Here is a 57,671-nt window from a genome sequence, read left to right as displayed (position 1 = left end):
AAAAACGGATGCATAGGAGGGCGCGCACGGCGGTTACGCGGCGAAACGCCGCGTAACCCATCACGTCGCGATGCTCGAAAAACCTGCCGTCAGCGCAGGGTGCTGACGCTGATACGCAGCGCAGCCGTCTCGGTTTGTCCCGGTTCGAGCCAGCGCAGTCCCATGCCGTTGTGGATCGCATCCGGCAGACCCAGCCATGGCTCGACGCAGTAGAAGTCCGAGTCGGCGGCTTCGGTCCATGTCGTGACCGCGTACCAGGGCACCGAATCCGGGCGTTGCAGATCGATCGTGATGAGCCGGTTCAGGCCGGGCGCGACGAGACGCACGGCTTGGTCCGGCGCACCGGCGAGACAATGGAAGCGGTCGTGAATGCGCGCCTCGTCGAGCGTGTAGCGCGCCGCGCCCGGCTCGGCCGCGCTGATCGAGCCGTCGTCCTGCTGATAGCGCCGTTCGGTGCGCGGCAGTTCCAGCGAAGTTTCGGCGCGCTGCGTGTGCGGCAGCGTGAAGTAGAAGTGATGGCCTGCGTAGTAGGGCAACCTCGTGTCGCCGGTATTGGCGGTGCTCAGCATGACTTCCAGCGTATGCGTATCGACGAGCCGGTACGTCGCTTCGAAACGGAAGCCGAACGGATAGCCGCCGCGTGTCACGTCGCTGTCGGCGAGAATCATGCGCAAGCCGGCGCCGTGCACATCGGCGTGGGCTTCGAAGGGCAGGTCGCGTGCAAAGCCATGCATCGGCAATTCGCGCACTTTGCCTTGTGCGTCACGCCAGTAGCCGATCTTGCCGTCGACGCGATGCCGGCCGAGAAACGGAAACAGCAGCGGGTTGCCGCCGCGAATCCTCGCGGGCTGGCTCCAGTCGGCGTTTTCGGGCCAATGAATCACCTCTTCGTCGTTAATGGTCCACGACAAAAGACGGCCACCGGCTTGCGGCGCAAAGCGGAGCACGCAGGCGTCCTGGGCGATCTCGAGAATGTCCTGTTGCGGGGAGAGGGGCATGGTCGATGTGCGGGTTGATAAAGTCGCGAGAGAACGATTTTGCGCTGCTTTGCGCTACGGGGAAACCCTTCTCGGGAAATTGCGGGTGTCGGAGAAGCTCCATCCTTGCCGATAATCCGCTGACTGCCCGGTGACTTCGACGACCGGGCCAGATCGGCTCAGGAGGTGTTATGGATCTCGCAATGGCAATGGGTGTGGCGCTGTTCGGCATGTTCGCGGCAAGCACCGCCTACTTCTTCTACAAGCTCGAGCGCTGATTCAGTCACTTTCTGCATTTCCTGTCGGTCCTTCAACGCGAGCCTGGCACAAGGCTCGCGCGTCCAGCGCATCGAATTCCTCGCAATGACAGGGTGGCCGCCGGCGGCGCCCGGTTTCTTTTCCGTGGCGTAACAACGGTTTCCAGTTGTGACGCAGCGCATCAATATTTCCCGAATGTGGTTCAAACGCTTGGCGCTGACTTTGCAGCCAGGCATAATCGGTGCGCTTTTGACGCGCCGCCTATTTTCTATGGCCGTGCGCTGCTCCCCGACATTTTCCTTACAAGGACCGCCGCGTGAACCTGTCGTTTCTGATTTTCCTGAGCGTGCTACAAGGCGTCACCGAATTGTTCCCGGTCAGCAGCCTCGGCCATACGCTGCTCGTGCCCGCATTGTTCGGCATCCATATCGACAAGCATGCACCGCAACTGCTGCCGTTCCTCGTCGCATTGCACCTCGGTACGGCGTTTGCGCTGCTGTGGTACTTCCGCAAGCGTTGGTGCGAGTTGGTGCGCGGCTTCTTCGCTTCGTTCGGCGGCCAGCGCAATGACAACGCTCACATGATGTGGGCGCTCATCATCGGCACGATTCCGGCGGGCCTCGTCGGGCTGATTCTCGAGAAACGTCTCGAGCGGATTTTTCACGATCTGCGCATCGTCGCCATCGCGCTGATCGTAAACGGCGTGCTGCTGTGGTTTGGCGATCGGCTGCAACGTTCGCGCGCGCATCCGACGCCGGAGAAGCTGACCTTCCGCCAGGCGTTTTTCGTCGGTCTCGCGCAGATCGGCGCGCTGATTCCGGGCTTCTCGCGCAGCGGTCTGACGATGATCGCCGGCAATGCGGCCGGCCTGACGACTGAGAAAGCCGCCGAGTTCTCGTTCCTGCTCGGCACGCCGATCATCTTCGCGGCCGGCGTACTCGAATTGCCGAAACTGTTCCACGCGCCGGGCCAACTTGCCGATGCATTGCTCGGCGGCGTGCTGACCGCAATCGCCGCGTATCTCAGCGTGCGTTTCCTGATGCGCTATTTCGAAGGCCGCGGACGTCTGGCTTCGTTCGGCGTGTACTGCGTGATCGCGGGGATCGTGTTCCTCGGCTGGTTCATGCTGCATCCGCAGCCGGTCTGATTGGGTCCGATATGCCAGTTGCCGTGCGCTGAGTGCTGGTCTGCGACTGGCGGGCTACTGGCGGGTAAGAAGCGATCGGTTATAATCCGGGCCCGGTTCAACTCGCCGGGCCCGTTTGTTGTGGGATGCTTGTGATACAACGGGGTGCCGGGCGATCAGGGTTGCCGCAAGCTGGATCAGATTTCCACAGGCTCCGGCCTGGTCAGTTAGAATTTCGATATCCCACGAAACCTGTGGCAGTGATGTTGCGCAGGTTCCAATGCCCGATATGGGTTCTCATTGCGGGCGATGCACGTTGTACACGTTTGTGTAGCATCGCCTCACGTCATTACGGCAGTAGCTCAGCTGGATAGAGCATCGGCCTTCTAAGCCGAGGGTGGGGGGTTCGAGTCCCTCCTGCCGTACTTCAAATGCCTGGCGCCGCGCATCGAAGCCTTACCGCTGCGATGCGCGCTTGGGCCTTTACCCCGCCGGCTGCACGTCGATGGAATCGACCCGGCTCGGATAGAACGCCAGGTGTTGAGCGATCTCTTTCACAGCCGCGTAGGGCGACTCGTAGGTCCAGACCGCATTCACTGCCCGCTCGCCGCCAATCGGAATGCTGTAGTACGCGCAATCGCCTTTATATGGGCAATAGGTCGTGTGATCGGTGCGTTCCAGCAGCGTCATATCGACGTCGTTGCGCGGAATGTAATACACCGCTGGATAGGATGCCTCACGCAGCACCAGCGCATGGCGTGTGTCCGCGATCACGCGGCCGGCTACCGTGACCACCACATGGGCTTTGTCCGGCTCGATTGTGATCGGATGATCGGGACCGGGGACCTTGATGGTTTTTTCAGTCATGCTGTCGAACTCCAGGATGAGTGGGCGAACCTGCAACACGTTGCTAAGGGTTTCGAGCCGCAGTCGGCGGGAATGATCGCGCCCTGCGTCGAAGCATACGCCGGTCATGAAAACGAGTTGTGTCACCGTTTGGGTCTATGACGGGTTGCGTGCGGCGTGTCGTTCTCCGCGCGCCGCCGTACCACGCCCACGGCCATCGCCGGGCGATGGCTGTGCCGCCCGTTGACGCAGCACGCGCCGCCGCGGGCGTAGTCAGTTGCCTGCGCCTGCAAGGATGTAATAGCAGCCGGCCAGCAGCAATGCGAACGACATCAGGAGGCATGCAATGCCGACGCGTGTCAGCAGATTTGGCCAGCGTGCGCAGGGGAGGTTGTCCATTTGCACGATGCGGCGCGCAAGACCAGGATTGCGGCTGAAGGCGAACGGCATGAGCGCGACGCAAAAGATCGCGAGCGCGACGGCGAAAGTTTGGAGGGCAAACGAGAGGTCCATAAGGCGGCGTTGGAAGCTTGGTCAGCGCGGCAGCGCAACAGACCTATCTTAAGAAGACGTTTCATAAGAAGATATGAGACTCATCCTAAAAATCCGAGTAGCCGTCGTGTGCTTTCGCTCCCGCTAGGCGGGAGCCGGACGCTGCAGCTTGCCGCAGGTCGCTGCGAGACCGCATCCGGGGGCCACGTCGAGGGCGACATGCTATGCTTTTGGGGTCCAGATCACGAGCCGCCGAAAGCGCGCTCGAGTCCGCCGCATTACTCTTCGAGGAGAACTCTACATGTCGATGCGAACCCGTGCCCTGTTTCACCTGAGCGTCGGTGGCCTGCTGCTTGGCGGCGCCATCGCAGCGCAAGCGGCGAACCTCGGTTTCCTGAACGACACGCCGATCACCTACATGAAGCAACGCGACGTCGACTCGATCAAAGGCGCTGTCTTTACCGCCTTGAACGACAAGCAGGACGGCGAAAGCGCGAGCTGGGTCAACGAGGGCACTGGCAACAGCGTCAAGATCGACGCGACGATCACCGTCGCCAGCACCGCGAAGGAGGGCGAGCGCACTTGCCGCGACGTCGGTGTCGTGCTGAATGCGAAAGGGCAATCGATGAGCCTGCGTCCGCAGTTCTGCAAACAGGGCAGCGGCAACTGGCAATTGCAGAAAAAGCTCTGAGCGTGTGGGCCGGTATGACAATGCGCGCCGGCTTGCCGCCCGCGCAGCCTGAAGCCGTGCGTCCGTGCGGCGCGTTGCGCCGATGAGCGCGCGGGTCGTCTCGTGCGGCGTCGTCTTGCTTGACCCGGACGGTCGGGTGCTGCTCGCGCACGCCACCGAAACGTCTCACTGGGACGTGCCGAAAGGGCACGGCGAAGAGGGCGAGGCGCCTCACGTCACGGCGTTGCGCGAGATGGTCGAGGAGACCGGCATCGTGATCGCGCCCGAGCGTCTGAAGAATCTCGGACTATTCGTCTACCGGCGCGACAAGGATTTGCATCTGTTCGCGGCACGTGCGAGGGCCGATGAACTCGATCTGACCGCGTGCACCTGCACGTCGCTGTTTCCGCGCCGCTCCGACGGCACGCTAATTCCCGAAATGGACGCATACCGCTGGGTCGCGTCGGAGGAAGTCGAGCAGTACGCGAGCCGCAGCCTCGCACGGCTCTTTCAGACCACGCTTTCGCTCGCGGAACTGCATCGAAGGCTATAGCGGCGGATGGGTTGCTTGGCTGCTGCGCGGGTGGCACCGGCAATCGCAACCGGCAGCACCGCAATGCCCGCGCTGCCGACGTGCTCAGTCGAGTGCGTGGTCGTTCGGATGTGCGAATAGCGCGCGGTTCTGTTCCGACAGCGGAAAATTCAGATTGATGCCGTGCGGCGGAATCGGCTGCGTGAACCACTGGTTATACAGACGTTCCGCATCGCCGCTAGTCTGGCCGCGTGCGATGACCCCGTTCACGAGCACGCGGAACGGCTCGTCGCCCTTGCGGAACATGCAGGCGTAGACTTCGTAGCCGAGTGGCGTGCCGGTCACCACGAAATCTTCGGGGTGCGGGTCGGTTGATTTGAAACCGTACACGATCGGCTCGTCCATCACGAAGGCCACCGCCCGGTCATCCTTGAGCGCGGTGAATGCTTCCAGATGATCGCGTGCGCTCGTGATGCGCATGTTCAGGTGCTTCTCGGTGTTCAGACGGCGCAACAGGCGCTCGTCCGAGGTGCCCGCGGTTGTCACCACCGTCTTGCCGGCCAGGTCCGGAAAATCCGTGATACCGCTGCTCTTGCGAGCGATCATGCGTACCGCGTACTGAAAGAAGCTGTTCGAAAAGGCGGCCACGTTTTCGCGTTCCACCGTGTGCGTGGTCGAGCCGCATTCCAGATCGATCTGATTGTTCAGCAACATCGGCGTGCGGTTCGACGAGGTTACCGTGATTTCGTGCACCTTCAGTTGCGGCAGGCCGAGCGTTTTCTTGATTTCGTCGACAATCTGCAGCGCGATGGTTTGCGAGTAGCCGACCGTGCGCGTGCCGTCGAAGTACGAGAAGGGAATGGATGCTTCACGCACGCCGAGCATCACCACGCCATCGTCGTGGATTTTCTTCAGCGTGCCGGTGAGTTCTTGCGAATAAGCGGGGCAGGCGAGCGACGCTGCGCCTAACGCGACCAGTGTCACGAGTGCGCAACGCATGCCTTGTGCGACGCGTGCGGCGCGAATCATGCGCGCCGCAGCAACGGTACGCGCGTGGCGCGTACCTTGCGCTGTGCTCCCCCATGCATTCGCCCCGTGGCGGGCTGCAACTTTCATCGGGCCTCCCGGACTGGCGCGGGCATCAAGGCCGCGCTGTCACATGTCGATGGAACATCGATGCAACGAAACGGCGTGCATCCCGCTGACGAAATGCACGCCGTATTCAATGTCAAATGCGCAATGTCAAATGCGCAACTTCAAATGCGCAACTTCAAATGCGCAACTTCAAATGCGCAACTTCAAATGCGCTTCGCGCTGTAATTGCCCCAGCTTACGCCGGCTTGCCCCAACTGTCGCGTAAGCTGACGATGCGATTGAACACGGGTTTGCCCGGCTTCGAATCGACGCGGTCGGCGACGAAATAGCCATGGCGCTCGAACTGATAGCGCTGTTCCGGCAGCGCTTCGCGCGCACCTGGTTCCAGGTAGGCGTTGACTACGCGCTTTGAATCCGGATTCAGCGCTTCGAGGAAATCGCGGCCACCGGCGTCTGGCTGCGGTTCCTTGAACAGCCGGTCGTAAATGCGCACCTCGGCCGGGCACGCGCCTGCGGCGCTGACCCAGTGAATGTTGCCCTTGACCTTATAGGTGTTCGCGCCTTCGGTGCCCGATTTGCTGTCCGGGAAGTAGTTGCAGTGGACTGCGACGATGTTGCCGTTCTCGTCCTTGTCCGCGCCGATGCACTCGATCACGTAGCCGTAGCGCAGGCGCACCTTGTTGCCCGGGAACAGGCGGAAGTAGCCCTTCGGCGGCGTTTCGTTGTAGTCCTCGCGTTCGATCCACAGTTCGCGCGAGATCGGGAACTCGCGGAGGCCCAGTTCCGGATGATGCGGGTGGACCGGGGCGCTGCACGGCTCGGTCACGCCTTCAGGGAAATTGTCGATGATCAGCTTGAGCGGGTCGAGCACGGCCGCGATGCGCGGCGCCTTGTCGTCCAGATCGTCGCGCAGCGCGCCTTCGAACACGCTCATGTCGATCCATGAATCGACCTTGGTGACACCAATGCGCTCGCAGAACAACTGGATCGCCTCCGGCGTGAAGCCGCGGCGGCGCACGCCGACGATGGTCGGCATGCGCGGATCGTCCCAGCCCTCGACATGGCCTTCGGTCACCAGCTGCAGCAGTTTGCGCTTGCTGGTGATCGCATAGGTGAGATTCAGACGCGAAAACTCGATTTGTTGCGGCAGCGGGCGCGTGAAAATCCCGGCTTCGGCCAGCTCGTTCAGAATCCAGTCGTACAGCGGACGGTGGTCTTCGAATTCGAGCGTGCACAGCGAATGCGTGATGTTTTCCAACGCGTCCGAGATGCAGTGCGTGTAGTCGTACATCGGGTACACGCACCAGGTGTCGCCGGTGCGGTAGTGGTGCGCAAAGCGGATGCGGTAGATGACCGGGTCGCGCATGTTGAAGTTCGGCGACGACATGTCGATCTTCGCGCGCAGCACGTGCTCGCCTTCCTTGAACTCGCCGGCTTTCATGCGGCGGAACAGGTCGAGGTTCTCCTGCACCGAACGCTCGCGGAAGCGAGACGGGGTGCCGACTTCGGAGGCCGAGCCGCGGTTCGCGCGCATTTCTTCGGCCGACTGGCTATCCACATACGCCTTGCCGCGTTCGATCAGCAGTTCGGCGAATTCGTACAGTTTGTCGTAATAGTCGCTCGCGAAATAAAGCTGTTCCTTGCCGTCTTTTTCCCATTCGAAACCGAGCCAGCGCACGGAGTCGATGATCGAGTCGACGTACTCGACGCTTTCCTTTTCCGGATTCGTATCGTCGAAGCGCAGATGGCACACGCCGCCGTAGCTGCGCGCCACGCCGAAGTTCAGGCAGATGCTTTTGGCGTGACCAATGTGCAGGTAGCCGTTCGGCTCAGGCGGAAAGCGCGTTTCGACGCGCTGCCCCCACTTGCCGGTGCGGTTGTCGTCGTCAATGATGTTACGGATGAAATTGGATGCCGCTGGCGCGTCGTTGCGTTCGGTATTCATGCGAGAAGGTGAAAGTCGGTCGGGGACGCGCAATGCGCCCACTTATCTGTTAATTCTACCTGACGCGTTCGCTCGCGGCAGGCGACTGCGGCGAGCGGCCAACGTTTGAGCCGGTTTCGGGCGGTTTTTAGGGGTGGGCGGGATCCTGCAAGCCGCATTTAAGCTGCTGTAACAGGAGGTAAAACGTTTAGTTGGCGCATGCGCCGGCGACTTAGGATGCGGGCGGCGCACTCGCCACTCGCCGCGCACGGGCAGCATGTTCGCCCATTGATTTTTCCCCCGGCGCCGCATTGCGCTCGTGCGGCGCACGTCAGGCGGCCACGCTGTCCACCCGCGCCTCGCCCAATCTGTTGGATTGCGCGGCCTGCGCCCTGTCGTGCAGCGCGCCCGGCTGGGCGCAGGCAGCCTCACCCCTTGGGCCGCCTTGCATGGACGCTTTCCGTTCGGGCAACATGGCAACCTTAGTTCCCGGAGTTTCTCGGATGTCCGTCTCGCCGCACGACGCGCCTCGCGCGCCATTCGCCATTTGGTCTTTTGCCCGCATCGTGACGGTCACGGCCGTGTTCACCGCGCTCGCCGGCAGTTTCGTCGCGACGGCCCCCGCGCTCGCGAAAACGCCCCCGGCAAAGGCCGTGCTGGACGCGTCGGCGGTGGCCGTGGCCGATCGCTACAGCGCCGACACCGCGCAGCAGATCTTTGCCGCCGGCGGCAACGCGGTGGACGCCGCTGCCGCTATCGCCTTCACGCTGTCCGTGACGTGTCCGGACGCGGGGAACATCGGTGGCGGCGGGTTCATGACGGTGTTCATGGACGGCAAACCGTATTTTCTCGACTACCGTGAGCGCGCGCCGCAGCAGGCGACCCGCGACATGTACCTCGACGATAAAGGCAACCTCGTACCGGGTATGAGCCGCGTCGGCCATCGCGCGGTGGCTGTGCCGGGCACCGTCGAGGGCATGTGGGAAGCGCAGCAGCGCTTCGGCAAGCTGAAATGGAAGCAGGTGCTCGCGCCCGCGATCCGTTACGCCACCGACGGCTTCCAGGTCGAGCCGTGGTTGCAGCAGCGCCACGACGTGGCGGCGAAGAATTTCGCAGGCAAGACCAACTTCGACGCTTACTTCTCGAATCTGAAGGCAGGCGTGATGATCCGCCAGCCTGAACTCGCGCAAACCCTCTCGCGCATTGCCAGCGATGGCGGCCGCGAGTTCTACGAAGGCCGCACAGCGGATCTGATCGCCCAGCAGATGTACGGCCACGGTCTGGTCGCGAAGCAGGATCTGATGCAATACAAGGCCGTCTGGAGGCAGCCGCTCATCGCCGATTGGAACGGCTACAAGGTCGTGACCGCGCCGCCGCCGAGTTCGGGTGGCATCGGCCTGATCCAGATGCTGAAGATGAAGGCCGATCTGAAGCAGGCGTTCGATGGGCTCGAGTTGAATTCCGTGCCGTATATCCATCTGATCGCGCAGATCGAAGACCGCGTGTTCGCCGATCGCCAGCAATACATCGGCGACCCCGATTCGTACAAGGTGCCGGTCGGCAAACTGACCGATGACGCCTACCTCGCGCAACGCGCCGATGAAGTGAAGCCCGACGAGGTGCCGGGCGCTACGCCCGTCAAAGGCGGCTTCGGCGATGCGTTGCCGGAAAAAGCGCAAACCACGCATTTTTCGGTGGTCGACAAATGGGGTAACGCCGTGTCGAACACGTACACGCTGAATGGGTCTTTTGGTTCCGGCGTGGTGGTGGACGGCGGCGGTTTCCTGCTCAACGATGCGATGGATGACTTCGTCACCAAACCGGCTGCCGCCAGCCCGTCCGGCGCAACGGCCGACGACCTGAACACGGTGGCCCCGGGACGCCGGCCGCTTTCGTCGATGACGCCGACCATTCTGTTGAAGGACAACAAGGTGTCGCTCGTGATCGGCACGCCCGGGGGCTCGCGAATCCTCACGTCGATCTTTCAGGTGATGACGAATCTGTACGACTTCAATATGATGCCCGCCGACGCTTTGGCCGCGATGCGATTCCATCATCAGTTGCTGCCGCCGAATACGATCTATTTCGAGCCATTCCATCCGATCTCGGGCGAGTTGGCCGACCAGTTGAAGGCCAAGGGCTACACGCTGGAAGGGCAGTCGTTCAACGGGGACGTACAGATGATTCGCGTCGAAGGGCCGACGCCTGAACCGGCGGCCGATCCGCGCGGCGTGGGCGTGGCCCGCGTGATGCCATGAAGCGCGGTTTCTTCGGCCCGGCGAAGCAAAAAATTGTAGACGCGGACTGCGGAGACAGATTGCCGATGCGAGCCGTGGAGACATACTGAGAAAGCGAACTTGAAAACGCGCTTGAGAAATCCACTTGAAAAGCGCGCTTAAAAAACGAATTGCAACGGGGAATGCGATGAGCGGACAAAAACTAAACGTACTCGTGCTGCCGGGCTACCAGAATTCCGGCGCGGGGCACTGGCAGACGTGCTGGGAAGCGCTCGATCCCGCCGTTGTGCGCGTGCAGATGCCGGACTGGGACCATCCGGCGCGCGACGCATGGTGCCGCACGCTCGACGCCGCAGTGGCCGCTGCGGACTCCCCAGTGGTGTTCGCCGGGCATAGCCTTGGTTGCCTGACGACCGCCTTCTGGGCGTCGCAGTACGCAAGCGCAGCCCAGCTTGCGAAGGTGGCGGGCGCGTTGCTGGTGGCCGTGCCCGATCCGTCCGGGGCACATTTTCCGCAGGATGCCAGCGGTTTCGCGCCGGTTCCGCTTACGCCCCTGCCGTTTGCGAGCATCGTTGTGTCGAGCAGCGACGATCCGTACGGCGGCGTGCCGTTCTCGCAAAGCTGCGCGGGCGCGTGGGGCAGCCGCTGGATCGATATCGGCCCGCGTGGCCACATCAATGCCGACAGCGGGCTCGGCGATTGGGACGAGGGGCGGCGCTGGCTGGCTTCGTTGGGCGAGCGGCGGTGAGTTCGCATTTGCGCTGATCCGGCGGCCTTTCAGCGCAGGTTGGAGCTTGCCGCCGTCGTCAGAGTGTCACTGAAAGCCGGCGCCGCCTCAGCCGGTCTCAAATCCCAGCCGGACTCAAATCACTGACTGTTCCCGCAGCGTGGCAATCCGAGCCTCGTCATAGCCGAGCACGTCGCGCAGGATGCTGTCGGTGTGTTCGCCGAGCATTGGCGGATGGGACAGCGCTTCGGGCGGCGTGCCGGTCATATTGATCGGATTGCGCACCAGTTTTACCGTGCCGCCCGACGGATGCGGCAGATCGACCTGCATGCCGCGCGCCACCACCTGCTCGTTGTCGAACACTTCGCCCAGATCGTTGATCGGCCCGCACGGCACACCGGCCGCTTCCAGCGCCGCGATCCATTGCTGCTTGCCCTGCAGACGCACCATGTCGGCAAGGATCGGCACGAGTATGTCGCGGTGGCGCACGCGAGCCGGGTTGGTTGCGAATCGCTCGTCGTTGGCGAGTTCGGGGCGGCCGCCTGCCTCGGCGAACTTGCGGAACTGGCCGTCGTTGCCGACCGCGACGATGATCCAGCCGTCGCTGGTCTGGAAGGTCTGATAGGGCACGATGTTCGGATGCGCATTGCCCCAGCGCGCGGGCGGCTGGCCGCTCGCCAGGTAATTCGAATTCATGTTGGCCAGCATGGCCACCTGCACGTCGAGCAGCGCCATGTCGATGTACTGGCCTTCGCCCGTCCGGTCGCGGTGCGTGAGCGCGGTGAGCACGGCGATGGTCGAATACATGCCGGTCATCAGGTCGGCAATCGCGACGCCGGCCTTTTGCGGGCCGCCGCCCGGCTGGCCATCGCGCTCGCCGGTGACGCTCATAAAGCCGCCGATGCCTTGCACGATGAAGTCATAACCGGCGCGCTGCGCATACGGCCCGGTTTGGCCGAAGCCGGTCACCGAGCAGTAGATCAGATCCGGCTTCACTTCTTTGAGCGACGCGTAATCGAGGCCGTACTTCTTCAACTGCCCGACCTTGTAGTTTTCCAGTACCACGTCGCTTTGCGCGGCCAGTTCGCGGATGATCCGCTGGCCTTCCGGCGAAGCGATATCGACGGTGACCGAGCGCTTGTTGCGGTTCGCCGCGAGGTAATAGGCGGCTTCGCGCGTGTCGGCGCCTTCGGGTGTTTTCAGGTACGGCGGCCCCCAGTGGCGGGTGTCGTCGCCAACTTCGGGGCGTTCGATCTTGATGACGTCGGCGCCGAAATCGGCGAGCGTTTGTGCGCACCAGGGGCCGGCGAGCACGCGTGTGAGGTCCAGCACACGGATATGACTGAGAGCGCCCATATTTTTCAATTTCTCCTAGGTAGCCAAAGCGGCGCGTAAGACGCCGTCGATTTGGGCAATCTTAAGCGATTCCCGCGCAGGGGCGCAGTCGGCCGAACGGCATAGGACGCATGGCGCGGCTTGCCGGGTCGCTCGCTACCCGGCCAAACCTGGCCGAATGGCCAACGGTACGGGGCAGGCGCCGCGCGCGGGCGCCGATCCCGTATAATCAGTCGTTTAAGAAACAAACAGTTGGCGCATCCCATGATGCCGCCGGTAACAGCCAGGGAACTGGCAAACCCGTCCCCCGCACGCTATGAAAGCCGCCGAAATCCGCGAGAAATTCCTCAAGTTCTTCGAATCGAAGGGCCATACGATCGTTCGCTCGTCGAGCCTTGTGCCCGGCAACGACCCGACACTGCTCTTCACCAATTCGGGAATGGTGCAGTTCAAAGATGTGTTCCTCGGCGCGGAATCGCGTCCGTATTCGCGCGCCACAACCGCGCAGCGCAGCGTGCGCGCCGGCGGCAAGCACAACGATCTGGAAAACGTCGGTTACACCGCGCGTCACCACACGTTCTTCGAAATGCTGGGCAACTTCTCGTTCGGCAACTACTTCAAGCGCGACGCGATCCACTACGCGTGGGAATTGCTCACCGGCGTGTACCAACTGCCGAAAGACAAGCTGTGGGTCACCGTCTATCACGAAGACGACGAAGCGCACGACATCTGGGCGAAGGAAGTGGGCGTGCCGGTCGAGCGGATCATCCGCATTGGCGACAACAAGGGTGCGCGCTACGCGTCGGACAATTTCTGGCAGATGGCCGACGTCGGGCCGTGCGGCCCTTGCTCGGAAATTTTCTACGACCACGGCCCGGAGGTCTGGGGCGGGCCGCCGGGGTCTCCTGAGGAAGACGGCGACCGCTACATCGAGATCTGGAATCTCGTGTTCATGCAATTCAGCCGCGACGCCCAAGGCAACATGACGCCGCTGCCCAAGCAGTGCGTCGACACGGGCATGGGTCTCGAGCGTATCGCCGCGGTTCTGCAGCACGTGCACAGCAACTACGAGATCGATCTGTTCCAGGCGCTCATCAAGGCCGCGGGCCGCGAAACCGGCGTGACCGACCTGACGAACAACTCGCTGAAGGTGATCGCCGATCACATCCGCGCGTGCTCGTTCCTGATCGTCGACGGTGTGATTCCGGGCAACGAAGGCCGCGGCTACGTGCTGCGCCGTATCGTGCGCCGCGCGATCCGCCACGGTTACAAGCTGGGCAAGAAGGGTTCGTTTTTCCACCGCATGGTGCCGGACCTCGTCGCGCAAATGGGCGGCGCCTATCCGGAACTGAAGGACGCGGAACAACGCGTGACCGACGTGCTGCGTCAGGAAGAAGAGCGCTTCTTCGAGACCATCGAGCACGGCATGTCGATTCTCGAAAGCGCATTGGCCGATCTGGAAGCGAAGGGCGGCAAGATGCTCGACGGCGAACTGGCGTTCAAGCTGCACGACACCTACGGTTTCCCGCTCGATCTGACGGCAGACGTCTGCCGCGAACGCGAAGTGACGGTCGACGAAGCCGCCTTCGACGAAGCGATGGCGCGTCAGCGCGAACAGGCGCGCGCGGCGGGCAAATTCAAGATGGCGCAGGGCCTCGAATACTCGGGTGCGAAGACTACGTTCCACGGCTACGAAGAAATCATCTTCGACGACGCGAAAGTGATCGCGCTGTATGTCGACGGCGCGTCGGTTAAGGAAGTCAGCAACGGCCAGCAGGCGGTCGTCGTGCTCGACCACACGCCGTTCTACGCGGAGTCAGGCGGCCAGGTCGGCGACCAGGGCGTGCTGGCTAATGCGAGCGTGCGCTTTGCGGTAGCCGATACGCTGAAGGTGCAGGCGGACGTGGTCGGCCATCACGGCACCCTCGAGCAGGGCACGCTGAAAGTCGGCGACGTCGTGAAGGCGGAAATCGATGCAGTGCGTCGTGCCCGCACCGAGCGCAATCACTCGGCCACCCACCTGATGCACAAGGCGCTGCGCGAAGTGCTCGGCTCGCACGTGCAGCAAAAGGGTTCGCTGGTCGACGCGGACAAGACCCGTTTCGACTTCGCGCACAACGCGCCGATGACCGACGAGCAGATCCGTCAGGTCGAAGCGATCGTCAACGCGGAAGTGCTGGCGAACGCGCCGGGCATTGTGAAGGTCATGCCGTTCGACGAAGCGGTAAAGGGCGGCGCGATGGCGCTGTTCGGCGAAAAGTACGGCGACGAAGTGCGCGTGCTCGACCTCGGTTTCTCGCGCGAGTTGTGCGGCGGTACGCACGTGCATCGCACGGGCGACATTGGCCTGTTCAAGATTGTGATGGAAGGCGGCGTGGCTGCGGGCATTCGTCGCGTGGAAGCGATCACGGGCGATAACGCCGTGCGCTTCGTGCAGGATCTCGACGCGCGGATCAATGCGGCTGCGGCCGTGTTGAAGGCGCAGCCGTCGGAACTGACGCAGCGGATCGTGCAGGTGCAGGATCAGGTGAAGTCGCTGGAGAAAGAACTGAGCGCATTGAAGTCGAAGATGGCTTCGAGCCAGGGCGACGAGCTTGCCGGTCAGGCAATCGAAGTGGCAGGCGTCCATGTGCTGGCTGCCACGCTCGAGGGAGCGGACGTGAAAACGCTGCGCGAGACTGTCGACAAGCTGAAGGACAAGCTGAAGAGCGCGGCGATCGTGCTGGCCTCGGTCGAGGGCGGCAAAGTGAGCTTGATCGCCGGTGTGACGGCGGACGCCAGCAAGAAGGTCAAGGCCGGTGAGCTGGTCAACTTCGTTGCGCAGCAAGTCGGCGGCAAGGGCGGCGGTCGGCCGGACATGGCGCAAGCGGGTGGCACGGAGCCGGCGAATCTGCCGGCGGCACTGGCGGGCGTGAAGGGGTGGGTCGAAGCCCAGCTCTGATTCGGGTTTGATTGAGCCATGCGGGGCGTGGGTTGTTGTTGCGTCCCGCGTGGCTCGAGTTGTTTTTAGCCTTGGCGTGTCTTGCCGTGCATCAACCTGGCCGACTGCTGTGGCGGTTAGCGTTCTCCGACACGCAGGCAAAGCATCAAGCAACGCCTGCCGGTGCGGCGGTAGGTAACGCTACTGCATCCTCTCCCGACACAAGCGTCTGCCGCAGCGCATTGAGCGCGGACGAAAAATGCCCCCGTCGCCAGACAAGAAGCGTTTCGATCGCGCCAATATCGCGAAGCTCATGAACTGCGATATTGCTGGCGTCGGCCTGCAAATCCAGCACTGTCCTGGGCGCCACGGCCACCCCGGCCCCAGCCGCCACGCAAGCCACAATCGCATGGTAGGAACCCAGTTCCAGCACCCGAGCCGGCCTCACCCCGTGCTCCAGATACCACTTCTCGATGTACGCCCGGTAAGCACACCCACGCTCGAAAGCGATCAGCGTCGATAAGGCAATATCCCGCACGTCGCGAATCGGCCGATGGCCTCGCGGCGACAGCATCACCAGCTCTTCGCGGAAAACCGGCACCGTCTCGAACAATTCACCGAGCGCGGCAGGATCCGGCGGGGTCGCCACCAGCGCCGCATCCACTTCGAATTCGCGGACCCGCTCGATCAACTTACCGGTCGTGCCAGTTTCGAGTTCCAGTGCGACATCCGGCCACTGCTGGTGATAACGCGCGAGCAAGCCAGGCAGACGCGTCGCCGCGACGCTTTCCATCGTGCCCAAACGCAAGCGCCCACTTGGACGATCCTCGCGTACCGCATGGCGCGCCTCGTCGGCGAGCGCGAGCAGGCGCTCCGCGTAGGGCAGCAGCGTCTCGCCAGCCGGCGTCAAAACGAGGCGCCGGCCATCGCGGATGAACAGGTCGGTACCCAGTTGCTCCTCGAGTTGCTTAATGCGCGTCGTGACGTTCGATTGCACGCGATTGAGCTTGGCAGCGGCGCGCGTGACGCCGTTTTCGCGCACGACCGCACGAAAAATGGTCAAGGCGGCCAGATCCATGGTTCTCTCCTGGCGATGGTTGGTATCCGAATTATTCATTTTTCGTGATGGAGAGGTCAAGCTAATATGGATTGAAGAAACCGGTGCTTGCCGGCCCGAATCCACTTACCGTCCGCTCATGAACAATCTCGCTTCCAGCGCGCACGACATCCCTGCCGAACGTCACAGCGCCCGCCGCGCGGCCTTTGCCTGCATGGTCACCTTGGCCGTGGTGCTTGGTATCGGCCGTTTTGCGTTCACGCCGCTCTTGCCGCTGATGCTTCACGGCAGCGCCTTCGGCCAGCCGCAGATCGATATCCAGCATGGCGGCTGGCTCGCGTCGTTCAACTACGCGGGCTATTTCGTCGGTGCGCTCACCTGCGCGGCATTGCGCGTCGAGCCGGCGCGCATGGTGCGGGCGGGCCTTGTGGCGACGGTTTTGCTGACACTGGCGATGGGCGTAACAAGCCAATTCTGGGTGTGGGCCGTCGTGCGCTTCGTTGCCGGCGCGATCAGCGCCTGGACCTTCGTGTTTGCCTCGCAGTGGGGCCTGCGGCGGCTCGCCGAACTTGGCGCGCACGGGTGGAGCGGGGTGATCTATACAGGCCCGGGCGTGGGCATCGTCGGGACGGGCTTGCTGGTCAGCGCCGCGGGCGGCTACGGCGCGACGGCGGGCTGGGTCGGTTTCGGGCTTATCGCGGCGGTGCTTTCGATCGCGGTTTGGCGCGTGTTTGGGAGCGTGACCGATATCACCTCAGCAGGCGCGGCGCGTGCCACGAGCGCGGCAACCACCGCCGCGCATGCGAGCCAACGCCCGGCCGCCAGCCAACGCCCCCCCACAAGCCATTTCCCTCACCGCGCCGATGCCTTCTGGCTGATCCTGCTCTACAGCGTGCCCGGTTTCGGCTACATCATCACCGCGACGTTCCTGCCGGTGATCGCGCGCCACGCCCTGCCGGGCTCGTCCTGGCCCGATCTGTTCTGGCCGATGTTCGGCGCGGCTTTGATCGTCGGTGCGTTGCTCGCGGCACGCTTGCCGGTGCATTGGGACAACCGCACGCTGCTCGCCGGTTGTTACTTGCTGCAAGCCGCCGGCATTGCGCTCGGCATCGTCTGGCCCACGGCAGGCGGCTTCTCGCTCGGCAGCATCCTGATTGGCCTGCCATTTACGGCCATCACCCTGTTCGCGATGCGCGAAGCGCGGCGTCTGCGCGGCGACAATGCGGCTGGCCTGATGGGCTATGCGACGGCGGCGTATGGCGTGGGTCAGATCGTCGGTCCGCTCGTGGCTGCACCGATAGCCGACCACACGGGGTCTTTTTCGCCGGCGCTGTGGCTGGCGGCGGGGGCGTTGCTGCTGGGCGCGGTCGGTCTGATGATCGTGGCGCGCGTGCCGCGTGGTAACGGTCGCACGCCCGATTGCGGCTGCAACTAACGGCCTGTGCGAACTGTGCACGCTGATGCGTAGTCGAGGCTACCGGCACCGGCTTTGAGCAAAGCGGCGCGTTCCTCGGCGTCAACCGATCTCGCAAGCGCAAGTGCCAGCACGGCAAGGTTGTCCGCCGCCTTGCGACGAAAACATGGGTCTGTTGAACCACCCGCGAAGCAAATACCAAAGCGAAAAACAAATAACCCGCTGGCGCACTAAAATGACCGCTTTCCTGTCATCTCAGCGCGCCCGTCGCCGGGTGCGCCGCCAGCCATGCAACATTTCGCGTCCGACAACTATGCCGGCATCTGTCCCGAAGCGCTCGCGGCGCTGACCGCCGCCAACAATAGCGGCCACGAGCCGGCTTATGGCGACGACTCCTGGACCAACCAGGTCTGCGACCGCCTGCGGGATCTGTTCCAGACCGATTGCGAAGTGTTTTTCGTGTTCAACGGCACGGCCGCCAATTCACTGGCGCTGGCGTCGCTGTGCCAGTCGTATCACTCGGTGATCTGCCATGAACTTGCTCATATCGAAACCGATGAATGCGGCGGCCCCGAATTCTTCTCCGGCGGCTCGAAGCTGCTGACCGCGCCGGGCGTCGGCGGCAAGCTCACGCCGGATGCGATCGAAGCGGTTGTCACGCGCCGCGCCGATATTCACTACCCGAAACCGAAGGTCGTCACGCTGACCCAATCGACTGAAGTGGGCACCGTCTACACCGTCGAGGAAGTGCGCGCAATCGCGGCGATCGCCAAGCGGCGCCATCTGAAAGTGCATATGGACGGCGCGCGGTTTGCGAACGCGGTCGCGGCGCTCGACGTGCATCCGTCCGAGATCACGTGGCGCGCGGGCGTCGACGTGTTGTGCTTCGGCGGGACCAAGAACGGTTTGCCGGTTGGTGAGGCCGTGGTGTTCTTCGACCGCTCGCTCGCCGATGATTTCGCCTACCGTCTGAAGCAGGCCGGCCAGCTTGCTTCGAAAATGCGCTTTATCTCCGCGCCGTGGCTCGGTCTGCTGGATAACGACGTCTGGCTGCGCAACGGGCGTCATGCGAATGCGATGGCGGAATTGCTGCAAGCGCGGTTGCAGGAAATTCCCGGCGTGAGCATCATGTTTCCGCGAGAATCGAACGCGGTCTTTGCGCAATTGCCCGCGCAGGCCGCCAAGGCAATGCGTGCGCGCGGCTGGAAGTTCTACGAGTTCATCGGCGCAGGCGGTTGCCGGCTGATGTGCGCCTGGGACACGCAGCCGGAAACTGTCGAGGGTTTTGCTGCGGAAGTGCGCGAGCTGTGCGTGGCCTGAGCCCGCATAGACTGCGCACCCAGGCCCGGCTGGAGCGGTGAACTTGATCCGGAAGCTGGAACGAGGCTTACAAACAAGACCGCGCACTGGGTGCTGAACCAACTGCAACACGACATTCAACGCTGAACAACGCTGCACACAAAACATAAGAGACAACCCACTCGCCATGACCGAATACCGATTTTGTCCGCGCTGCGCTACGCCTTTGATCGAGCGCGTCGATGCTGAATATGAAGGTGGACGGATCCGCCAGATCTGCGCCGATACGGAATGCGGCTACGTCCACTGGAACAATCCGCTACCAGTGGTGGCCGCGATCGTCGAATACGAGGGCAAGATCCTGCTCGCACGCAACGCCGCATGGCCGGAAGGTATGTTCGCGCTGATCACCGGCTTTCTGGAAAACGGCGAGACCCCGGAAGAGGGCATTGCCCGCGAAGTGCTGGAAGAAACCTCGCTGCACGCGGAGACGGTCGAGTTGATCGGCGTGTACGAATTCATCCGCAAAAACGAACTGATCATCGCGTATCACGTGAAGGCGTACGGGACGGTCGCGTTGTCGCCGGAATTGCTCGAATACCGGTTGATCGAACCGGCCAAACTGCGTCCATGGCGTGCGGGCACCGGTCAGGCGCTCGGCGAATGGATGCGACGGCGCGGCTTGCCGGTCGAGTTTGTCGAAAAGCCAGGGAAGTAAGTATTGCCAACGAATTGGCTATCGTCCCTCGCCAACGATCAAGACAACCTCTACGCCACGTCACGATGAGCAGACCCGCACCCGCCATGCGCAGCGCCTACCCGCACTTTCTGCCTATCACCACACGCTGGATGGACAACGACGTCTACGGCCACGTCAACAACGTCGTCTATTACAGCTACTTCGACACCGTGGTGAACGAGTACCTGATCCGCGCCGGCGTGCTCGACTTCGAGCATGGCGCGACGATCGGCCTCGTGGTCGAGACGCATTGCAATTACTTCGCGCCGCTGGTGTTTCCGGAGCGGGTCGAGGCGGGTTTGCGGGTGGTGCGGCTCGGCACCTCGAGCGTGCGCTACGAGGTGGGCCTCTTCAAGGAGGGCGAAGATCAACCTGCCGCCCAGGGTCATTTCGTGCACGTGTATGTGGATCGCGTCACGCGCCGTCCGGTGACCTTGCCCGCCGACTTGCGCGCGGCGCTCGAACCGCTCACCGTCGCCGTGCAGGCGGAATAGGCGCGTGCAGTCGTTCGTCGTCAATCTGCTCAACGGTGTCAGTTACGGCCTGCTGCTGTTCATGCTGTCGGCAGGCTTGACGCTGATTTTCAGCATGCTCGGTGTGCTGAATTTTGCGCACGCGAGCTTCTATATGCTCGGCGCGTACGTCGGTTTTTCGGTGACGGCGCATGCGGGCTTCTGGAGTGCGCTGGTGATCGCGCCGCTGATTGTCGGCTTGATCGGCGCGGCGCTGGAGCGCTGGCTGCTGCGCCGTGTGCGTGTGCATGGTCATCTCCCCGAGTTGCTGCTGACGTTCGGCGCCGCGTATCTGCTCGGCGAACTGGTCAAGCTCGGCTGGGGCTTGAGTCCGCTTGGCGCGACTGTTCCGGCCGGGCTCGACGGCCCGTTGTTCACTGTCTACGGCGCGGCCTTCGCACGCTATCGGGCCTTCATGATGACGGTATCGCTGGCGATGCTGGCGGTGCTCTACGCGGTGCTGCGCGTGTCCAGGGCGGGGCTGATCGTGCGCGCCGCGCTCACGCATGCGAGCGCTGTCGAGGCGCTCGGCCACAACGTGCCGCGCGTGTTCACCGGCGTGTTCGCGGCGGGCACGGCGCTCGCCGCGCTCGCCGGCGTGATCGGCGCGCCGCTCTTCGTGATCGAACCGGCAATGGCGGAGTCGCTCGGCTCGATCGTGTTCGTAGTGGTGGTGATCGGTGGGTTGGGCTCGCTGAGCGGGGCGCTGGCGGCCTCGCTGATCGTCGGTTGCGTGCAGACCTTTGCGGTGGCGAGCGACGTCTCGTTGGGCGATCTCACGGCGGTATTCGGCGGCGCGCTGCCGGCCGCATGGGACGCGCTCACGCTTGCGCAACTTGCGCCGCTGATTCCCTATCTGCTGCTTGTCGCGATGCTGGCGCTGCGCCCGCGTGGACTGTTCGGACGGCGTGACGATCATGCGTGAGCCATCCAAAAAGTTCGCTGTGCCGACAACCACGTCTCGCTCGATGTTGCGCAGGTTCGCGCCATGGCTTGCACTCGTCCTGTTCCTCGTCGTGCCGCCCTTTGTCTGGCCGCAGAGCTGGCTGCTCGCCTATCTTGCGCAGACCGCGACGATGATCGTGTTCGCGCTCTCGTACAACCTGCTGCTCGGCGAAACCGGCTTGCTGTCCTTCGGTCATGCGGCTTATTCGGGCCTCGGCGCGCTCGTCGCGGCGCAGGTGTTCAACCGCATTGGCGTGCCGTTGGTGCTGTTGCCGTTGATCGGCGGCAGCGGCGGTGCGCTGTGCGGGGTGCTGTTCGGTTTCGTGTCGACGCGGCGTGCCGGGACGGCTTTCGCGATGATCACGCTCGGTATCGGCGAACTCGTCGCGGCGGCGGCGTGGACTCTGCCCGACTGGTTCGGCGGCGAGGCCGGCGTGCCGATCGATCGCGCGAGCGGGCCGATGCTAGCAAGCTGGAGCTTCGGCCCGGCACGCGAGGCGTATGCGCTGATCGCGCTGTGGTGCGTGCTGGCGAGCGTGGCGATGTTCATACTGTCGCGCACACCGTTCATGCGGCTTGCCAACGCCGTGCGCGACAACCCGGCGCGCGCTGCGGCGATCGGCTGCTATCCGCGCCGCATCCGCTATGGCGTGGTGGTGATGTCGGCGTTTTTTGCGGGCATCGCAGGCACCCTGGGGCTGATCAATGTCGAACTGGTGTCGACGGAAAGCGTCGGCATGATGCGTTCGGGCGCCGTGCTGATTGCGACGGTGATCGGCGGCACGGCGGCGTTTTTCGGGCCGGTCGCGGGCGCGATCGTCCTGACGTTTTTCAGTGTCGCGGTGGCGAGCATCACGCGGGCCTGGCTGTTCTATCTGGGGCTGTTCTTCATCGTGGTCGTGGTGGCGTCGCCGGATGGACTGGCGGGTTTCGTGCAGCGGCACTCGGCCCGCGTCGCGGCCTACGGCTGGCGCGTGTGCAGCAAGACGTATCTTTGGGGTACGGCCTCAGCGGTGCTGTGGACGCTGGCCGTCGTGTTCGCGGTGCAATGTGCCTACGCCGTGCAATTCGGCGCGGACGACGGCGCGGCTTTCAACGTCGTCGGCGTGCCGTTGCAGAGAACCTCGCCGTATCTTTGGCTCGGCGTTGCGGTGTTCATGCTGGCCGCGCTTGGGGTGCTTGCCGCGCACTGCGCGCTTCGCGCACAAGCACGTCTCGCCGTTCGCGCGAGCGTCACGCCGATCACCGGAGACGCGCGATGATCCCGGCGCTCGCGGTCTACGGCATCGAAAAGCGCTTCGGCGCCACGCAGATTCTGCGCGGCGTCGATCTGGCGATCGAGCCCGGCGAGCGCCATGCATTGATCGGGCCGAACGGCGCCGGCAAGTCGACGCTTTTCAATTTGATCGCCGGGGGCGCGCGGCCGAACGCCGGGCGCATCGATCTGTTCGGCGCGGAGATCACGCGTCTCGCGCCGGCCGCGATCACGCGCCGCGGCCTTGCGCGCAGTTTCCAGACCACCAGCGTGTTCGCCCGCCTCAGCGTGTTCGACAACCTACGCTGCGCGGCCATGCTGGCCGAGCGTGACCGCACGCGCTGGTGGCAGCGGTTCAGCGGCTCGCGCACGGTCGATGCCCGCGCCGGGCAGGTGCTCGAAGCTGTGGGCTTAAGCGCGCGCCGGCATATCCAGGCCGGCACACTGAGCTATGCCGAGCAGCGTGCGCTCGACCTCGGCCTCGCGCTCGCGGGCGGCGCGCATACCCTGCTGCTCGATGAGCCCACCGCCGGCATGAACCGCGCCGAAGCGGCGCGCGCGATCGAATTGATTCGCACGACCACCGCGGGCCGTACGCTGCTGATGGTCGAGCACGACATGGACGCCGTGTTCGCGATCGCCGACCGCATTTCGGTGCTGGTGCAAGGCCGCATCATCGCGACCGGTACGCCGGCCGCGATTCGCGCGGATGCGGCAGTGCGCGCCGCTTATCTTGGCGACGGCTTGCGCACATGACCGCTTTGCTCGACATTCGACAACTGAACGCCTGGTACGGCGCGAGCCAGGCGCTGCACGGCGTCACGTTGCAGATCGAGGCAGGCGAAGTCGTCGCGCTGGTCGGGCGCAACGGCTCCGGACGCTCGACGCTGGCGCGCGCGATCATGGGGCTCGTGCGCAGCGAGGGCGAATTGCGTTTTGCCGGTCATGCGCTCGGCGGTCTTCGCACCTTCGAGATTGCCCGTCTGGGGCTCGGTTACGTGCCTGAACATCGCGACGCTTTTCCGACGCTGAGCGTCCACGAGAATCTGCAACTCGGTGTGGCGCCGCGCGCTCGCGGCCGCATGCCGCGCTTTGCCTTTGACGACGCCTACGAACTGTTCCCCATCCTGCGCGAAAGAAAGCGTACGCGCGCTGGCGCATTATCGGGCGGCGAACAGCAGATGCTGACGCTCGCGCGGGCATTGCTCGGCGACCCCGACTTGCTGGTCGTCGATCAACCTGGCGAGGGGCTAGCCAGCCAGGTGATGGGGCAGGTTGCGCAGTGTCTGCGGATGCTGCGTGATCGCGGCATGGCGATGCTGCTGATCGAGCAGCGGCTTGTGATTGCGCAAGACATCGCCAGTCGGGTAGCGGTGATGGGGCATGGAGAAATTGTTTTCGATGACGCGCTCGCGTCGTTTGTGAGGCGGCCGGACGTGATGCGGGAATGGCTCGGGGTGGGTTAGCCGAGGTGTACCCTGGCTGGCCTCAATTGCGGCGTCCTTAACGCCTCGGCATGCGCGACGTGCACGATCAAGTGCCGCGCATCTCGTCACTTTCTATTACAGCACTGCGTTCGAATTTGCGGCTGTCTCGTGGGCCAGGCCCGGTTGACGTCTGCGAGACTGAAGGCACTGAGGCGGCGTAGAACCACCTTCCGCAGCAGCAATCAATCGGCAGTCAATCCCGCCGTGGGTCCTGTTTAACCGGGGCTAGTCGTCGTCGCCCGGAACCGGGTTGAAAATGTCCCGCTTACACTCATCGGGCGGTGGACAGCACGCCTTCCCAACGCGATTGCATGAAACGTTACAGATGGTGGCGGGATTGTTGTAACCCCGGTTGAAAGCGGGCTTACTACAGCTTTCGACGCTGGGAAGAGGCGATGCGGGAAGACGTACTAAGTATTGAAGAAGCATTTGGCGATTTGTTTGATCCGTGCAGCCGTGCGCCAGCTCATGATCTGATGGAAATGCTGGTGGTGGTCATCGATGGCAAGACCGTACGCGGCTCGTATTGTGGCGAACCGCATGCGCTTCACCTGGTGTCGACCTACGGCAGCGGCCTGGGTATGGCGCTAGGGCAGGTGCGCATGGCAAACAAAAGCAACGACATCACGGCGATCCCGTTCGCCCACTAAGCCATGGTAATCAGCCCTCCATTCCTGCCTGCCGCCGGTCTCACGTCCACCGACCCCACGGAACCCGATCCGATGATGGCGGCCGTTGGGCAGTTTGAACTGCTCCATCACGGCACCTACCCGATTGCGTTTGACCGCCGTTCGCATTGCGGCATTCACCTGGCCCCGTCCGAGCAGACGGAGCCCGTACGGGCGATCGCCGATGGCGAGGTGATTGCGTACCGCGTCAGCAAGAATGCGATTGCCGATGGCCAGATCAATCCGCAAACCGGTAACCCCGTACTGAACTCGAATACGGGCTTCGTGCTGCTCAAGCATGTGACCGATACCGGCGACGGGCGCACGATCACGTTCTATTCGCTGTACATGCATCTGCTGGACATGACTGCACAGCAAAACATCGCTCCGCAGCCCACCAATCCAGCTCAGAACAGTTCGCCCGACGGGTTGCCCGCATGGCTACTCGACACGGCTGGGGGCAAGGATGGCGTAGCGCGGTCCGGCAACGGCAGAAAGGTCTATCGCAAGGACATGCTGGGATACTGGGGGAGTTGTCATGGCACCCGGCATCTGCACTTTGAAATTTTCATGACCGAAACGGATTTCACGGCATGGTTCGCCCAGGACGGACATAAGGTTCAGCTCGGCGCGAAAAATCCGGTCACACCCGCATCGAAGGATTACTGGGGACACAGCTACTTCGTGATTCCCGGCGGACAGACATTCGTCAGCGTGCCGCCGGGGCAGCATGGCTCCGCGTACTTTCCGGCGCTGACGTCCGGAACACTCGACCCGAACAGCAAGCTCTATGTCGAGGCGTATTTCCACAAGGGCGAACGCTACACACGATCATGGGTCGGCATAGGTGACAGCATCAAGCCGCTAACAGCGGCGCCGGTGAAGGATCGATACAAGGAATACGAATACAACCTGTACCAGCGTGCGACGGACCTCTATCCGCACTGCCCGAGCGACGGCTACGACATGCTGCGCTTTGGCCGCATCCTTGGAGCGGACCAGCAGACGCTACCTGCGTCGGCACCGAACACGTGGGTGGCAGTGCCCTTCGACGAGAACAGCACACAGGGCTACATCGACATCAGCCAGGACGCCATCCAGAAGCTGTCAGATGCGGATTTCCCGTTTTTTACTGGCTGGAAAAGGATCGACGACGACAATACTCCGTTTGGTCCGGATGGCCTGTGTGGTTACGACGAACTATGCAAGATCACCGGTGTTGCTGAAGCACAGGAATTGCCCGGTGCGACGATGCCTTCCGAGTACAGCGAGGATGATCAGCTGGCTGCTTACGTACGGGGTAAGGAAGACGTACTGAACAGCCTGAAGGGTTTTATTTGCCACGCGAGCAGCGAATGGGATGCAGGCAACAACGATGGGCGCTATGGGGGGCTGAACGAGCCAGACGGATTCTTTGGGAAGCGCAAGGATATCGATCCAGACGAATATGACAAGTTCGTCGCCTTTCTGAAGAGGTTTCAGTTTCTGGAACAGACGCCACTGGGTGGCCACAGGTTCTGGTTCTTCCATCCGCTTGCGTTTATCCGGCATTTCAGGAAATGCGGATGGATGAGCGCACAGGAGTTGGCTCAATGCATTCCTCGTAAAATCGTTGACCAGACCAGAAATCAAGTGAACCAAACAGTGTTTCCCCGAGGAAGCATCGGTTGGGGTTCAGCCTTGGCGAGGGTGCAACGGTTTTTACCTCACCTTAATCGAGCTTTTCGAAAATACGGACTATCGAGCAACGGCATTCGGCTTTCTTATTTTCTTGGAAATGCCATACAGGAGACTACATATCTATCGCAGACAGCAGAAGGAGATGGGTCTCATCTTAGCTATGCCCCGTGGTATGGTCGAGGAATCATCCAGCTGACACATGAGGAAAATTACAAACGATATGGCGATTACAGAGGCTGGCCCGGCTCCGCGTCAAGTTATAGGGACTCCCTTGAAACAGATCCGGCTCGCGCGAGTGATTCGGCGGGATTTTACTGGGTAAGCTGTGCGAAGCCGGTTAATTCTGCCCACAATATCAATGTTGAGGCTGACGCATATCCAATAATCTCGCCGACTACAATAACGAATGTATGCTCGAGTTACGATTATCATAATCGGACGTGTAATACTGTTTTGTCAGCGATGAGATTTCGAGTCTGTCAGCAGTTTGAGCGAACCGCGAGAGCAGTTAACACCGGGTCGCCAAATAGGACGGGTGCGATGTATGGGCTGGTTCCGCGGACCAATGTTTTTCTCTCATCGATGGCAAAATTGTCCGATGTGTTAATCGATTTTGAGGATGCGTATGCTCAGAAAATCGGCTAAAAAATTTTTCGTATATATCGGATCTTTAAGTGCTAGTGCTGGCATGCGAAATTTAAATAGGATCATGCCGATCGTTGGGCTGGCCTTATCTTTAAAAATCGCGCTTATTTCGAATGATTCGTGGTCTAAAAGACTGCAGTCCACCCCTGAAATTTCCGTCAATGAAAATAGAATCCATATAAGTTTTCCGTCTGGAAAAATGCAAACAATAATAGTTGATCATGAAGTTAAATTGGTGGACGTTAAATTTGAGAATTTGACATCTGGCGGGTATGAGGATTTAAAGGTGCTGAACACCCGAGGGGCTTCTCAAGAGTTCTACGACGTGTACTTATATTCGCCCAAGCAAGGAATATACGTTTTCAACAAAGAATTGAGTGATATTCCGTGTTTGCAGGCGGATGCGAAACGGAAGCAGGTGATCGGTGCGTGTTTTCACGAGAGTTCTTGTGAAAATTGGGAGGAGCGCTATACCCTCAGCGCGAGAGGTGTGCTTTCACTTATCGAACGAAGGGGAACTTACTGCGATCCTACGGGGCAAACCTATTTTTATGTGGACAGGTTCAAAAATGGAAAGCATATTTATTCAAAGGTTACTCCGCTTTCTCCTTCAACCGGTCAGTAGGCTGCATAATTAATGATTCAAGATAAAATTAAATCGAACGCCGGATCCGCATCGCCTCCTACTCAGAATCTGCCCGTCGGCAAGATTTATAGCCACAGCATGAGTTTTCGGGACGCGTCCGCGACGGAAAAACCGCCTGTTAAAACGTTGATGTCGAAGCCTGGTGTCAATTTTGTTTGCGCCAGTTTGATCGACAAATCCAAAGAGGAGATCGCACGCCAGCATGGTGCTGTCTACGACGGAGATGGAAAAAAGTGGGTTCCTTATTTCGAGAGCAAGAGAGATGTAGAGCCTATGGACACACTCACTAAAGTGCAGAACCTGGAAGCGGTCAACGGGAACAGATTCTATTTGATCCAGGACGATCCCGCACAGCGCGAGCGCTACCTGTAATTTTGCATCGTTCACAAAGCTTTGGCCGTGTGCGGTGGTGAACCCGTTATGCACCTTAGCGATCCTAATGAGGATCTGCATCCATACGTTTTCGACGTCCTTCGCAGCGCCGAATTCGTTGGCGCCTCTGGATTTACACCCGTGCCAGCACGACGATTGCCGAAGACAACCCGTCGTTTCCCGGCAACGGGCGGCAAGCCGGTCGCGATGTGCCCCCCCGTTGCGCGTGCAACTGCCGGCGGCTTTCGTCGCTGCAGAACGTGAATATCACTTGACGATGCCAGTCGATCTGTCTCCCGCGGGTCCGCCGCGTGCCTACCCGACGAACCCGCCGCGTCTCGTGCCGTGGCTGATCGGTTGGGTACTTTGCAACGGAATTGGCTCAGCAGGGGCGCTGCTGCTGTGGCCGGCTGGCACACCCGCGAGCGGGCCGTGGTTCTGGTTTTGCGTGGCGGGTATCCCCAACGGCCTGTTCCTGATCACGCTGGGCATCGCGCGCGCCGGCTATGAGGCATTGTGGTTCCGGGCGCACTACTGGAACATGCACCGGCGCAACTGGCTCAATCGCCGCGTGCGCTATGCGCAGCAACCGCTGCAGGTGCTGGGCGTGGGCTATTGCCTGCCGCTCGGCGGTACGAGTCTCACCGAGGCAATCGCGGCAGCGAAGCCCCTGCCGAAAATGCAGGCACCGCGCAACGGTCCAGGGATGATCCTGCACAACCGTTTTGCCGATAACGATCCGCAACTCGATAGCCCGGCAATCGAAGCAGAAGCGGTACGACACGAAGTCGTACAGGATAAGAGCGGAACCCACCCTTCAAAGCAGGCCCCCGTTTCCCCAGCGGTCCATCTGATCCGTCGGGTACTCGAGCCGCTAGCGGTCAGTCTGCATGCGCTATCGCGATACGAACCGGTCTACTGGCCGAAGATCCATGTGCTGGCCTTGCCCGCCGAAGCGGGGGAGCGTGAACAGCAGGTCCGAGATGCGCTGCGCATGGCCGGCTTGCCTCCTCTTCAATGTCAGGCCGTGCCGGCTACGGACGGCCTGCTCGTGGCCGATGCGTGGCTCGATGCGGGCGAGAGACGCCCGCTGCTGGTGATCGCCGCGGAATGGCACGACGCGCAGCCGTCCACCGGCAGCACCGAAGGCAGCATCGCAGTCCTGCTCGCCCCCGGTGTGTTCGTCTTACCCGAACCGGTCAAGGTAGTGGCGAGCCTGCATCGACCCGTGGCGGGCGAACTGGATACCGTCGCCGACATACTCGCGAATGCCGTGCTGTGGGGCAACGCTGACGCCCCGACCATCCAGCCCGCCTGGATCAGCAGTCTCGAAGACTCGCACGAAACAGATCTGCTAGCGGCTCTCAAGAAGGCGTCGCTCTCCGGCGTCACAAAACTCGAAATGCAGCGCCGCGCCGATAAGCTCATCGGTCACTCGGGTGCGGCAGGTGGCTGGCTATCGGTCGCCGCGGCAGTCGAGTCGGCGGGGAGCGGTCCGCACCTGATCCTTCACACCCCCCAGCATACGCAGACCTCGCAGGCCGCGATCCTTTACGTGAGCCCCGCACCGGATCCCACTTCACCGCACGGCGAATCCGGCGAATAACCTCAAGACACTTTCATCGGGAGAGGAGTCCCCCGGCGCACCGGGCAGGCTCGCCATCTTGGGGTTGATCATGATTGCCGTCGTGCCGAAATTTGATGTGCCACGTGATGCTCCGACAGCGCCGGTTGTCATGCACTGCGCGATGCACGCGCCCCTCGCTCCGTGCTCGAATCGGTCTCAGGGTGCCGTTTGAATCTCATCTGCGCATAGACCGCCCAAGCCCGACGCGTGGGGCTTCCCAATGACTCGTCGTGGCGATTCAAACGCTCGATCGCTTGGTGAGCGTCCTACCAACAGCGCGGCCGCCGCGAGCGCCGATCGACCCGCCTCAGCATCACGGTCCGCGCTCGAACTTGCCAAGGCCAAACAGCTCGCTGCCGAACAACGTGTCGCCGAACGTGTGCCATCCGCGAGTGGCATGCATGAGACGCGTAGCCGTCCGTTGACGCTGCGCGATTCCGGCATCGACGGTTCGTTGATGTTCGCGCGCGACGTCGACTTTCGTGTAACCGGCGACATCGGCTTCATGATTCACGATATGGCGGCAACACTGACCCCGATGCACGCCGGTCAGCCGATCGTGTTCGACGATCCGACCAGCGTGACGATCAACGTCCATCGCGGCGACGTCACGCTCGACAGCGCCAGGCTCACCGCGATTTTCAACCGCTACCTGTTCCAATACCAGGGCTCGCCGTTGCGCAATATGCGTGTGATGCCTCAAGACTGCAGCGAACGCCACCCCCTGTTGGGAAATCGTCCTGGAAATCCATCTGCCACAGCGAATTGGGTTGTTCGTGTTCGAAGCGCTGCCAGTGCTGGCGCTGCGCGCAATCACGCTCAGTGATCCGGTCCGATGAGCGCGTGGGGCTGTGATGTGGGCGACGCGAGCGGTTGGCCAGGCCATCAGCGTCTTCTGTCTTGTGGCGATCAAGCCATTGGTAGTTGGTCTGATAGCTGATGTTGAAGCGCCGGCACAACTCGCTGACCGGCAACGTCTGTCCGGTCCGGGCAAATACATGTCAACCATGTTCCCGTATACCTGTCAGCAATGTCTCTAGTCTGCACAAGTGGTGGTATATCGAGTCGTACATGCCAAGTTCGTCGAAGCTCATACTCGTGACGACGTCGGCGACCCGCCGGCAATGCTGGGGAGGTTCATATGCATGGTGTAACAGGATGGTTCAGGAATGACTCGTTCAGTGACTACGCACTTCGACCCGCGGTTCATGCAGCGGCCGCCGCGAACGGAGGCGCCACTGGCGACGGTAGTCGCGAGACTCCCAGACCTCCGTGGGGAATAGCGGTGGAACCGCAATATCAATCCAACAAGGAGAACTGGGACGAGTATCAAAAAAGACATTGCAATTGGCGTACGGGCGGCCCATGCCGTGGCAAACCGCCGAAAAATGAAGGGGAGAGTCCGCCGCCAACGCGTGGCCAAATTGCGACTAGCGTGATTCTGTCGGTTGTCGGTGGTGGTCCTTTGGAACCACGCCCAGCCGGGATGGGCGCTGAGCCGGGAGGTGCATCCGGTGTGCCGCTGGATATTCCGTCCGCGACGGGTACGTCTTCGCGCCTGCCATCGCGTCCCGCTACACCGATGGATACGTCTTCGCCGCCACCATCGCGTCCCGCTACACCGATGGATACGTCTTCGCCGCCACCATCGCGTCCCGCTACACCGATGGATACGTCTCCGCCGCCATCGCGTCCCGCTACACCGATGGATATGTCTCCGGCGTCGTCGCCTCCCGCTTCGCCGGCACCAGAGCAAAGCGAATTACCGCCTTCGCTTGCTGGCAGCAAGCCGGTCGACGCGACAAATTCCAGCACGCGGTCAAAGTCTGCCGATGAAGCGAACTCGCCTAATCCAGATCTCAACCCGGCATTTGTGCCTCCGGGCATGCATGTCAACGAGATCGGCTTTCTCGAGAAGAAAGCATTCCCCCGTGTTTATCGAGTTGACTCCGGTCTGAATCGCGCTGCGATCCTCGAACATGGTTTCGAACCATCATCTCACTTCGGGGGCATCAAAAAGATGATTTCGGGGGACGCGCTGATCGTTTCCGAAACGCTGGAAGGCGCACGAGCATTCGGCGACAGCGAATTTGGTGCTGGCCACTATGACCTGTATGAGATCAAGACCAAGGGTCTCAAAGGAGCGTCATTGAAGGACAACGTCTACTTCAACCCTGCCTTTACCGCCAAGCAGCTCGGTCGCACGCCGAGCGCACTAAAGGAGATGGCGCCGCGCGAGGTAGCGGAGGGTGCGCTGGAGTTTCGTGAAGCACATATCGATGCGGCCGCTGGTGATCCAGCCAGGATTCGTCTCATCGAACGTGGCATACCGCGCCCACAGACCCCTCCGGACAGTGACGGTTCGACCGACTAGGCGTGACGGCCGTTCCATGAAACCCGTCGCCCAAACCATGCACCGGGCGACGGCAAGCAAACCGGTCACGTGGCACGCGTTGGCATGCGCAACGCAGTCTGCTCGAACACGCGAGTCAGCGCGTGCCCGTGTCGTAGGCCGCTGCAGATGCTGCCCCGCACAGCGGCAACGCCAATAGATCACCAAGAAAGACAAATGCCATAGGAATGCAAAACAAAAGAAGGCGCAGCAGGCAATCAGAGCAGACCGCCTGCAAGGCAAAAACGATCATTCTTTATTGATAATCCACTCGTGCGCCGGATCGTTCTTGAAGTGCCAAACCCGCTGCTTGCCAGCCATAACATTGAGGTAGTACGAATCATATCCATAAGGCACTACAACCGGATGATACCCACGCGGCACCATCACGACATCGTGATCCTCAACGGCCATCGACTCATCGATATCGCGCATATCGGTATACACCCGCTGAAACGCAAACCCCTGCGCCGGATCGAGCCGATGATAATAAGTCTCTTCCAGCGAACTCTCGAGCGGCACATTATCGGTATCATGCTTATGCGGCGGATAACTCGACGCATGCCCACCCGGCGTCCGCACCTCAACAACCAGTAAAGACTCCGCAAGCTCAGTCTGCGGAAGAATATCGCATACGTATCGCGTATTCAGCCCCTTGCCACGCGTGGAGCGCTTCATCGAAGAAGGTTCGATCAACCTCGCCGGATACGCACCCTTGGCAGGCGCACTCGCCACACCAACCTCCGCATCGCGACAGGCGCGAACCGTCGCCCGCACGCCAGGCGGCAAATACACCGCATGCGGTGCGGCATCCTCGAACACGCTGTCGCGCGAACCCAGCGAACTCCATGTGGCGTCAGCAGTTTCAATATCCACCGCGCCCGTGAGCACCACGATACAAACCTCTCGCGATGGCTCAAAAACATGAACGACTTCACTCGCGCCCAGCCGGTAAGCGGCAAATCCCACATACCGCCAGCACGCCGACTCAGGTGTCACCCGCGCGATCGTCTGGCCCTCGCGCTGCGCCTTCACCAATAAACTCATGCTGCCTCCTGCTCAGTCTTACCACCGGTGTCGAGCGGCGCATCGACCAGCGCTTGCAAAGTCCTGAATCCTTTCTGCGCATAGTCATACGACGGCGCCACCACCGGGTCCTGTTCCGCTTCAACCACCAGCCAGCCGCGATAACCATGCCGCTTCAAAAGATCGATGATCGCCGGGAAGTTCACCGCACCATCGCCCGGTACCGTGAAGGCACCGTTGATCACGGCATCGAGAAAACTCCAGTTGCGATTGCGCGCCAGCTTCATCACCGCCGGCCGGACGTCCTTGCAGTGCACGTGACAGACGCGGCCAATGTGCTTGCCGAGTACCGCGAGCGGATCGCCGCCGGCAAACGTGATGTGCCCTGCGTCGAACAGCAGGCCGACGGCGTCGCTCGTGCGCGACATCAGCTGGTCGACGTCAGCCGGCGTTTCCACGTACGCGCCCATATGATGGTGGTACGCAAGCCGCACGCCGCGGCTCAACGTATAGCGTGCGAATTCGTCGACGCGCGCCGCATACGCGGCCCACTGCGCGTCGCTGAAAAAACGCGGGCGTTGATACAGCGGTTGCGGCGCACCTTGGATCGAATCGGCGACCTCGCCGTACACCATCGCCGTCGCGCCGTTCTGCGCGAGCAGGTCGAGATGCGGGCCGACCGAGGCGATTTCCTCTTCCACGCTGCGTCGCGCGAGCCGTCCGGAGTACCAGCCGGATACCAAGGCCAGATCGTATTGAGCGAGCAGCCTCCTCAGCGCCTGCGGCTCGCGCGGAAACTTGTTGCCGAGCTCGAAGCCCTGGTAGCCGATCTGCCGTCCTTCGGTCAGGGCGACTTCAAGCGGCGTTTCGCCGCCGAGCGAAGGCAGGTCGTCGTTCATCCACGATAAGGGGTTGATGCCGATCCGTACGTCGAAAGCAGTCATGCGGACATCCTCATTCGTTGTCGATGTGGCGGGGGCGGTCGCTGGGATCGGCGGGCGCGGTGCGTGCGGCGAGTTGCGCGTCGTATTGCGAACGTGCGGCGCGCACGGCGTCGCGCGCCGAAACTTCGGGCACGGCGACTTCCCACCACCAGCCGCCGTCGCCCGTGGTACGGGCCGGATCGGTGTCGATACTGATCACGTAGGTGCGATCGGCGGCGCGCGCACGTTGCAGCGCGTTTTCAAGCTCAGCGATATTCGCGACATGCTCGGCCTGCGCGCCGAGCGCGCGCGCATGCGCGGCGAAATCGATTCTCGGTGCGCCAAGCGGGCCCTGCATGCAGTCGTCGAGCAGGTTGTTGAACGGTGCGCCACCACAGGCTTGCTGCAAGCGATTGATGCAGCCGTAGCCGCGATTGTCGAGCACCACCACGATCAGCTTCGCGCCGATCATCACCGAACTCGCGATCTCGCTGTTCATCATCAAGTAGCTGCCGTCGCCGAGCATCACGATCACTTCACGCGCCGGCCGCGCAAGCTTGACGCCGAGGCCGCCGGCGATTTCGTAGCCCATGCACGAGTAGCCGTATTCGACGTGATATGCGCCCGGTTTGCCCGCGCGCCATAACTTGTGCAATTCGGCCGGCAAGGTTCCCGCTGCGCATACGACGATATCGTCCGTCGCGGAACGCGCGCTCGAACGCTGCACCGCGCCGATCACGTCGCCTTCATACGGCAGCACGGTGTCGCGTTGCGGCGCATGCGTGAGCGTGCTCACGGTATCGCGCCAGCTCGCCGCGAGTTTGTGCGCACGCGCGGTCCATGTGCGCTCAGCGTGCCAGCCCTGCAGTGGTCCGGTGAGCGCATCCAGTGCAAGACGTGCATCGGCTTCGACCACCAGCGCGCGATGCTTGAGGCCGTCGAATGGGTTCGCGTTGATGCCGATCACGTCGGCCTGCGTAAACAATGTGTTTGAACCGGTGGTGAAGTCCTGCAGGCGAGTGCCGATTGCGAGCACGCAGTCGGCATCGTGGGCTAGCGCGTTGGCGGCAGGCGAGCCGGTCACGCCCAACGCACCGGCGTTCAACGGATCGTTCCATGCGAGCGCACCCTTGCCGGCCTGCGTTTCCGCCACCGGAATGCCGTGCGCGGCGGCGAAGCGGTGCAGCGCGTCGGCCGCGCGGCCATAGAGCACGCCGCCGCCCGCAACGATCAGCGGACGCCTGGCGCGGCGCAGGCGGGCAACCGCCGCGTCGATATCTTCGGCGCGCGGCGCGGGGGAGTAAAACGTGACGACGCGCGGCGCAAAGAAATCGGCTGGGAAATCCCATGCCTGCGCTTGCACGTCCTGGGGCAACGCGAGCGTGACGGGACCGCACAATGCAGCGTCGGTTAGCACACGTAAGGCGCGCGGCAGCGCATTGAGCAACTGTGCCGGATGCACAATGCGATCGAAGTAGCGCGACACCGGCTTGAACGCATCGTTGGCGGAGACACCGCCGTCATGGAAATCTTCAACCTGCTGCAATACCGGATCGGGCGCGCGCGAGACGAACACGTCGCCGGGTAGCAGCAGCACCGGCAGACGATTTACATGCGCGAGCGCGGCCGCGGTGATCAGATTGGTCGCGCCGGGTCCGATCGAAGTGGTGACAGCCATCATGCGGCGACGGAAATGCGCCTTTGCATAGGCGATCGCGCTGTGCGCCATCGCCTGTTCGTTGTGAGCTCGCAGTGTGGGCAAAGCCTCGCGATGCTGATACAAGGCTTCGCCCATTCCAGCCACGTTGCCGTGCCCGAAGATCGCGAACACGCCGCCAAAGAGCGCCTCGGTGCCGGTGCCGTCTTCGGTCGTGACGCGAAGCGCTGCGAGGTAGCGAACCAGCGCCTGGGCGGTCGTCAGGCGGATGGTGCCGCCGGATGGTGGGTGGGCCTGGGTGGCGTCGTTGGCGGACGCCGCGTCATGATGCAATACGCGCTGGTTCATGCCGCCTGCTCCTGATGTGCGTGGCTCGCGGTGGTGGACTGCGCGCGTGTCGCTCCGCGCGTCGCACGCCACGACGCGATCAACGTTTCGAACGTGCGGCGCACCCGCGCAATCAGTTCGTCGTCGCCGATTTCACCGGCGAGCCATGCATGGCTCGGCTCGTGAAAAATCGTGCGGCCCACGGTAAAGCCCCGGCATGTCGCCGATTGCGCCGCCGCGCGAAAGCCATCGTTCAATTGCTCGACACCCGCCGATAAACCGAGCAGCACCACGCCCCGGCAGTACGGATCGCGCTCGGCGATCAGCGCGTCGACGGCTTGCCATTGTGCGGCGTCCATCGGTTCGAGCTTCCACCATTCGGGATAGATGCCGATGTTGTACAGCCGCTTCAACGCGCGATAGACGATGTCCGGTGCTTGCGGCAGAGGTGCGTGCTTCGGCGGAATCACTTCGAGCAGCAATTCGTGACCGCTCGCTTGCGTCGCGTCGTAGAGCGCACGCAGTTGCGCTTCCTGCTCGAGGCGTTGTTCGACCGGTTCGTCGGGATGGAATTGCACGAGGCACTTGGCGATGTGTTCCTGCGGCCACGCGGTCAGCGTCGTGCCGATCGAGCGGCCATGGTCGAACACGAGCGGCACGGAGCCGGGTAGCTCGACCGGCCGGCCGATCCACCAGCCGCGGCCGGTGGCGGCGTTCAATGCGTCCTGACCATAGCGGTCGTCGCTCAATATGCCGATGCGGCCTTGCAACCCCAAGGCGGTTTCCGTCTGCGCGACAGCTTCGACGAACAGGCGCTTCAGTTGCGCAATGCGTGCTTCGTCGGCACCGGTCTGCTGGGTGAGTTCGAAGAACTGGTTGCGGTGGTCGAACGCGAAGCCGAGTACTTCGTCCCATTGTTTGCGCGCAGGGGAGACGCGATGCAGGCGTGCGAGCGTCGCATCGCGGTCGGGGCGGCGCATGCGTTGCGGGTCGGCCTTGGCTTCGCGCAGGAAGTAGTCGAGTTCGGTGGGCGTCGGCATTGCGGGCGCGCAACCGTGACGCGAGACGACCAGCGCGCCGCTGGCATTGGCGGCCCGCGCGCAGGCTTCGAGTGGTTGATCGCGCAACCATCCGGAGAGAAAGCCCGAGGCGAATGCGTCGCCCGCGCCGAGCACATTGAGCACTTCGACTTCCACGCCGCCATGAATCGGCGCATCGTCGAGCGTTGCGGGCACTTTACCGTCGATGATCTGGCAGCCCATCGGGCCGCGTTTCAGGACAAGGGTCGCCGGTGTGACGGCGCGCACCATCGCGAGGGCTTCGACGAGTTCAGTCTTGCCGCCGGCGATGCGGAACTCCTCCTCGGTGCCGATCACCAGATCGAACAACGGCAGAATGCGTTGCAAGTGCGCGGTCACGCCTTCGCTCGCGACGAAGCGGGTTTCGCCATCCGCCTTGCCCGTGAGACCCCACAACACAGGGCGATAGTCGATATCGAGCACGGTACGCACGTTATTGCGTCGCGCGTAATCCAGCGCGCGGCGGCTCGCGCGGTTCACCTGCTCGGTCGAAAAGTGCGTGCCGGTAATCAGCAGCGCTTTCGACGACGCGATATACGCCTCATCGAAATCCGCTTCATCCACCGCCATATCCGCGCAGTTCTCACGATAGAAGATCAGCGGAAACGTATCGCGATCCTTCAGCCCAAGCAGAACGAGCGCGGTCAGACGCTCCTGATCGATGCGTACGTGACTGACGTCGCAGCCTTCCTTCGTCAAGGTCTCGGTGAGAAAACGGCCCATATGATCGTTGCCGACGCGCGCCAGCATCGCCGATGCAAGCCCGAGCCGCGCGCAACCGAACGCGATATTCGCCGACGAGCCGCCGAGATACTTCGCGAAGCTCGACACGTCTTCGAGCCGCGCGCCGACCTGCTGCGCGTACAGATCGACTGCGAGACGGCCAAGGCAGACGATGTCGCGGCTGCGGCCTGGCGCGAAACGGCTGTGCGTAGCCGCGGAGGCGGACGTGGGCCTGCTACCGTTCACGATCCCGGTCCCGCTGGATGTGCTGGAATGATCCATGAATATTCCTGAATAGCTGTGCGCGGGCGCGAGGCGCAGCAAGCGCTGGCAACCCACGCGAATGAATCAGATCGTCGCGCCGTCGAGTTCGCCGATCATCTTCTGCATTTCGGCGCCGCCGGCCATCATGTCGAGGACTTCGTCCTTGCTGATGGTTTCCTTCGTGAACGTGCCGAGCGATTTGCCGCGATTGAGCAGCGTGAACGAATCGCCGATCGGATACGCGTGATGCACGTTGTGCGTGATGAAGATCACCGAGATGCCTTTCGCGCGCGCCGTGTGGATCAGCTTCAGCACATTGAAGCTCTGCTTGACGCCGAGTGCGGCGGTCGGCTCGTCGAGAATCAGCACGCGTGCGCCGAAGTGAATCGCCCGCGCAATCGCCAGGCACTGCTTTTCGCCGCCGGACATGGTGCCGATTGGTTGATGCGGGTCGCGCACGTTGATGCCCATTTCGGCGAGCTTGTCGCGTGCGGTGGTGGCGCTGGTTTCTAGATCCATCACGGTCAGAAAGCCGAACAGTTTCTTTTGCGGCTCGCGGCCCATGAAGAAGTTGCGCGCCACGGAGAGCAACGGCACCAGTGCGAGATCCTGATAGACGGTGGCAATGCCGAGATCGAGCGCGTCTTTCGGCGACTCGAACCGCACCGGTTTGCCGTCCACCAGATATTGACCGGAAGAGGGCTGATGCACACCAGCCAAGGTTTTGATCAGCGTCGATTTGCCCGCGCCGTTGTCGCCGAGCAGGCAATGCACTTCGCCGCGCTTCAGACGCAAGGTCACGCCGCTCAGCGCGATCACCTGGCCGAAGTACTTGCTGACGTTTTCGAGCGCGAGGATCACGTCGTCCTGCGGTTCAGCCGCAGTGTTCACGGTATTCGTATCGGACATGGTCGTCTCCTCGTTACGACTGCGCGACGCGGCGGCGCACGTAGTGATTGAACAGCACGGCGATGAGCAGCATCACGCCAAGGAATACGCGGAACCAGTCGGAGTCGACATTCGTGTAAGTGATGCCGATCTGCACCACGCCGAAGATCAGCGCGCCGAAGCAGGCGCCGATCACCGAGCCGTAGCCGCCGGTCAGCAGCGTGCCGCCGATCACCGCCGCGATGATGGCTTCGAATTCGGCCTGCAGCCCGCGGTCGGCCGCGGCCGAACCGATGTCGCACACTTGCAGCACGGCGAACAGGCACGCGCAGAACGCGGTGAGCACGAACAGCGAGATCTTCACGCGCCGCACCGGCACACCGACGTTCTTTGCCGCATTGGCGTCGCCGCCGACCGCGAAGATCCAGTTGCCGAAGCGGGTCTTGGCGAGCGTGAACGCGCAGACCGCGGCAAGCGCGAACCACCAGAGCAGCACTTTCGGAATGCCCGGCACGAGCGGGTTGCCGTTGTCGAGCAGCTTCACGACGCCGATCTGGCCGAGCCAGACGAACAGGCCCTTGAACGCGACACCCTGGAACAGGGTATGGGCGAGCCAGTCGTGAGCGGCGACGTCTCCCACGCCGGAGATGATCGTGCGGTCGGCGAACATGACCGACAGGGCCAGCGTGAGTCCACGCAGGATGAACAGAAACGCCAGCGTCACGATGAATGACGGCAGGCGCGTGCGCATCACCAGATAGCCATTGAGCGCACCGAGCAGCATCGATCCCGCGAACGCAAACACGATCGACAAGGCAATCGGCCAATGAAAGTACATGGTGGGCAACGCGACCATCATCCCCGAAAAGCCGATCATCGAACCGATCGACAGATCGAATTCGCCGGCAATCATCAGCAGGCACGCGCCGACTGCGATCAGGCCGAGATACGCGGCCACTTGCGACCAGTTCATCACGCCGTCGAGGTTGAACATGCCGGAGTTGCCGGCTGCAACCCCGAATACCAGGAACACCATCACGGTGCCGGCGAGGGCGGCGAATTCCGGACGGTTCAGTAGATGCCGGAACCACGATTCCTGGCGCACACGTTCATCGGCCGCCGCGGGCGCACCGCTGGACGTCGACGCTGACGCCGTCCCAGCGCCGGAAGGGGGCTGCTTGCGGTGATGGGGGTGGAAGGGGTTGGCTACGCCCATTAAAGCTCTCCTTGATGCGCCTCGGATGACAGTCGCTATCGATCCGGAACTGGACCGCAATCGGACCCCGCGGCGCGTGATGCACGTAAAACGTGACGAACGCAGGCGTGGGGCGGCCGGACCCGTTGCGGCCGGCCACATCCACATTCTTCATACCTGCCGGAACGGTTCTCCCGTATCCGCACTTCCAGCGAAATGCGTTAGCGATACTGCCCGGCGTACTTGACCACCTTGTCGATATTGGCCTTGGTAATGAAGCCCGGGCCGGAACCGATATTGCGCGGCCCATAGGCGGGCGCCAGGCCGTAGGTGGCGAGGCGTTGCTGGAACTTCGGATTTGCCTCCAGGAGCTGGCGGATCTTCGCCGGATCTGTGGTGTGTTCCTTTTTCACGATCGCCAGGACGGCGACCGGGATATAGCCTTGCAGGTAGGGTTGCTGGTCGATCGCGAACTGGATCGTGCCGTCCTGGATGCCCTTCGCGATGTCATTGTCGAAGTCGAAGGTCGCGAACCAGATCTTGCCGGCGAGGCCCATCTGCTGCAGCGCCTTGATCGTCGGCGCGGCCGACAACGGACCGAGGGTGAGCACCGCCTGGGTGTTCGGGTGATTGCGCAGATACGCGCTCACTTTCGATTGCACACCGGTCGGGTCCTGGCCGGCGTCGAGCGTGGAGGACTTGAAGTCGACGCCGATTGCGTCGCCAAAGCCCCGGCAGCGTTCGAACGAAGCCGGGTTGGTCGCGTAATGGTTGACGCACAGGAACGACTTGATGCCCGCTGCCTTCGCCTTTTCGCCCGCCGCTTTGCCCGCGGCATATTCAGGCTGGCCGACGTGCATGATTGCGCCAAGCTGGGCGCTTTGCGCCTCAGTGCCGGAATTGATCGTGACGAGCGGGATGTGTTTTTCGGTGACCTTGGCGATCGCGCTCTTGAGCACGTCGAAGTCGGCAATCGAGACGATCACGCCGTCGTAGTTGCGCGCGGCAGCCTGTTCGACGAGGCGCGCCATGTCGGCGATGTCGCCGTTCGGCGGATTGCGGTAGTCGGTCTCGACGTTGAAATCTTCGTCGGCCTGTTTGATGGCGTTCTTGATGGTGTTCCACCACGAATCCGAATCCGGCGCGTGGCTGATCAGCACGAAGTGAGCGTCAGCCGCGCGGGCGGCCGACGCCGCACCGAATCCCGTCGCCAACGTCAATGCCGTCACCAGAATCCTGAGCGTAGCCTTGCCCTTGCAAAGTCTCATTGTCTCCACCTTTCTCGGTCTGTCGTTATTGAAGGGAGCGTCTGGCGGGCGGCCTTTCGATTGCGTGCGTTGCGGCATGCGTGCGCCGATGCACCATCGCTCACAACCAAGATTAGGCCATCTTCCGAAGCGGTGCAATGAAAATTTCATGACAAATAAAAATGGAAAATACGTTCCATTTTATGAGGCGCCTGCCTATAATCGGCAGCGTCGGAGGTTGTGCGAGAGACGCTGAATGCTCTTGCGCACTGCAATAAAGCAACGATGAGAGAGCCATGGCGGAAGAGAGCACTGAAGACTTGCCGAGCGTCGAAGAATTGATGCAGCGCATCGCGGAAAACTATGAGGCGCTGCCGCGTCAATTGAAGAACGTCGCGACTTATATCGAGCAGCATCGTTCGAGCGTGATGGTGGATCGCACCAGCGATATCGCCGCGAGCTGCGGCGTGCACCCGTCCGCCGTGGTGCGTTTTGCGCAGCGCTTCGGCTTTTCCGGATTCTCCGATTTGCAGCTGGTGTTCCGTCAGGCGTATACGGGGCAGGGTACGTCCTCGCCGAGTTATCAGCAGCGGATTCGCAAGCTGATCGACGAGAAGCCCGGCGCGTTATCCGGCGGCGCAGTGGCGCGCGAATTCATTGCGGCCTCTCGCGGCGGTCTTGAAGAACTTGAAGCCGGCCTCGACGACCAGCAGTTCGATGCCGCCGTGAAAATGCTGCAGCAGGCCGACAACATCTACGTGATCGGCGTGCGGCGCTCGTTTCCGGTGGCGAGCTACATCGTCTACGCGTTGCAGCACACCCCAAAGCGCGTGCATCTGGTATCCGGTTTCGGCGGCATGTACCGCGAACAGATTCGCAGTGTGAAGAAGGGCGACGTGGTGATCGCGATCAGCTTCGCGCCCTATGGCAAGGAAACCCAGTATTGCCTGCGCGTTGCGCATCATCACCAGGCGAAAACGCTAGTTATTACGGATAGCCAACTTTCTCCGCTGGCGCGTTATGCCACCACCCAACTGTATGTGAAAGAGGGCAGCGCGTTTGCGTTCCGCTCGCTCACCAGCACGATCTGTCTGTGCCAGGCGTTGTTCATCGCGCTCGCGTACAAGCTCGAACTGAACGTGGAAGAATCCAAAGACACTGGAGGATACGATGACTGAGGCGGTAAAGACGATTGACGTAGCGGTATTCGGCGCGGGACGTATCGGCAAGATTCATGCGGCGAATCTGGCGCGGCAACCGGGCGTGCGGCTCAGGTATGTGGTCGATGTGAATCGCGAGGCAGCCGCGGCGCTCGCCGCCGAACACGGCGCGCAGGTTGCGGATATCGATGGCGCGATGGGCGATGCGTCGATCGGCGCGACGGTGATCTGTTCGAGCACGGACACGCACGCGGATCTGATCATGAAATCGGCCGCACAGAAAAAGCACGTGTTCTGCGAGAAACCGGTGGACCTGACTTTGGAGCGGGCACGCGCATGCGCAGAGGCGGTCGAGCGTGCGGGCGTGGTCTGCATGATCGGCTTTCAGCGCCGCTTCGACCCGACCTTCTCCGCGTTGAAAGCACGCATCGATGCGGGCGAAATCGGCACGCCGGAAATGCTGGTGGTGACGAGCCGCGATCCGGGCGCACCGCCGGTCGAGTACATCAAGCACTCGGGCGGCATCTTCAAGGACATGCTGATTCACGACTTCGACATCTTCCGCTGGATTCTCGACGACGAAGCCGACACGCTGCACGCCACCGGCAGTTGCCTTTCCGATCCGGCGATTGCCGAAGCGGGCGATATCGATTCGACCGCGGTGACGATACGCACGAAGCGCGGGCGCTTGTGCCAGATCAACACCGCGCGACGTGCGGCTTATGGGTATGACCAGCGTTTCGAAGTGCTCGGCAGCACCGGCATGCTGCAGGCGGGCAATGTGCGGCCCACCGAAGTCACCGCATATTCGAGAACCGAAGTGTCGAGCGACGTGCCCGAGGCGTTTTTCCTCGAACGTTATCGCGCGGCGTACGCGTTGGAAATCGCGCATTTCTTCGACGCGGTCACGCACGGCAAGCCGGTTCGAACCACCGTCGCCGACGGCCTGAAAGCGCTCGAACTCGCCGATGCCGCGACGCGCTCGTGGCGCGAGGGTCGTGCGGTAAAACCTGGCGAGGCAGCGTGATGAAGGCGGCGACTGGGCGGCTTCGTTTGGGTGTGGTTGGCTTGGGGCGTTTGGGCAAGCGGCACGCGGAAAATCTGGCGTATCGCGTGCCGGGTGCATCGCTCGTGGCCGCGTGCAGTCCGTTGGAAGAGGAGCGGGCGTGGGCGCGCGAGGCGTTGCCCGAGCCGCGTCTTTACGACGATTATGCGGATCTGCTCGCCGATCGCGAGGTGGACGCGGTGTGGCTCGTCACGCCGTCGTCGTTGCACGCGCAGCAGATTATCGATGCGTTGCGCGCCGGCAAACATGTGTTCTGCGAGAAGCCGCTGTCGCTGGATCTCGTCGAGTGCGAGCGCGTTTTGGCTGAAGCTGCGCGGTATCCGCATCTGCAGGCGACCATTGGCTTTATGCGGCGTTTCGATCCGAGCTACAAGGATGCATTCGACAAGATCGAAGCCGGCAAGATCGGCCGACCATTTCTGGTGCGCTCGCAAACTACCGATCAGAACGACAACAACGGCTTTTTCGTGCGTTTCGCGGCGACCTCGGGCGGGATCTTTCTGGACTGCACCGTGCACGATATCGACGTCGCGCGCTGGCTGCTTGGCAAGCCGCGCGCCAAACGCGTGTTTGCGGCGGGCGCGGTCGCATTGCATGAGGGGCTGCGTGGATTCGGCGACGTCGATAATGGCGTGGCGATCTGCGAGTTCGAAGACGGCAAGCTCGCGATGTTCTATGCGTCGCGCACGCAGGCGCATGGCAATGACACGCACAGCGAAGTGATCGGCACGGCGGGTGCGCTGGCCATTGGGCGCAATCCGCGGGCGAATCGCGTTGAGATTTATGATGCCACGGGCATTCGCAACGAATGCACGCCGAGCTTCTTCGATCGGTTCGAGGATGCGTTTTTGTATGAGGCGCGGGCGTTTGTTGCCGCTGTGCAGGGTGGGGTTGGCGCTGGCGCTAGCGTGCAAACGGGGGCCACGCTGGCCGATGCGCTTGAAGCGACGCGGATCGGGATGGCGATGAGGGAGTCGCTGCTGAGCGGGGAGGCTGTTGTTTTGTAGTAGGGGTGGGGCCTGCCGCCCCGGCGGCAAACCCCAAACCCCCGCCTGCTGTAGAATTTGACCCTCTCCCCGGCGTCGCGCAAAGACGCCTCATCCCGAAGGTCATCGTCGATGCAAATACAGGTTCACAAGGAAGTCGATGCGCGCGGGCTGATGTGCCCGCTGCCAATTTTGCGCGCCAAGAAGGCGCTCGCCGATATGGAAAGCGGCCAGATTCTCAAGGTACTGGCCACGGATCCGGGCTCGCAGCGCGATTTCGCCGCGTTCGCGAAGCAAACCGGCAACGAAATCGTCGAAAGCTCAGCACACGACAAGGTTTTTACCTTTTTGATGAAGCGCCGCTGAAATACGCGCACCAAAGCTCGCGTAGGGGGAAAAGCTCACGTGCTGAGCTGCGCGGCCCAGGCGGGGCACCCCCCGTCGAGTCCCTTTAGACGGGTACCTTCAGGCGCCCCCTAGCCGGCGCCTTCAGGCTGGCCCGCCTAGGCGCCCCCAAAAACAAAAAGGTGCTGTGCCCGCAAATGCGGGTCCAGCACCTTTTCTACCTCTGCCTGATGCTTATCGCGAGAGGCTAACAGCGCAGAGGTTCTGCGCGGCTGTCCAGTTGCTTAGCCTTCCAGCACCGGCGAGCGCGTGCGCAGATATTCTTCGAAATCGGCCGCGACTTCCGGGTGACGCAGGGCGAATTCGACCGTCGCTTTCAGATAACCCAGCTTGCTGCCGCAGTCGAAACGCGTGCCGTGATACTTGTACGCCAGCACCTGCTCGTCGGCGAGCAGCGATTGAATCGCGTCCGTCAGCTGCAATTCGCCGCCCGCGCCCGGCTTCAGTGCGCGCAGATGTTCGAAAATACGCGGCTTCAGCACGTAACGGCCCACCACACCCAGATTCGACGGCGCGACAGCCGGCTCCGGCTTTTCGACAATGCCCGACATCTTGATGATCGAGTCTTCCCACTCCTTGCCGTCGACGATACCGTACGATTTCGTCTCCGAGTGCGGGATCTCTTCGACGCCAATCACCGAGCTGTGATAGTGGTCGAACACCTCGATCATCTGCGTCATGACCGGCGGCGTGCCGTACAGCAAGTCGTCCGCGAGAATCACGGCGAACGGGTTGTCGCCCACCAGCTTTTCAGCGCACATCACCGCGTGGCCCAAGCCGAGCGCTTCCGGCTGACGCACGTAGAAGCAGTCGACATGGCTCGGCTTGATGCTGCGCACCAGTTCCAGTAGCTTGGCCTTGCCACGCGCCTCGAGTTCCGCCTCGATTTCGTATGACTTGTCGAAATGGTCCTCGATCGCGCGCTTGCTGCGGCCCGTGACAAAGATCATTTCGGTGATGCCCGCCGCCATTGCCTCTTCCACCGCGTACTGAATCAGCGGCTTGTCGACGATCGGCAGCATCTCTTTCGGGCTCGCCTTCGTGGCAGGGAGGAACCGGGTGCCAAGACCTGCTACCGGAAATACTGCTTTTGTAACTTTTAGCATGTGATTACCCTGAATCCTCTGGTTTAGCTTGTGGTCTTTGCCCGCCCGCAACGGGGCGGACACGGAGCGTCGATCAGGCTGGCAATCGAGCCAATTGGGCCTTCAGCTTGCCGATGGTGGTTTCGAATTCTGCCAGCCTTTTCTGCTCCTGTTCAACGACTACCGGTTTTGCCTTTGCAAGGAAACTTTCATTCTGCAACTTGGCATTGCACTTGGTGACCTCCATGCCAAGCCGCGCAATCTCCTTCGACAGACGCTCGCGCTCCACGGCTACATCGATTTCCACCTTCAGCACGAGCTTGTCATTCCCTACGATAGCAATCGGCGCGCCATCTGCTTGCGCATCCAGGCTTGCCTCGTCGGCAATGATCTGCACCTCCGACAAACGGGCCAATGCCTGAGCGTACGGAGCGAAGGTGAAGAGGCGCTCCGCGTTGCCGGTAGCGAGCAACGGCACCTTGACCGCCGGCGACAGATTCATCTCGCCGCGCAGATTACGGCACGCATCGATCACCGCTTTCAGGTCGGCCGCCCATTGCTCCGCGTCTTCGTCGATCTTCGACGGCTCCGCAAGGGGGTATGGCTGCACCATGATGGACGCTTCGCCCTCGGCTTTGCCTTCGGGGTAACGCGCCGCCAACGGTGCAACTTTTTGCCACAGCGCTTCGGTAATGAACGGAATCACCGGATGCGCGAGGCGCAACACCGTCTCGAGTACGCGCAGCAGCGTGCGGCGTGTTGCGCGCTGCTGATTCGGCTGACCCGTCTGGATCTGAACCTTGGCGAGTTCGAGATACCAGTCACAGTATTCGTCCCATACGAACTTGTATAGGGCGTTGGCAACATTGTCAAAACGATAGTCGGCGAAGCCCTTGGCGATTTCCGCTTCCACGCGTTGCAGGCGCGACACGATCCAGCGGTCGGCCGCCGAGAAATGCAGATGGCCCTCCGGGCCGCACTCGCCGCACTGCTCCGGCTTGCCGAAACCGCAATCGTGGCCTTCGCAGTTCATCAGCACAAAACGGGTGGCATTCCACAGCTTATTGCAGAAGTTGCGATAGCCTTCGCAGCGCGCCAGGTCGAAGTTGACGTTGCGGCCGAGCGTGGCCATTGACGCCATCGTGAAGCGCAGCGCGTCCGTGCCGAACGCCGGAATGCCGTCGGGGAATTCCTTGCGGGTTTTCTTTTCGATCGACGCAGCCTGCTTCGGGTTCATCAGGCCGGTGGTGCGCTTGGCAACCAGCGCGTCGAGTTCGATGCCGTCGACGATATCGATCGGGTCGAGCGTATTGCCCTTGCTCTTCGACATCTTCTGGCCTTCGGCGTCGCGCACGAGACCGTGTACGTAGACCGTGTCGAACGGCACCTTGCCGGTGAAGTGCGTGGTCATCATGACCATGCGCGCGACCCAGAAGAAGATGATGTCGAAACCGGTGACCAGCACCGACGAGGGCATGAAGTGCTTCAGATCCGGCGTCTCGGCAGGCCAGCCGAGCGACGAGAACGGCACCAGCGCCGATGAGAACCACGTGTCGAGCACGTCTGCGTCGCGCTTGAGCGGGCCCGTGTAACCGGCCTCTGCGGCTTTTTCGCGCGCACCCTCTTCGGTGTTGGCGACGAAGATTTCACCGTTTTCGCCGTACCACGCCGGGATCTGATGGCCCCACCAGAGTTGGCGCGAGATACACCAGTCCTGGATGTTTTCGAGCCACTGATAGTACGTGGTGGACCAGTTTTCCGGCACGAACTTGATTTCGCCGCTGCGAACCACGTCCAAGGCCGTTTCGGCGATCGATTTACCGGGATTGAAGGTGCCTTCGGGCGCCGGCTTGCTCATGGCGACGAACCATTGGTCCGTCAGCATCGGCTCGATGATGACGCCCGTGCGGTCGCCGCGCGGCACCATCAGCTTGTGCGGCTTGACCGATTCGAGCGCGCCGAGAGCTTCCAGGTCCATCACGACCTGCTTGCGGGCTTCGAAACGGTCCAGGCCGCGGTAATTTGCCGGCGCGTTGTCGTTGATCTTCGCGTCGAGCGTGAGGATTTCGATCATCGGCAGGTTGTGACGCTGGCCGACTGCATAGTCGTTAAGGTCGTGCGCGGGCGTGACCTTAACGACACCGGTGCCGAATTCGCGGTCGACGTAGTCGTCGGCGATGATTGGGACTTCGCGGCCGGAGAGGGGCAGCGTGACCGTTTTGCCGATCAGGTGCGCATAGCGTTCGTCTTCCGGATGGACCATCACGGCGGTGTCGCCGAGCATGGTTTCCGGACGTGTGGTGGCGACCGTCAGATGGCCCGAGCCGTCCGTGAGCGGATACTGGATGTGCCAGAGGTGGCCGTTTTCTTCTTCGCTGACCACTTCGAGGTCGGAGACGGCGGTGAGCAGCACCGGATCCCAGTTCACGAGGCGCTTGCCGCGGTAGATCAGGCCTTGTTCGTACAGGCGTACGAACACGTCGCGCACGGCGGCCGACATTTTGTCGTCCATCGTGAAGTATTCGCGCGACCAGTCGATCGACGCGCCGAGGCGCCGCACCTGATTTGTGATGGTCGAGCCGGATTGCTGCTTCCATTCCCAGACGCGTTCAGTGAATTTTTCGCGGCCGAGATCGTGGCGCGATACGCCTTGCGCGTCCAGTTGCCGTTCGACGACGATTTGCGTGGCGATGCCCGCGTGGTCCGTGCCCGGCACCCACAGGGTATTTTCGCCGAGCATGCGGTGATAGCGAGTGAGGCCGTCCATGATCGTCTGGTTGAACGCATGGCCCATATGCAGGGTGCCGGTGACGTTCGGCGGCGGCAACTGGATCGAGAAGTCTTTTTTGTTCTCGTCGAAGGTGGGCGCCGCGTAGGCGCGCTTTTCCCATTCGGGGCCCCAGTGGGCTTCGATGGTGTGGGGCTCGAAGCTTTTGGCAAGCGTGGAGGTCGTGTCGCTCGGGGTCTCGCTCATTTGTCGGTCTGCTGGTAGATGCAAAGAATGCTCGATTATAAGCGGCGCCGCGCGCGGGGGGCTTTGGGGGGACGGTTTGTCTGGTTTTTTTGCCTGTGTCGCGCTTGGGGTTGGTTGCAGGCATCCAGACAGTAAGCGCCCCGCAGGCAAAAACCCCAAAAAAGCCCCAGCCCCGGAGGGGCATATAATGTCGAACGCCTTCGCCGTCCTCCCCAAAAATGCCCGATCTGCTAGCCAATCTAAACCCCGAACAGCACGCCGCCGTCACGCTCCCCAACGAGCCAGCGCTCATCCTTGCCGGCGCGGGCAGCGGCAAAACCCGCGTCCTCATCACGCGGATCGCGTGGCTGATCCAGCACGGTCTGGCGTCGCCCGCCACCATCCTCGCGGTGACCTTCACCAATAAAGCCGCCCGCGAAATGATGGCGCGTCTTTCGGCACTCTTGCCGATCGATACGCGAGGCATGTGGATCGGCACCTTCCACGGCCTGTGCAACCGCATGCTCCGCGCGCACCATCGCGACGCCGGCCTGCCCGCCACCTTCCAGATACTCGATACCGCGGACCAGCTCTCCGCAATCAAGCGTCTGATGAAGGGCCTTAACATCGACGATGAAAAGTACCCGGCGAAAAATCTCCAGTACTTCATCAACAATTCCAAAGAACAAGGCCTGCGGCCGAAAGACGTCGACGCCACCGACAACTTCAACCGCAAATTCGTCGAACTCTACGAAGCCTACGACCAGCAATGCCAGCGCGAAGGCGTCGTCGACTTCCCGGAACTGCTGCTGCGCTGCTTTGAGCTGCTCGCGCACAATCCGCCGCTGCGCGCCCACTATCAGGCGCGCTTCAGGCACATTCTCGTCGACGAGTTCCAGGACACCAATAAGCTGCAATATGCGTGGCTGAAAATGCTGGCCGGGCAGACCAACTCGATCTTCGCGGTCGGCGACGACGACCAGTCGATCTACGCCTTCCGCGGCGCGAACGTCGGCAACATGCGCGACTTCGAACACGAGTTCAACGTCCGGCACATGATCAAGCTGGAGCAGAACTACCGCTCGCACGGCCATATTCTCGACGCGGCCAATCAGCTGATCGCCAATAACTCGCGGCGTCTGGGCAAAAATCTGCGTACCGACGCGGGTCACGGCGAACCGGTGCGCGTCTACGAGTCCGCTACCGACACGCAGGAAGCCGGCTGGATCGTCGAGGAAATCAAGGCGCTCATCAGCACGGGCACGTCGCGCAGCGAAATCGCCATCCTGTATCGCAGCAACGCGCAGTCGCGCACGATCGAGCACACGCTGGTCAATGCGGGCATCGCGTATCGCGTGTATGGCGGTCTGCGCTTTTTCGAACGCCAGGAAGTCAAGCACGCGCTCGCCTATCTGCGCCTGATCGACAATCCGAACGACGACACCGCGTTCGCCCGCGTCGTCAATTTCCCCACACGCGGCATCGGCGCGCGCTCGATCGAGCAACTGGCCGATGCGGCGCGTCTGTACAACTGCTCGATGGCTGCGGCGATTCCGTATGTCGCGGGTAAGGCGGGATCGAGCCTCGCCGGCTTTGCGAACCTGATCGGCAAGATGCGCGCGGAAACTCAGCAGATGAGCCTGCCGGAAACGGTCGAATACGTGGTTCGCACGAGCGGTCTCACGGAGTTCTATCAGAACGAACGCGAAGGTCAGGACCGGCTGGAGAACTTGCAGGAACTGGTCAATGCGGCGGCTGCTTTCGTCAGCGAAGAAGGCTACGGCATGGATACGCCGGCGCGCTCGATTCCGCTGCGCCCGGGCGCAACCGCGGCGCCCGAACTGGCCGTCGCCACCGACGATCCGAATACCGTCGTGCTGGACGCACCCAGCATCGTCGATCCGGCGCAAAACCCGGACACGATGACGCCGCTCGCCGGTTTCCTGTCGCACGCTTCGCTGGAAGCGGGCGACAACCAGGCGCAAGCCGGTCAGGAAGCCGTGCAGTTGATGACGGTGCACGCGGCCAAGGGCCTTGAGTTCACGGCGGTGTTCATCACCGGGCTCGAAGAGGGGCTGTTCCCGCATGAAAACAGCGCGATGGAATCGGACGGCCTGGAGGAAGAACGCCGTCTGATGTACGTGGCGATCACGCGGGCCAAGGAGCGTTTGTATCTGTCGTTTGCGCAGAGCCGGATGCTGCACGGCCAGACGCGCTACAACATCCGCTCGCGTTTCTTCGACGAACTGCCGCAGGAAACCCTCAAGTGGCTCACGCCGAAAGTCGAGGCGGGCGCGCGCTGGGGCGGGCGCTCGGATAACGCCGGTTACGGTCGCGACTGGTTCGCGCGGCCGGGTTACACGGGTGCTTCGTCGTCGACGCCGGCGCCGTTACCGTCTTTTGCGAACGAACAGCGTGCGGCTGAAACGGGCTTTCGCGTCGGCCAGCAGGTGTTCCACACCAAGTTTGGGGAAGGCACGATCACGGCGCTGGAAGGCGGCGGCACGGATGCCAAGGCCCAGGTCAAATTCAAGCGGCACGGCGAGAAGTGGCTGGCGCTTGCGGTCGCCAAATTGCAGGCGGTCGAATGAGCACGGGCGCGATAAGCAGGGCACAAATAGGGGCGGGCGGCGCAGGCGCGCCGGTCTCGCATCGTCCGCTCGGCATTCTGGCGGCATTGCCGCAGGAACTCGGCGACCTGATCGAAGCGATGCGCGCCGAATCCGGCGTACGCACCATCACCCACGGTCAGCGTGACTATCACGTCGGCACCGTGCACGGCGCGCCTTGCGTCGTGACGCTGGCGCGCGTGGGCAAGGTCGCGGCGGCGGCCACGGTCAGCGCCTTGATCCATGCGTTCGATGTCGACGCAGTCGTGTTTACGGGTGTTGCGGGTGGCGTCGGGTCTGAGGTGCGGGTCGGCGATATCGTCGTCGCCAACGCGCTGATGCAGCACGATCTCGACGCGTCGCCATTGTTTCCGCGCTTCGAGGTGCCGCTGCTCGGCGTGTCGCGTTTTACCGCCGATGGTGCGCTCGCCGATCAACTGGCCGCGGCGTGCGAGCGTTTTGTCGCGGAAGAGGGCGCCGCGTCGGCGGCGCGCTTCGGTACACGCGAGCCGCGCGTCCATCGCGGCCTGATCATCAGCGGAGATCAGTTCGTCGCGAGTGCAACGGGCGTCGAAGCCTTGCGCGATGCGCTGCCGGATGCGCTCGCGGTCGAGATGGAAGGCGCGGCAATCGCGCAGGTCTGCTATGAATACGGCGTGCCGTGCGCGGTGGTGCGCACCATCTCCGACACCGCCGACGATCACGCGCCGCAATCGTTCGTGTCGTTTCTCACGGAGATCGCCGGGACGTATTCGAATGCGATTTTGAAGCGTTTTCTGGAGGCGCGCCGGGTGGCGTGACATGTTCGCCGTTGGCGCGCGCAGGGCGCTGATCAGCCGGCAGTCACACGAATGAGCGGCGCATGACTGCGTCGCCCTTTCACCGCACGATCAGCCTCGCCGCTCGCTAGTGCTTCGTTGAATCCCCCAGCGCCTCCCGCACCTGCTGCAGCGCCGCCGGATCCTCGATCGTCGGCAGATCGCCCGGTTCGCGTCCTTCGGCCAGCGCCGCAATCGCGCGGCGTAACAGCTTGCCCGAGCGCGTCTTCGGCAGCATCGATACCACCACCACGCGCGCCGGCCGCGCAATCGCGCCGAGCTGGCGGTCGACCGTTGCCGTGAGTTCGGCTTCCAGCTTCGCCCGCGCCTTCTCGCTCGCATAAGCTTGCGCGTCGCGCAGCACCACGAAGGCCATTGCCGCCTGACCCTTCAGCGCATCTGTCACGCCGACCACCGCCACTTCCGCGACCGCCGCGTGGCTCGACAACGCTTCCTCGATCTCGCGCGTGCCGAGCCGATGGCCGGCGACGTTGATCACGTCGTCAGTGCGGCCGAGGATCGTCACATAACCGTCCTCATCCTGAATGCCCCAGTCGAAGGTCGAGTAGACCTGCTGGTTCGGAACGCTCGACCAGTACGTGCCGATAAAGCGCTTGTCGTCGCCCCACACCGTCGACATGCAGCCCGGCGGCAGCGGATATTCCAGCGTGAGCACGCCTTTTTCGCCCGTCGGGCAGGGCTCGCCCGTCAGTTCGTTACGCAAGGTCAGATTGAAACCGGCCGACGGCACGCCCGGCGAACCGAGCTTGGTGGGCAGCGCTTCGACGCCGCGCGGAATCGCCAGCATCGGCCAGCCGGTTTCGGTCTGCCAGTAGTTGTCGATCACGGGTTTGCCGAGCGCGTCGGCGATCCATGTGGCGGTCGGTTCGTCGAGCGGCTCGCCGGCGAGGAACAGCGCGCGCAGGCTCGACAGATCGGATTTTTTCAGCAGCGCCGGGTCCTGCTTTTTCAACACGCGCAACGCAGTCGGCGCGGTGAACATCAGATTGATCTTGTGGTGTTCGACCAGGCGCCACCAGATGCCGCCGTCTGGACGAATCGGCGTGCCTTCGTACATCACGGTAGTGAGGCCCGCAATCAGCGGTGCATAGACGATGTAGCTATGGCCGACCACCCAGCCCACGTCCGACGCGGTAAACATCGTGTCGCCGGGCTTGCCCTGAAAGATGTGTTCCATCGATGCCGCCAGCGCCACCGCATAGCCGCCGACGTCGCGCTGCACGCCCTTCGGCTTGCCGGTGGTGCCCGAGGTGTACAGCACATACGACGGCTCGTTCGATTCGAGCCATTCGCATGACACGCGCGCATCGAAAAACTGTTCGCGCAGCGGCTCGTAGGCGACGAGGTAGCTCGCGTTCAGGCGTTCGGGCGCGAGTTGCCGATCGATCAGCAGCACGTGCGGCGTCTTGTGGGTCGCTCGCGCGAGCGCCTCGTCCACTAGCGGCGTGTACTCGATCACCTTGCCGCCGCGTGCGCCAGCGTCGGCGGTCACGACCAGCACAGGTTTCGCATCGTCGATGCGCGCTGCCAGGTTGTGAGCCGCAAAGCCGCCGAACACCACCGAGTGAATCGCGCCGAGCCGCGCGCACGCGAGCATCGCGAACAGCGCTTCGGGGATCATCGGCAGATAGAGCAGCACGACGTCGCCGCGCTTGACGCCCAGCGAGCGCATCACCGCGGCCATGCGGTTGATTTCCTCATACAGCTCGGCGTAGGTGTAACGCCGTTCGATGCCGGTTTCCGTCGACACATACACCAGCGCATTCTGCTGCGCCCGCTCGGCCAGATGCCGGTCCACCGCGTTATGGCACAGGTTCGTGCGGCCGCCGACGAACCAGCGAGCGAACGGCGGATTGGAGCGGTCGAGCACCGTATCGAACGGCGTTTGCCAATGAATCCGCTGCGCCTGTTCACGCCAGAATGCCTCGGGTTGCTCGATCGAACGGCGGTGGAAGTCGCGATAGGGGGTCATCGGCGGCGATCCTTCGGCTGCGTGAGTGGATGGATGTCGAGTCGTACGGCAGGCGTGGGCGTGGCGAGAAAGCAGTGCGTACGTCCGCACAAGCATAGTGCACGCGCCGCTGTGCGGGCAACGCGGGTTCACCATGAGCGCCACTGCACCCGGCATGGCGCGACGCCGGGCCGACTGGACTAAAGCTGCGGCGACGGCCGTGCCGTGCTGTGCAATCCACGCAAAGACCGCCGGCAAACCCGTCGCTCCAAAGAAAAAGGCGCCGCAGCGCCTTTTTCTCATCCACTTCCGGCGAAGCGCATCACGCTTTCGCGCGCTTGCCTTCGACATCCGGCAGAAACACCGTCAGCACGCCGATCAGCGGCAGGAACGAGCAGACCTTGTACACATAGGTGATGCTGGTGGCGTCGGCCAACTGCCCGAGCACGGCAGCGCCGATCCCGCCCATGCCGAACGCGAAACCGAAGAAGAGGCCCGCGATCATCCCCACCTTGCCGGGGATCAGTTCCTGCGCATAGACGAGGATCGCCGAGAACGCCGAAGCCAGCACGATACCGATGATCACCGTCAGCACGCCGGTCCAGAACAGGTTGGCGTACGGCAGAAGCAGCGTGAACGGCGCAACGCCGAGGATCGACACCCAGATCACATACTTGCGACCGATCCGGTCGCCAATCGGACCACCGATCACCGTGCCTGCCGCGACTGCCGCGAGGAACACGAACAGATGGACCTGCGCGGCCTGCACCGGCAGATGGAACTTGTCGATCAGATAGAACGTGAAATAGCTGTTGATGCTGGCGAGGTAAAAGTACTTCGAGAACACCAGCAGCATCAGCACGCCCATCGCGAACATGACCTGGTTGCGCGACAGCGTCGCGTGACCGGTCTGGCTGCGCGCCTTCTTCACGGCGGGATGCTGCTTGTACCAGCGGCCGATCTGCGCGAGCACGACGATCGCGACCAGCGCCGCCACCGAGAACCACGCGATGCTGCGCTGGCCGTGCGGAATCACGATCAACGCGGCGAGCAAGGGCCCGAGCGACGAACCCGCATTGCCGCCCACCTGGAACAGCGACTGCGCCAGACCGTGGCGGCCGCCCGAGGCCATGCGCGCCACCCGCGACGATTCCGGATGGAACACCGACGAGCCGCAGCCGACCAGCGCCGCCGCGACCAGCAGCACGCCGAAACTCGGCGCGACCGACATCAGCAGCAGGCCGGCGAGCGTGAAGCCCATGCCGACGGGCAGCGAATACGGCTTCGGATGCTTGTCGGTATAGCTGCCGACCAGCGGCTGCAGCAGCGACGCGGTGATCTGGTAGGTCAGCGTAATCAGGCCGATCTGCCCGAACGACAGCGAAAAGTTGTCTTTCAGCATCGGGTAGATCGCCAGAATCAACGACTGGATCATGTCGTTGAGCAGGTGCGAAAAGCTGATCGCGCCCAGCACGGAGTAGACCGTGCGCTGGACTTTAGCGGCCGGCGCTGTGGCAGCCGGGTTGGCAGCGAGGTTGGCAGCACTGGCGGGAGCGGTTGAGGCGCCGGCGAGGGCGCTTTTATCGAGGCTCGTTTCCATACGCTAGTTGAGAGTGAGGAGAGGGTGGAAGGTCATGATTTCAGGCTGCCGGCGCGTCGTCGTTCTTCGTGTTCGCTTGCCTGTTCGACTGATGCGTCATTTCGACGCGGCGTCCAGCGTTGTCAGCTATTTGTCGAAGTTTAATGTGGCTTCGATGAAATGTAAGGACAAGTTTTGTCGCGAATCGGACACTGGTCGGTCTATCCGGGCGATACGGTTGCGCTGAAATTGGGCGACTGGTGCACTGCGGCGGTGCTCGCCGCGAGTGTGTTGCCATTACCACGCATGGTTGGCAAGTCCTCTGATAAAAGCAGTTCGGCGATTTTTGGCCATGTATAAAACGGTCGCGGGCGCGAAGCTTACAAAGCGATGCGTCGAGGACCGGGCGCGACGGTCGGCATGACGCGAGCGGTATTAAAGATCGCAGACGTTTATGCCGTAGACCCGGAGAGATAGGCATGAATGCCGGAACCGACCTTTTCGGCAGTGCGATACGCGGGGACGAGGAATATGAAAGCAGTTTCGCTGGACGGCCAGACGGGCGTGGGGTTCGTACCGGAAGGGGACGCGGCGGGCAAGCCGTCGCCATCGCGTGGACAGGGCAGCCGCTCGCGTGCCGTGCGGCTCAACGGCCTGTCGGTGAAGGCGATGCTGCGGCTTGCGTTTGCCGTGTTGCTGATCGGCACGCTCGCGATCGGTGTGTTTTCGCTGACCCAGATCAGCCGCCTGAACGCCTCGGCGCAATCGATCTACGACCAGGGCCACGTGGCGAGCCGCGCGGCCGAAGAGGCGCGTGGTCACATGCTGCGCGCCAGCCGCGCGCAAAAGATGCTGCTCACCGCGACCACCGCCAAGGAGCGCGACGATCTCGGCGCCGACATCGACAAGGGTTTGAGCGGTCTCGCCACGGAACTCGGCACGCTGCAGCAGTACGTCGACACATCCGACGCGAAGGCGGTCGACCAGCAGAAGAAGTTTGCCGCTGCCGTCGCGGTGTGGAGCGGCCACTTGCGTGACTTCGTGACGCTCGTGAAAGCGCAGCCGCTCGATCTTTCGCAGATGAACTGGCAGGTCGGCACACAGGACGTTTCGCTGCTGGTCGAGACCGGCAAGCTCGAAAAACTCGTCGACGAACTCGTCGCCCAACGCAGCACGGCCGCGAAGGCGACCATCGAGGCGTCGGGTTTTATCTTCCATTCGTCGTTTGTGATGATTGCGGTGATGACGGTCGCGCTGATTGCGCTCGCGTTCGGCATTGGCGAGTGGGTGGTGCGACGCCTTGCCGGCCAGCTCGGCGGCGAGCCGGCGTACGCAAAGGAGATTGCCAGCCGGATCGCGGCGGGCGATCTGTCGAATCAGATCGCGTTGGGGCGCAAGGACAAGTCGAGCCTGCTGTACGCGCTGCACGACATGCAAAGCGGCCTCGCGACAACGGTCTCCGACATCGCATCCAGCGCGGACGCGATTGCGATGGCGTCGGGCGAAATCTCGATGGGCAATCTGGACTTGTCGCAGCGCACCGAGCAGCAGGCGATGGCGCTGGAGCGGACCGCGGGCAGCATGGAGCAGTTGACCTCGACGGTGCGGCAGAACGCCGACAATGCGAAGCAGGCGAGCATGCTCGCCAACAACGCCTCGGAGATCGCCGAGAAGGGCGGCGACGTAGTGAGCCGCGTGGTGGCGACGATGAACGAGATCAACGACAGCGCGCGAAGCATTGGCGACATCATCGGCGTGATCGAGGGGATTGCATTCCAGACCAACATTCTCGCGTTGAACGCGGCGGTGGAAGCAGCGCGGGCCGGCGAGGA

Annotated in this window: 47 protein-coding genes, 1 tRNA gene and 1 pseudogene (1 of these 49 only partly in view); 29 read left to right on the top strand and 20 right to left on the bottom strand. The window is 62.4% G+C overall.

What is annotated here, in order from left to right:
- Positions 1-89: 89 nt before the first annotated feature.
- On the bottom strand, positions 90-998 hold the full coding sequence (locus tag AYM40_RS14340; RefSeq protein WP_063496798.1) for an aldose epimerase: 909 nt from the start codon (positions 996-998) through the stop codon (positions 90-92).
- Positions 999-1,551: 553 nt separating this feature from the next.
- Between AYM40_RS14340 and AYM40_RS14335 the strand changes: the two genes are divergently transcribed.
- The gene (locus AYM40_RS14335; RefSeq protein WP_063496797.1) at positions 1,552-2,382 is read left to right on the top strand and encodes an undecaprenyl-diphosphate phosphatase; all 831 of its coding nucleotides are present in this window, start codon (positions 1,552-1,554) and stop codon (positions 2,380-2,382) included.
- Positions 2,383-2,712: 330 nt separating this feature from the next.
- Positions 2,713-2,786, top strand: a tRNA-Arg gene (locus AYM40_RS14330).
- Between the two features lie 58 nt (positions 2,787-2,844).
- On the opposite strand, the gene AYM40_RS14325 is transcribed toward AYM40_RS14330, so the two are convergent.
- Complete coding sequence (locus AYM40_RS14325; RefSeq protein WP_063498019.1) at positions 2,845-3,228, bottom strand: DUF427 domain-containing protein; 384 nt, start codon at positions 3,226-3,228, stop codon at positions 2,845-2,847.
- Positions 3,229-3,480: 252 nt separating this feature from the next.
- Positions 3,481-3,720 (bottom strand): hypothetical protein, encoded by a 240-nt coding sequence (locus AYM40_RS14320; RefSeq protein WP_063496796.1) that lies wholly within the window; start codon positions 3,718-3,720, stop codon positions 3,481-3,483.
- 280 nt (positions 3,721-4,000) lie between these two features.
- Here AYM40_RS14320 and AYM40_RS14315 point away from each other — a divergent pair, with 280 nt between their 5' ends.
- A complete protein-coding gene (locus AYM40_RS14315; protein WP_063496795.1) occupies positions 4,001-4,390 on the top strand; it encodes an RT0821/Lpp0805 family surface protein in 390 nt (129 codons plus the stop codon).
- A gap of 82 nt (positions 4,391-4,472) precedes the next feature.
- Positions 4,473-4,922, top strand: coding sequence for an NUDIX hydrolase (locus AYM40_RS14310; RefSeq protein WP_063496794.1), 450 nt, complete (start codon positions 4,473-4,475; stop codon positions 4,920-4,922).
- Between the two features lie 84 nt (positions 4,923-5,006).
- On the opposite strand, the gene AYM40_RS14305 is transcribed toward AYM40_RS14310, so the two are convergent.
- Both AYM40_RS14305 and AYM40_RS14300 read right to left on the bottom strand, forming a co-directional pair.
- Complete coding sequence (locus AYM40_RS14305; RefSeq protein ID WP_063498018.1) at positions 5,007-5,900, bottom strand: transporter substrate-binding domain-containing protein; 894 nt, start codon at positions 5,898-5,900, stop codon at positions 5,007-5,009.
- A gap of 331 nt (positions 5,901-6,231) precedes the next feature.
- Complete coding sequence (locus tag AYM40_RS14300; protein WP_063496793.1) at positions 6,232-7,941, bottom strand: glutamine--tRNA ligase/YqeY domain fusion protein; 1,710 nt, start codon at positions 7,939-7,941, stop codon at positions 6,232-6,234.
- 482 nt (positions 7,942-8,423) lie between these two features.
- Between AYM40_RS14300 and ggt the strand changes: the two genes are divergently transcribed.
- Both ggt and AYM40_RS14290 read left to right on the top strand, forming a co-directional pair.
- Positions 8,424-10,178 (top strand): gamma-glutamyltransferase, encoded by a 1,755-nt coding sequence (gene ggt, locus AYM40_RS14295; protein WP_063496792.1) that lies wholly within the window; start codon positions 8,424-8,426, stop codon positions 10,176-10,178.
- 166 nt (positions 10,179-10,344) lie between these two features.
- Positions 10,345-10,905, top strand: coding sequence for an RBBP9/YdeN family alpha/beta hydrolase (locus tag AYM40_RS14290; RefSeq protein WP_063496791.1), 561 nt, complete (start codon positions 10,345-10,347; stop codon positions 10,903-10,905).
- 114 nt (positions 10,906-11,019) lie between these two features.
- On the opposite strand, the gene AYM40_RS14285 is transcribed toward AYM40_RS14290, so the two are convergent.
- Complete coding sequence (locus tag AYM40_RS14285; RefSeq protein WP_063496790.1) at positions 11,020-12,240, bottom strand: CaiB/BaiF CoA transferase family protein; 1,221 nt, start codon at positions 12,238-12,240, stop codon at positions 11,020-11,022.
- Positions 12,241-12,535: 295 nt separating this feature from the next.
- On the opposite strand from AYM40_RS14285, the gene alaS reads away from it, so the two are divergent.
- Positions 12,536-15,160 (top strand): alanine--tRNA ligase, encoded by a 2,625-nt coding sequence (gene alaS, locus AYM40_RS14280; RefSeq protein ID WP_063496789.1) that lies wholly within the window; start codon positions 12,536-12,538, stop codon positions 15,158-15,160.
- Positions 15,161-15,305: 145 nt separating this feature from the next.
- Here alaS and AYM40_RS14275 read toward each other — a convergent pair whose 3' ends face one another.
- The gene (locus AYM40_RS14275; RefSeq protein ID WP_063496788.1) at positions 15,306-16,217 is read right to left on the bottom strand and encodes a LysR family transcriptional regulator; all 912 of its coding nucleotides are present in this window, start codon (positions 16,215-16,217) and stop codon (positions 15,306-15,308) included.
- Positions 16,218-16,335: 118 nt separating this feature from the next.
- On the opposite strand from AYM40_RS14275, the gene AYM40_RS14270 reads away from it, so the two are divergent.
- From AYM40_RS14270 to AYM40_RS38540, 14 genes and pseudogenes are all read left to right on the top strand, one after another.
- The gene (locus AYM40_RS14270; RefSeq protein WP_063496787.1) at positions 16,336-17,631 is read left to right on the top strand and encodes a YbfB/YjiJ family MFS transporter; all 1,296 of its coding nucleotides are present in this window, start codon (positions 16,336-16,338) and stop codon (positions 17,629-17,631) included.
- Between the two features lie 267 nt (positions 17,632-17,898).
- Positions 17,899-18,930, top strand: coding sequence for a threonine aldolase family protein (locus AYM40_RS14265; protein ID WP_063496786.1), 1,032 nt, complete (start codon positions 17,899-17,901; stop codon positions 18,928-18,930).
- 166 nt (positions 18,931-19,096) lie between these two features.
- Positions 19,097-19,627: an NUDIX domain-containing protein gene (locus tag AYM40_RS14260; protein WP_063496785.1), complete on the top strand. Its 531-nt coding sequence runs from the start codon at positions 19,097-19,099 to the stop codon at positions 19,625-19,627.
- A gap of 65 nt (positions 19,628-19,692) precedes the next feature.
- Positions 19,693-20,142 (top strand): acyl-CoA thioesterase, encoded by a 450-nt coding sequence (locus AYM40_RS14255; RefSeq protein WP_063496784.1) that lies wholly within the window; start codon positions 19,693-19,695, stop codon positions 20,140-20,142.
- A 4-nt stretch (positions 20,143-20,146) separates the two neighbouring features.
- The gene (locus AYM40_RS14250) at positions 20,147-21,085 is read left to right on the top strand and encodes a branched-chain amino acid ABC transporter permease (RefSeq protein ID WP_063496783.1); all 939 of its coding nucleotides are present in this window, start codon (positions 20,147-20,149) and stop codon (positions 21,083-21,085) included.
- On the top strand, positions 21,078-22,367 hold the full coding sequence (locus AYM40_RS14245; RefSeq protein ID WP_063496782.1) for a branched-chain amino acid ABC transporter permease: 1,290 nt from the start codon (positions 21,078-21,080) through the stop codon (positions 22,365-22,367). Before AYM40_RS14250 ends, AYM40_RS14245 begins: the two co-directional genes overlap by 8 nt.
- A complete protein-coding gene (locus tag AYM40_RS14240) occupies positions 22,364-23,116 on the top strand; it encodes an ABC transporter ATP-binding protein (RefSeq protein WP_063496781.1) in 753 nt (250 codons plus the stop codon). The genes AYM40_RS14245 and AYM40_RS14240 overlap by 4 nt, the downstream gene beginning before the upstream one ends.
- Positions 23,113-23,826: an ABC transporter ATP-binding protein gene (locus AYM40_RS14235; RefSeq protein WP_063496780.1), complete on the top strand. Its 714-nt coding sequence runs from the start codon at positions 23,113-23,115 to the stop codon at positions 23,824-23,826. The genes AYM40_RS14240 and AYM40_RS14235 overlap by 4 nt, the downstream gene beginning before the upstream one ends.
- Positions 23,827-24,242: 416 nt before the next feature.
- Positions 24,243-24,497 (top strand): hypothetical protein, encoded by a 255-nt coding sequence (locus AYM40_RS14230; RefSeq protein ID WP_063496779.1) that lies wholly within the window; start codon positions 24,243-24,245, stop codon positions 24,495-24,497.
- A gap of 72 nt (positions 24,498-24,569) precedes the next feature.
- A complete protein-coding gene (locus AYM40_RS14225) occupies positions 24,570-26,840 on the top strand; it encodes a M23 family metallopeptidase (RefSeq protein ID WP_236720846.1) in 2,271 nt (756 codons plus the stop codon).
- A complete protein-coding gene (locus tag AYM40_RS14220; protein WP_148662172.1) occupies positions 26,821-27,465 on the top strand; it encodes an XAC2610-related protein in 645 nt (214 codons plus the stop codon). Before AYM40_RS14225 ends, AYM40_RS14220 begins: the two co-directional genes overlap by 20 nt.
- Before the next feature lie 12 nt (positions 27,466-27,477).
- Positions 27,478-27,858: a hypothetical protein gene (locus AYM40_RS14215; RefSeq protein ID WP_063496776.1), complete on the top strand. Its 381-nt coding sequence runs from the start codon at positions 27,478-27,480 to the stop codon at positions 27,856-27,858.
- A gap of 277 nt (positions 27,859-28,135) precedes the next feature.
- On the top strand, positions 28,136-29,464 hold the full coding sequence (locus tag AYM40_RS14210) for a hypothetical protein (protein ID WP_063498017.1): 1,329 nt from the start codon (positions 28,136-28,138) through the stop codon (positions 29,462-29,464).
- 241 nt (positions 29,465-29,705) lie between these two features.
- Positions 29,706-30,191 (top strand): annotated as a pseudogene (locus tag AYM40_RS38540) (hypothetical protein); the annotation flags it as partial.
- Here AYM40_RS38540 and AYM40_RS38535 read toward each other — a convergent pair.
- Positions 30,127-30,444, bottom strand: coding sequence for a leucine zipper domain-containing protein (locus AYM40_RS38535; RefSeq protein ID WP_236720955.1), 318 nt, complete (start codon positions 30,442-30,444; stop codon positions 30,127-30,129). The pseudogene AYM40_RS38540 and the gene AYM40_RS38535 overlap by 65 nt on opposite strands.
- Before the next feature lie 746 nt (positions 30,445-31,190).
- On the opposite strand from AYM40_RS38535, the gene AYM40_RS14200 reads away from it, so the two are divergent.
- Positions 31,191-31,859 carry a hypothetical protein gene (locus AYM40_RS14200; RefSeq protein ID WP_063496774.1) on the top strand — a complete coding sequence of 223 codons (669 nt, stop codon included), beginning with the start codon at positions 31,191-31,193 and terminating at the stop codon, positions 31,857-31,859.
- A gap of 115 nt (positions 31,860-31,974) precedes the next feature.
- Here the strand turns inward: AYM40_RS14200 and AYM40_RS41390 are convergent, their stop codons facing one another.
- The 8 genes from AYM40_RS41390 to AYM40_RS14165 form a co-directional block, all read right to left on the bottom strand.
- Positions 31,975-32,130, bottom strand: a complete 156-nt coding sequence (locus tag AYM40_RS41390; protein WP_158515280.1) for a hypothetical protein — start codon at positions 32,128-32,130, stop codon at positions 31,975-31,977.
- The gene (iolB, locus tag AYM40_RS14195) at positions 32,127-32,924 is read right to left on the bottom strand and encodes a 5-deoxy-glucuronate isomerase (protein ID WP_063496773.1); all 798 of its coding nucleotides are present in this window, start codon (positions 32,922-32,924) and stop codon (positions 32,127-32,129) included. The genes AYM40_RS41390 and iolB overlap by 4 nt, the downstream gene beginning before the upstream one ends.
- Positions 32,921-33,847 carry a myo-inosose-2 dehydratase gene (gene iolE / locus AYM40_RS14190; protein ID WP_063496772.1) on the bottom strand — a complete coding sequence of 309 codons (927 nt, stop codon included), beginning with the start codon at positions 33,845-33,847 and terminating at the stop codon, positions 32,921-32,923. The genes iolB and iolE overlap by 4 nt, the downstream gene beginning before the upstream one ends.
- A gap of 10 nt (positions 33,848-33,857) precedes the next feature.
- Positions 33,858-35,831 (bottom strand): 3D-(3,5/4)-trihydroxycyclohexane-1,2-dione acylhydrolase (decyclizing), encoded by a 1,974-nt coding sequence (iolD, locus tag AYM40_RS14185; protein ID WP_063496771.1) that lies wholly within the window; start codon positions 35,829-35,831, stop codon positions 33,858-33,860.
- A complete protein-coding gene (locus AYM40_RS14180) occupies positions 35,828-37,894 on the bottom strand; it encodes a bifunctional 5-dehydro-2-deoxygluconokinase/5-dehydro-2-deoxyphosphogluconate aldolase (protein WP_063496770.1) in 2,067 nt (688 codons plus the stop codon). The genes iolD and AYM40_RS14180 overlap by 4 nt, the downstream gene beginning before the upstream one ends.
- 66 nt (positions 37,895-37,960) lie before the next feature.
- Positions 37,961-38,785 (bottom strand): ATP-binding cassette domain-containing protein, encoded by an 825-nt coding sequence (locus AYM40_RS14175; protein ID WP_063496769.1) that lies wholly within the window; start codon positions 38,783-38,785, stop codon positions 37,961-37,963.
- Between the two features lie 13 nt (positions 38,786-38,798).
- Entirely contained in the window at positions 38,799-39,980 is a 1,182-nt protein-coding gene (locus AYM40_RS14170; protein WP_063496768.1) for an ABC transporter permease, read from the bottom strand.
- Between the two features lie 200 nt (positions 39,981-40,180).
- Entirely contained in the window at positions 40,181-41,227 is a 1,047-nt protein-coding gene (locus AYM40_RS14165; RefSeq protein ID WP_063496767.1) for a sugar ABC transporter substrate-binding protein, read from the bottom strand.
- Between the two features lie 275 nt (positions 41,228-41,502).
- Here AYM40_RS14165 and AYM40_RS14160 point away from each other — a divergent pair, with 275 nt between their 5' ends.
- The 4 genes from AYM40_RS14160 (at position 41,503) to AYM40_RS14145 (ending at position 44,784) form a co-directional block, all read left to right on the top strand.
- Positions 41,503-42,384 carry a MurR/RpiR family transcriptional regulator gene (locus AYM40_RS14160; RefSeq protein WP_063496766.1) on the top strand — a complete coding sequence of 294 codons (882 nt, stop codon included), beginning with the start codon at positions 41,503-41,505 and terminating at the stop codon, positions 42,382-42,384.
- Positions 42,377-43,393, top strand: coding sequence for an inositol 2-dehydrogenase (iolG, locus tag AYM40_RS14155; protein ID WP_063496765.1), 1,017 nt, complete (start codon positions 42,377-42,379; stop codon positions 43,391-43,393). Before AYM40_RS14160 ends, iolG begins: the two co-directional genes overlap by 8 nt.
- The gene (locus tag AYM40_RS14150) at positions 43,393-44,439 is read left to right on the top strand and encodes a Gfo/Idh/MocA family oxidoreductase (RefSeq protein ID WP_063496764.1); all 1,047 of its coding nucleotides are present in this window, start codon (positions 43,393-43,395) and stop codon (positions 44,437-44,439) included. The genes iolG and AYM40_RS14150 overlap by 1 nt, the downstream gene beginning before the upstream one ends.
- A 117-nt stretch (positions 44,440-44,556) precedes the next feature.
- On the top strand, positions 44,557-44,784 hold the full coding sequence (locus tag AYM40_RS14145; protein ID WP_025600552.1) for a sulfurtransferase TusA family protein: 228 nt from the start codon (positions 44,557-44,559) through the stop codon (positions 44,782-44,784).
- 263 nt (positions 44,785-45,047) lie between these two features.
- Here the strand turns inward: AYM40_RS14145 and galU are convergent, their stop codons facing one another.
- Entirely contained in the window at positions 45,048-45,929 is an 882-nt protein-coding gene (gene galU, locus AYM40_RS14140; RefSeq protein WP_063496763.1) for a UTP--glucose-1-phosphate uridylyltransferase GalU, read from the bottom strand.
- A gap of 73 nt (positions 45,930-46,002) precedes the next feature.
- Complete coding sequence (locus tag AYM40_RS14135) at positions 46,003-48,882, bottom strand: valine--tRNA ligase (protein WP_063496762.1); 2,880 nt, start codon at positions 48,880-48,882, stop codon at positions 46,003-46,005.
- Between the two features lie 218 nt (positions 48,883-49,100).
- Between AYM40_RS14135 and AYM40_RS14130 the strand changes: the two genes are divergently transcribed.
- Positions 49,101-51,452: a UvrD-helicase domain-containing protein gene (locus AYM40_RS14130; protein ID WP_063496761.1), complete on the top strand. Its 2,352-nt coding sequence runs from the start codon at positions 49,101-49,103 to the stop codon at positions 51,450-51,452.
- On the top strand, positions 51,449-52,270 hold the full coding sequence (locus tag AYM40_RS14125) for a 5'-methylthioadenosine/adenosylhomocysteine nucleosidase (protein ID WP_063496760.1): 822 nt from the start codon (positions 51,449-51,451) through the stop codon (positions 52,268-52,270). The genes AYM40_RS14130 and AYM40_RS14125 overlap by 4 nt, the downstream gene beginning before the upstream one ends.
- 106 nt (positions 52,271-52,376) lie before the next feature.
- Here the strand turns inward: AYM40_RS14125 and AYM40_RS14120 are convergent, their stop codons facing one another.
- Positions 52,377-54,281 (bottom strand): propionate--CoA ligase, encoded by a 1,905-nt coding sequence (locus AYM40_RS14120; RefSeq protein WP_063496759.1) that lies wholly within the window; start codon positions 54,279-54,281, stop codon positions 52,377-52,379.
- Between the two features lie 301 nt (positions 54,282-54,582).
- Positions 54,583-55,860, bottom strand: a complete 1,278-nt coding sequence (locus AYM40_RS14115) for an MFS transporter (RefSeq protein ID WP_063496758.1) — start codon at positions 55,858-55,860, stop codon at positions 54,583-54,585.
- A 510-nt stretch (positions 55,861-56,370) separates the two neighbouring features.
- Here AYM40_RS14115 and AYM40_RS14110 point away from each other — a divergent pair.
- On the top strand, positions 56,371-57,671 hold the 5' portion of the coding sequence (locus AYM40_RS14110) for a methyl-accepting chemotaxis protein (protein WP_063496757.1). The gene runs 379 nt beyond the window's last position; only the first 1,301 of its 1,680 coding nucleotides appear in the window; its start codon is at positions 56,371-56,373; its stop codon lies beyond the right edge, outside the window.

The organism is Paraburkholderia phytofirmans OLGA172 (assembly GCF_001634365.1).
Taxonomy (GTDB): Bacteria; Pseudomonadota; Gammaproteobacteria; order Burkholderiales; family Burkholderiaceae; genus Paraburkholderia.
This window is presented reverse-complemented; position numbering and strand designations above follow the sequence as displayed.

What these genes read in the sequence shown, in the direction of transcription:
- AYM40_RS14340 (WP_063496798.1), bottom strand. Translation starts at nt 998, where the DNA reads ATGCCCCTCTCCCCGCAACAGGACATTCTCGAGATCGCCCAGGACGCC.
- AYM40_RS14325 (WP_063498019.1), bottom strand. Translation starts at nt 3,228, where the DNA reads ATGACTGAAAAAACCATCAAGGTCCCCGGTCCCGATCATCCGATCACA.
- AYM40_RS14320 (WP_063496796.1), bottom strand. Translation starts at nt 3,720, where the DNA reads ATGGACCTCTCGTTTGCCCTCCAAACTTTCGCCGTCGCGCTCGCGATC.
- AYM40_RS14315 (WP_063496795.1), top strand. Translation starts at nt 4,001, where the DNA reads ATGTCGATGCGAACCCGTGCCCTGTTTCACCTGAGCGTCGGTGGCCTG.
- AYM40_RS14310 (WP_063496794.1), top strand. Translation starts at nt 4,473, where the DNA reads ATGAGCGCGCGGGTCGTCTCGTGCGGCGTCGTCTTGCTTGACCCGGAC.
- AYM40_RS14305 (WP_063498018.1), bottom strand. Translation starts at nt 5,900, where the DNA reads ATGCGTTGCGCACTCGTGACACTGGTCGCGTTAGGCGCAGCGTCGCTC.
- AYM40_RS14300 (WP_063496793.1), bottom strand. Translation starts at nt 7,941, where the DNA reads ATGAATACCGAACGCAACGACGCGCCAGCGGCATCCAATTTCATCCGT.
- ggt (WP_063496792.1), top strand. Translation starts at nt 8,424, where the DNA reads ATGTCCGTCTCGCCGCACGACGCGCCTCGCGCGCCATTCGCCATTTGG.
- AYM40_RS14290 (WP_063496791.1), top strand. Translation starts at nt 10,345, where the DNA reads ATGAGCGGACAAAAACTAAACGTACTCGTGCTGCCGGGCTACCAGAAT.
- AYM40_RS14285 (WP_063496790.1), bottom strand. Translation starts at nt 12,240, where the DNA reads ATGGGCGCTCTCAGTCATATCCGTGTGCTGGACCTCACACGCGTGCTC.
- alaS (WP_063496789.1), top strand. Translation starts at nt 12,536, where the DNA reads ATGAAAGCCGCCGAAATCCGCGAGAAATTCCTCAAGTTCTTCGAATCG.
- AYM40_RS14275 (WP_063496788.1), bottom strand. Translation starts at nt 16,217, where the DNA reads ATGGATCTGGCCGCCTTGACCATTTTTCGTGCGGTCGTGCGCGAAAAC.
- AYM40_RS14270 (WP_063496787.1), top strand. Translation starts at nt 16,336, where the DNA reads ATGAACAATCTCGCTTCCAGCGCGCACGACATCCCTGCCGAACGTCAC.
- AYM40_RS14265 (WP_063496786.1), top strand. Translation starts at nt 17,899, where the DNA reads ATGCAACATTTCGCGTCCGACAACTATGCCGGCATCTGTCCCGAAGCG.
- AYM40_RS14260 (WP_063496785.1), top strand. Translation starts at nt 19,097, where the DNA reads ATGACCGAATACCGATTTTGTCCGCGCTGCGCTACGCCTTTGATCGAG.
- AYM40_RS14255 (WP_063496784.1), top strand. Translation starts at nt 19,693, where the DNA reads ATGAGCAGACCCGCACCCGCCATGCGCAGCGCCTACCCGCACTTTCTG.
- AYM40_RS14245 (WP_063496782.1), top strand. Translation starts at nt 21,078, where the DNA reads ATGCGTGAGCCATCCAAAAAGTTCGCTGTGCCGACAACCACGTCTCGC.
- AYM40_RS14240 (WP_063496781.1), top strand. Translation starts at nt 22,364, where the DNA reads ATGATCCCGGCGCTCGCGGTCTACGGCATCGAAAAGCGCTTCGGCGCC.
- AYM40_RS14235 (WP_063496780.1), top strand. Translation starts at nt 23,113, where the DNA reads ATGACCGCTTTGCTCGACATTCGACAACTGAACGCCTGGTACGGCGCG.
- AYM40_RS14230 (WP_063496779.1), top strand. Translation starts at nt 24,243, where the DNA reads ATGCGGGAAGACGTACTAAGTATTGAAGAAGCATTTGGCGATTTGTTT.
- AYM40_RS14225 (WP_236720846.1), top strand. Translation starts at nt 24,570, where the DNA reads ATGATGGCGGCCGTTGGGCAGTTTGAACTGCTCCATCACGGCACCTAC.
- AYM40_RS14220 (WP_148662172.1), top strand. Translation starts at nt 26,821, where the DNA reads ATGCTCAGAAAATCGGCTAAAAAATTTTTCGTATATATCGGATCTTTA.
- AYM40_RS14215 (WP_063496776.1), top strand. Translation starts at nt 27,478, where the DNA reads ATGATTCAAGATAAAATTAAATCGAACGCCGGATCCGCATCGCCTCCT.
- AYM40_RS14210 (WP_063498017.1), top strand. Translation starts at nt 28,136, where the DNA reads ATGCCAGTCGATCTGTCTCCCGCGGGTCCGCCGCGTGCCTACCCGACG.
- AYM40_RS14200 (WP_063496774.1), top strand. Translation starts at nt 31,191, where the DNA reads ATGGATATGTCTCCGGCGTCGTCGCCTCCCGCTTCGCCGGCACCAGAG.
- AYM40_RS41390 (WP_158515280.1), bottom strand. Translation starts at nt 32,130, where the DNA reads ATGATCGTTTTTGCCTTGCAGGCGGTCTGCTCTGATTGCCTGCTGCGC.
- iolB (WP_063496773.1), bottom strand. Translation starts at nt 32,924, where the DNA reads ATGAGTTTATTGGTGAAGGCGCAGCGCGAGGGCCAGACGATCGCGCGG.
- iolE (WP_063496772.1), bottom strand. Translation starts at nt 33,847, where the DNA reads ATGACTGCTTTCGACGTACGGATCGGCATCAACCCCTTATCGTGGATG.
- iolD (WP_063496771.1), bottom strand. Translation starts at nt 35,831, where the DNA reads ATGAACCAGCGCGTATTGCATCATGACGCGGCGTCCGCCAACGACGCC.
- AYM40_RS14180 (WP_063496770.1), bottom strand. Translation starts at nt 37,894, where the DNA reads ATGGATCATTCCAGCACATCCAGCGGGACCGGGATCGTGAACGGTAGC.
- AYM40_RS14175 (WP_063496769.1), bottom strand. Translation starts at nt 38,785, where the DNA reads ATGTCCGATACGAATACCGTGAACACTGCGGCTGAACCGCAGGACGAC.
- AYM40_RS14170 (WP_063496768.1), bottom strand. Translation starts at nt 39,980, where the DNA reads ATGGGCGTAGCCAACCCCTTCCACCCCCATCACCGCAAGCAGCCCCCT.
- AYM40_RS14165 (WP_063496767.1), bottom strand. Translation starts at nt 41,227, where the DNA reads ATGAGACTTTGCAAGGGCAAGGCTACGCTCAGGATTCTGGTGACGGCA.
- AYM40_RS14160 (WP_063496766.1), top strand. Translation starts at nt 41,503, where the DNA reads ATGGCGGAAGAGAGCACTGAAGACTTGCCGAGCGTCGAAGAATTGATG.
- iolG (WP_063496765.1), top strand. Translation starts at nt 42,377, where the DNA reads ATGACTGAGGCGGTAAAGACGATTGACGTAGCGGTATTCGGCGCGGGA.
- AYM40_RS14150 (WP_063496764.1), top strand. Translation starts at nt 43,393, where the DNA reads ATGAAGGCGGCGACTGGGCGGCTTCGTTTGGGTGTGGTTGGCTTGGGG.
- galU (WP_063496763.1), bottom strand. Translation starts at nt 45,929, where the DNA reads ATGCTAAAAGTTACAAAAGCAGTATTTCCGGTAGCAGGTCTTGGCACC.
- AYM40_RS14135 (WP_063496762.1), bottom strand. Translation starts at nt 48,882, where the DNA reads ATGAGCGAGACCCCGAGCGACACGACCTCCACGCTTGCCAAAAGCTTC.
- AYM40_RS14130 (WP_063496761.1), top strand. Translation starts at nt 49,101, where the DNA reads ATGCCCGATCTGCTAGCCAATCTAAACCCCGAACAGCACGCCGCCGTC.
- AYM40_RS14125 (WP_063496760.1), top strand. Translation starts at nt 51,449, where the DNA reads ATGAGCACGGGCGCGATAAGCAGGGCACAAATAGGGGCGGGCGGCGCA.
- AYM40_RS14120 (WP_063496759.1), bottom strand. Translation starts at nt 54,281, where the DNA reads ATGACCCCCTATCGCGACTTCCACCGCCGTTCGATCGAGCAACCCGAG.
- AYM40_RS14115 (WP_063496758.1), bottom strand. Translation starts at nt 55,860, where the DNA reads ATGGAAACGAGCCTCGATAAAAGCGCCCTCGCCGGCGCCTCAACCGCT.